Annotated in this window: 45 protein-coding genes and 1 pseudogene (1 of these 46 only partly in view); 25 read left to right on the forward strand and 21 right to left on the reverse strand. The window is 71.9% G+C overall.

Translation table 11 applies throughout. The features are described 5' to 3' along the window. Both RVR_RS37980 and RVR_RS28365 read left to right on the forward strand, forming a co-directional pair. A protein-coding gene (locus tag RVR_RS37980) for an integrase (RefSeq protein WP_346731483.1) crosses the window boundary here: on the forward strand, window positions 1-1,662 show its 3' portion. It extends 474 nt beyond the left edge of the window; the window shows 1,662 of its 2,136 coding nt (coding positions 475-2,136); its start codon lies beyond the left edge, outside the window; it ends in the stop codon at window positions 1,660-1,662. Then, window positions 1,659-2,066 carry a hypothetical protein gene (locus tag RVR_RS28365; protein ID WP_202236758.1) on the forward strand — a complete coding sequence of 136 codons (408 nt, stop codon included), beginning with the start codon at window positions 1,659-1,661 and terminating at the stop codon, window positions 2,064-2,066. The genes RVR_RS37980 and RVR_RS28365 overlap by 4 nt, the downstream gene beginning before the upstream one ends. A gap of 303 nt (window positions 2,067-2,369) precedes the next feature. On the opposite strand, the gene RVR_RS28370 is transcribed toward RVR_RS28365, so the two are convergent. Together RVR_RS28370 and RVR_RS28375 are read right to left on the reverse strand one after the other, a co-directional pair. Next, window positions 2,370-4,439 carry an NACHT domain-containing protein gene (locus RVR_RS28370; protein WP_202236759.1) on the reverse strand — a complete coding sequence of 690 codons (2,070 nt, stop codon included), beginning with the start codon at window positions 4,437-4,439 and terminating at the stop codon, window positions 2,370-2,372. Window positions 4,440-4,668: 229 nt separating this feature from the next. After that, a complete protein-coding gene (locus RVR_RS28375; RefSeq protein ID WP_202236760.1) occupies window positions 4,669-5,028 on the reverse strand; it encodes a hypothetical protein in 360 nt (119 codons plus the stop codon). Window positions 5,029-5,061: 33 nt separating this feature from the next. Here RVR_RS28375 and RVR_RS28380 point away from each other — a divergent pair, with 33 nt between their 5' ends. The 5 genes from RVR_RS28380 (at window position 5,062) to RVR_RS28400 (ending at window position 14,250) form a co-directional block, all read left to right on the forward strand. Then, window positions 5,062-7,470: a polynucleotide kinase-phosphatase gene (locus tag RVR_RS28380; protein ID WP_237405427.1), complete on the forward strand. Its 2,409-nt coding sequence runs from the start codon at window positions 5,062-5,064 to the stop codon at window positions 7,468-7,470. An 85-nt stretch (window positions 7,471-7,555) separates the two neighbouring features. Further along, a complete protein-coding gene (locus RVR_RS28385; RefSeq protein ID WP_237405013.1) occupies window positions 7,556-8,809 on the forward strand; it encodes an arginine deiminase in 1,254 nt (417 codons plus the stop codon). Between the two features lie 187 nt (window positions 8,810-8,996). After that, window positions 8,997-9,995, forward strand: coding sequence for an ornithine carbamoyltransferase (gene argF / locus RVR_RS28390; protein ID WP_202236761.1), 999 nt, complete (start codon window positions 8,997-8,999; stop codon window positions 9,993-9,995). Window positions 9,996-10,079: 84 nt separating this feature from the next. Next, window positions 10,080-12,506 (forward strand): DUF4139 domain-containing protein, encoded by a 2,427-nt coding sequence (locus RVR_RS28395; protein WP_202236762.1) that lies wholly within the window; start codon window positions 10,080-10,082, stop codon window positions 12,504-12,506. A gap of 4 nt (window positions 12,507-12,510) precedes the next feature. Continuing rightward, window positions 12,511-14,250 (forward strand): DUF4139 domain-containing protein, encoded by a 1,740-nt coding sequence (locus tag RVR_RS28400; protein ID WP_202236763.1) that lies wholly within the window; start codon window positions 12,511-12,513, stop codon window positions 14,248-14,250. Between the two features lie 40 nt (window positions 14,251-14,290). Here the strand turns inward: RVR_RS28400 and RVR_RS28405 are convergent, their stop codons facing one another. Next, complete coding sequence (locus tag RVR_RS28405; protein ID WP_202236764.1) at window positions 14,291-14,689, reverse strand: FAD-dependent monooxygenase; 399 nt, start codon at window positions 14,687-14,689, stop codon at window positions 14,291-14,293. A gap of 185 nt (window positions 14,690-14,874) precedes the next feature. On the opposite strand from RVR_RS28405, the gene RVR_RS28410 reads away from it, so the two are divergent. After that, window positions 14,875-15,198, forward strand: a complete 324-nt coding sequence (locus tag RVR_RS28410; protein WP_202236765.1) for a hypothetical protein — start codon at window positions 14,875-14,877, stop codon at window positions 15,196-15,198. Between the two features lie 118 nt (window positions 15,199-15,316). Here RVR_RS28410 and RVR_RS28415 read toward each other — a convergent pair whose 3' ends face one another. From RVR_RS28415 to RVR_RS28425, 3 genes are all read right to left on the reverse strand, one after another. After that, a complete protein-coding gene (locus RVR_RS28415) occupies window positions 15,317-16,321 on the reverse strand; it encodes an amidohydrolase family protein (RefSeq protein WP_202236766.1) in 1,005 nt (334 codons plus the stop codon). 92 nt (window positions 16,322-16,413) lie between these two features. Next, window positions 16,414-17,172 (reverse strand): SDR family NAD(P)-dependent oxidoreductase, encoded by a 759-nt coding sequence (locus tag RVR_RS28420; RefSeq protein ID WP_202236767.1) that lies wholly within the window; start codon window positions 17,170-17,172, stop codon window positions 16,414-16,416. Beyond that, window positions 17,169-17,486 (reverse strand): hypothetical protein, encoded by a 318-nt coding sequence (locus RVR_RS28425; RefSeq protein ID WP_202236768.1) that lies wholly within the window; start codon window positions 17,484-17,486, stop codon window positions 17,169-17,171. The genes RVR_RS28420 and RVR_RS28425 overlap by 4 nt, the downstream gene beginning before the upstream one ends. A 96-nt stretch (window positions 17,487-17,582) precedes the next feature. On the opposite strand from RVR_RS28425, the pseudogene RVR_RS28430 reads away from it, so the two are divergent. Next, window positions 17,583-17,963, forward strand: a pseudogene (locus RVR_RS28430) (LysR family transcriptional regulator); the annotation flags it as partial. Between the two features lie 326 nt (window positions 17,964-18,289). Here the strand turns inward: RVR_RS28430 and RVR_RS39205 are convergent. Beyond that, a protein-coding gene (locus RVR_RS39205) for an IS630 family transposase (RefSeq protein WP_430393190.1) occupies window positions 18,290-19,353 on the reverse strand; the annotation gives its coding sequence in 2 pieces (ribosomal slippage) (window positions 18,290-18,906 and window positions 18,906-19,353; 1,065 coding nt in all). A gap of 297 nt (window positions 19,354-19,650) precedes the next feature. Here RVR_RS39205 and RVR_RS28445 point away from each other — a divergent pair. Beyond that, window positions 19,651-20,019, forward strand: a complete 369-nt coding sequence (locus RVR_RS28445; RefSeq protein WP_237405017.1) for a hypothetical protein — start codon at window positions 19,651-19,653, stop codon at window positions 20,017-20,019. 775 nt (window positions 20,020-20,794) lie between these two features. On the opposite strand, the gene RVR_RS37985 is transcribed toward RVR_RS28445, so the two are convergent. From RVR_RS37985 to RVR_RS28460, 3 genes are all read right to left on the reverse strand, one after another. After that, window positions 20,795-21,409: an FAD-dependent monooxygenase gene (locus tag RVR_RS37985; RefSeq protein WP_237405018.1), complete on the reverse strand. Its 615-nt coding sequence runs from the start codon at window positions 21,407-21,409 to the stop codon at window positions 20,795-20,797. A gap of 183 nt (window positions 21,410-21,592) precedes the next feature. Then, window positions 21,593-22,381: a helix-turn-helix transcriptional regulator gene (locus RVR_RS28455; RefSeq protein WP_202236770.1), complete on the reverse strand. Its 789-nt coding sequence runs from the start codon at window positions 22,379-22,381 to the stop codon at window positions 21,593-21,595. A gap of 182 nt (window positions 22,382-22,563) precedes the next feature. Continuing rightward, window positions 22,564-24,093: a helix-turn-helix domain-containing protein gene (locus tag RVR_RS28460; RefSeq protein ID WP_202236771.1), complete on the reverse strand. Its 1,530-nt coding sequence runs from the start codon at window positions 24,091-24,093 to the stop codon at window positions 22,564-22,566. Between the two features lie 347 nt (window positions 24,094-24,440). Here RVR_RS28460 and acnA point away from each other — a divergent pair, with 347 nt between their 5' ends. From acnA to RVR_RS28515, 11 genes are all read left to right on the forward strand, one after another. Next, the gene (gene acnA, locus RVR_RS28465; RefSeq protein ID WP_272933114.1) at window positions 24,441-27,155 is read left to right on the forward strand and encodes an aconitate hydratase AcnA; all 2,715 of its coding nucleotides are present in this window, start codon (window positions 24,441-24,443) and stop codon (window positions 27,153-27,155) included. Window positions 27,156-27,641: 486 nt separating this feature from the next. Next, window positions 27,642-29,066, forward strand: coding sequence for an N-acetylglucosamine/diacetylchitobiose ABC transporter substrate-binding protein (ngcE, locus tag RVR_RS28470; protein WP_202236773.1), 1,425 nt, complete (start codon window positions 27,642-27,644; stop codon window positions 29,064-29,066). A 42-nt stretch (window positions 29,067-29,108) separates the two neighbouring features. After that, window positions 29,109-30,035: a carbohydrate ABC transporter permease gene (locus RVR_RS28475; protein ID WP_202236774.1), complete on the forward strand. Its 927-nt coding sequence runs from the start codon at window positions 29,109-29,111 to the stop codon at window positions 30,033-30,035. Window positions 30,036-30,045: 10 nt separating this feature from the next. Beyond that, complete coding sequence (locus RVR_RS28480; RefSeq protein ID WP_202236775.1) at window positions 30,046-30,981, forward strand: carbohydrate ABC transporter permease; 936 nt, start codon at window positions 30,046-30,048, stop codon at window positions 30,979-30,981. Between the two features lie 262 nt (window positions 30,982-31,243). Beyond that, window positions 31,244-32,446 (forward strand): ROK family transcriptional regulator, encoded by a 1,203-nt coding sequence (locus RVR_RS28485; RefSeq protein ID WP_202236776.1) that lies wholly within the window; start codon window positions 31,244-31,246, stop codon window positions 32,444-32,446. Window positions 32,447-32,584: 138 nt separating this feature from the next. Further along, the gene (locus RVR_RS28490; RefSeq protein ID WP_202236777.1) at window positions 32,585-33,667 is read left to right on the forward strand and encodes a sugar ABC transporter substrate-binding protein; all 1,083 of its coding nucleotides are present in this window, start codon (window positions 32,585-32,587) and stop codon (window positions 33,665-33,667) included. 217 nt (window positions 33,668-33,884) lie between these two features. Beyond that, window positions 33,885-34,673 (forward strand): ATP-binding cassette domain-containing protein, encoded by a 789-nt coding sequence (locus tag RVR_RS28495; protein WP_202236778.1) that lies wholly within the window; start codon window positions 33,885-33,887, stop codon window positions 34,671-34,673. Continuing rightward, complete coding sequence (locus tag RVR_RS28500) at window positions 34,670-35,974, forward strand: sugar ABC transporter permease (RefSeq protein WP_202236779.1); 1,305 nt, start codon at window positions 34,670-34,672, stop codon at window positions 35,972-35,974. The genes RVR_RS28495 and RVR_RS28500 overlap by 4 nt, the downstream gene beginning before the upstream one ends. Window positions 35,975-36,198: 224 nt before the next feature. Next, window positions 36,199-38,157: a 1-deoxy-D-xylulose-5-phosphate synthase gene (gene dxs / locus RVR_RS28505; protein WP_202236780.1), complete on the forward strand. Its 1,959-nt coding sequence runs from the start codon at window positions 36,199-36,201 to the stop codon at window positions 38,155-38,157. Window positions 38,158-38,372: 215 nt separating this feature from the next. Continuing rightward, on the forward strand, window positions 38,373-39,881 hold the full coding sequence (locus RVR_RS28510; RefSeq protein ID WP_237405019.1) for an amino acid permease: 1,509 nt from the start codon (window positions 38,373-38,375) through the stop codon (window positions 39,879-39,881). Between the two features lie 119 nt (window positions 39,882-40,000). Continuing rightward, complete coding sequence (locus RVR_RS28515; RefSeq protein ID WP_237405020.1) at window positions 40,001-40,864, forward strand: DsbA family protein; 864 nt, start codon at window positions 40,001-40,003, stop codon at window positions 40,862-40,864. Window positions 40,865-40,961: 97 nt separating this feature from the next. Here RVR_RS28515 and RVR_RS28520 read toward each other — a convergent pair whose 3' ends face one another. The 5 genes from RVR_RS28520 to RVR_RS28540 form a co-directional block, all read right to left on the reverse strand. Continuing rightward, window positions 40,962-43,088 (reverse strand): 3-hydroxyacyl-CoA dehydrogenase NAD-binding domain-containing protein, encoded by a 2,127-nt coding sequence (locus RVR_RS28520; protein WP_202236781.1) that lies wholly within the window; start codon window positions 43,086-43,088, stop codon window positions 40,962-40,964. Continuing rightward, window positions 43,085-44,329, reverse strand: a complete 1,245-nt coding sequence (locus RVR_RS28525) for a thiolase family protein (protein ID WP_202236782.1) — start codon at window positions 44,327-44,329, stop codon at window positions 43,085-43,087. Before RVR_RS28525 ends, RVR_RS28520 begins: the two co-directional genes overlap by 4 nt. A gap of 305 nt (window positions 44,330-44,634) precedes the next feature. After that, window positions 44,635-45,915: a ribonuclease D gene (locus RVR_RS28530; RefSeq protein WP_202236783.1), complete on the reverse strand. Its 1,281-nt coding sequence runs from the start codon at window positions 45,913-45,915 to the stop codon at window positions 44,635-44,637. A 197-nt stretch (window positions 45,916-46,112) separates the two neighbouring features. Further along, window positions 46,113-46,778, reverse strand: coding sequence for a response regulator transcription factor (locus tag RVR_RS28535; protein ID WP_202236784.1), 666 nt, complete (start codon window positions 46,776-46,778; stop codon window positions 46,113-46,115). A gap of 142 nt (window positions 46,779-46,920) precedes the next feature. Next, window positions 46,921-47,547: a DUF3000 domain-containing protein gene (locus RVR_RS28540; RefSeq protein WP_202236785.1), complete on the reverse strand. Its 627-nt coding sequence runs from the start codon at window positions 47,545-47,547 to the stop codon at window positions 46,921-46,923. A gap of 180 nt (window positions 47,548-47,727) precedes the next feature. Here RVR_RS28540 and hemE point away from each other — a divergent pair, with 180 nt between their 5' ends. The 3 genes from hemE to hemQ all read left to right on the forward strand — a co-directional run bounded on the left by hemE (window position 47,728) and on the right by hemQ (window position 51,096). Continuing rightward, window positions 47,728-48,765 (forward strand): uroporphyrinogen decarboxylase, encoded by a 1,038-nt coding sequence (gene hemE / locus RVR_RS28545; protein ID WP_202236786.1) that lies wholly within the window; start codon window positions 47,728-47,730, stop codon window positions 48,763-48,765. Window positions 48,766-48,899: 134 nt separating this feature from the next. Beyond that, a complete protein-coding gene (gene hemG / locus RVR_RS28550) occupies window positions 48,900-50,327 on the forward strand; it encodes a protoporphyrinogen oxidase (protein ID WP_202236787.1) in 1,428 nt (475 codons plus the stop codon). A gap of 4 nt (window positions 50,328-50,331) precedes the next feature. Then, entirely contained in the window at window positions 50,332-51,096 is a 765-nt protein-coding gene (gene hemQ, locus RVR_RS28555) for a hydrogen peroxide-dependent heme synthase (protein ID WP_202236788.1), read from the forward strand. A 28-nt stretch (window positions 51,097-51,124) separates the two neighbouring features. Here hemQ and RVR_RS28560 read toward each other — a convergent pair whose 3' ends face one another. The 6 genes from RVR_RS28560 to RVR_RS28585 form a co-directional block, all read right to left on the reverse strand. Further along, the gene (locus RVR_RS28560; protein WP_202236789.1) at window positions 51,125-51,823 is read right to left on the reverse strand and encodes a peptidyl-tRNA hydrolase; all 699 of its coding nucleotides are present in this window, start codon (window positions 51,821-51,823) and stop codon (window positions 51,125-51,127) included. Window positions 51,824-51,905: 82 nt separating this feature from the next. Next, entirely contained in the window at window positions 51,906-52,853 is a 948-nt protein-coding gene (locus RVR_RS28565) for a carbohydrate kinase family protein (RefSeq protein WP_202239311.1), read from the reverse strand. A gap of 96 nt (window positions 52,854-52,949) precedes the next feature. Further along, entirely contained in the window at window positions 52,950-53,372 is a 423-nt protein-coding gene (msrB, locus tag RVR_RS28570; protein WP_202236790.1) for a peptide-methionine (R)-S-oxide reductase MsrB, read from the reverse strand. Between the two features lie 31 nt (window positions 53,373-53,403). After that, a complete protein-coding gene (murC, locus tag RVR_RS28575; protein ID WP_202236791.1) occupies window positions 53,404-54,825 on the reverse strand; it encodes a UDP-N-acetylmuramate--L-alanine ligase in 1,422 nt (473 codons plus the stop codon). A 115-nt stretch (window positions 54,826-54,940) separates the two neighbouring features. Then, complete coding sequence (locus tag RVR_RS28580) at window positions 54,941-55,408, reverse strand: universal stress protein (protein ID WP_202236792.1); 468 nt, start codon at window positions 55,406-55,408, stop codon at window positions 54,941-54,943. Window positions 55,409-55,539: 131 nt separating this feature from the next. Continuing rightward, window positions 55,540-56,340 (reverse strand): pyrimidine reductase family protein, encoded by an 801-nt coding sequence (locus RVR_RS28585; protein ID WP_202236793.1) that lies wholly within the window; start codon window positions 56,338-56,340, stop codon window positions 55,540-55,542. Between the two features lie 149 nt (window positions 56,341-56,489). On the opposite strand from RVR_RS28585, the gene zapE reads away from it, so the two are divergent. Then, window positions 56,490-57,557: a cell division protein ZapE gene (gene zapE, locus RVR_RS28590; RefSeq protein ID WP_237405023.1), complete on the forward strand. Its 1,068-nt coding sequence runs from the start codon at window positions 56,490-56,492 to the stop codon at window positions 57,555-57,557. Window positions 57,558-57,671: the final 114 nt, after the last annotated feature.

Genomic DNA, 57,671 nt, shown 5'->3' on the forward strand with positions numbered 1-57,671 from the left:
GGCCGCCTCACCGACCTGTGGGCCTTCGGCCGGCTCAGCGCGGCACCCACCGGCATCGCCCAGCCGCCCTGGGAGACCGAAAGCGTGGACGACTTCCTCCCGGCCGCCGACGGCAGCCACGCTGAGAACACCACCGAGCCCCTGGACCCACAGGTCCTCGGCCCGCTGCTGACCTGGGCGATCCGCTTCGTCGACGACTTCGCCGACGACATCCTCACGGCCTGGGCCGAACGCAACCGCCTGACCGGCCTCGCCGCGGCCGGCAAGGCCACGACGACGACCTGGGCGGCCCTGGAGGACCTGCTGCTGCCGATGCTCCGGGACGGGAAAGCCCTGCCCGCCAGCACGGGCAAGCACAAGGCGTCGCTGTCCCGCCAGTACGTCGCCGCCCTGACCGGCGCCAGCGTCGGCCAGATCCACCGGTTCGCCCTCAAACACGACCTGGCCACCGTCGTCCAGCAGCACCCCGGCCCCTGCCCGCTCGACGCGCCGGTCCGCGGCCGCCTCGATGGCAGGCCCTGGCGCGAGCACATGGACTTCCACGAGACCCCGGAGTTGATGCGCCACCTCGTCACCGCCGCCGCGGTGACCTGCCTCTACCTGACCGGCATGCGACCCCAGGAGGTCCAGAACCTGCGCTCCGGCTGCTGCCCCGACCCGCGGCCCACCACCGACGGCGCACCAGGGCGCCACCTGATCCGCAGCCACCACTTCAAGAACGTCACCGACAGCGACGGCAACCACGTCTCCGCCGGCGAAGTCCGCGCCGTCCCCTGGGTCGCGATCACCCCAGTCGTCCACGCCATCCGGGTCCTGGAGAGGATCGTGCCCGAGGCCGAGCTCCTCCTCGGCTCCGCCCACCACTTCACCCAGGACGGTGCCGGCTCGCTGAGGGCTGGCACCCTGAACCTCCGCATCAAGGACTTCGTGACCTGGATCAACCGCGAGGCCGCCGCCAAGAACCTGACCGGCCAGGCAGTGCCCGACGACCCGCACGGCCCCATCAACACCAACCGCTTCCGCCGCACCCTGGCCTGGCACATCGCCCGCCGCCCCGGCGGCCTGGTCGCCCTCGCCATCCAGTACGGCCACATGCGCACCGTCCTGGACGCCCGCACCTCCAGCCGCTACGGCACCCGCAGCCGCGGCGGCATCCACACCGTCCTCGACGTCGAGACCGCCCTCACCGCCGCCGACACCGCCGCACGCCTGCGCGATCAACTCGCCGCCGGCGAACGCATCTCCGGCCCCGCCACCCAGCGCGCCCTCACCGCCGCCGCCCACGTCCCCCGCTTCGAAGGCCGCATCGTGCCGCGCACCTTCGTCCCCAAGGCCCGCGCCTACCTCGCCCGCGACGGCATCGTCCTGTTCGACAACTCCGACGCCCTGCTGATCTGTGCGTTTAAACGCGACACCGCCCTGTGCGAACCCGGCCCCGGCGCCAACGCGCCCCGCCAGTACGACTGCCGCCCCGGCTGTCCCAACACCGTCCGCACCGACACCCACGCCCAACTCCTGCGGCAGCGCGCCGAGGAACTCGACCACCTCGCCGACCGCCTGCCACCACCGGTCGCCCGCCGCCTGCGGACCAACGCCGACCGGCTCCGCACCACCGCCGACACCCACGACTCCACCGCCCGAACCGCCGAGGCCCTGCGATGAACCCGAACCACCAGGACGAGCGCACCCGCATCCGCCAGGCCATCGACCGGCTCCTTACAGGCCAGGCCACCACGTCCAACGGCAGCCTCACTGCCGCCGCCCTCGCCATCGAAGCCGGCGTCCACCGCATGGCCCTCATGAAACGGCACTCGGACCTGAAGAACCTCTTCTACGAACGGGTCCGGAACGAGACCCTCCAGATCCCTGAATCGGAGAGAGAGCTGCGGGAGACCGTCACCCGCCAGCGGCAAACGATCAAAGGTCAGCAGGCCCAGATCGAAGAACTCCGTCAAAGGGTCACCCAGCTGACCCTCGCCGCCGCTGTTCTCACCCAAAGGCAGGACACGCCACCGGACCCGCGGCCGGTCCCTGACAACGTCATCCTTCTTCGGCCCGTCACCTGACCCCAGCTGTCCGGCCCCGGCGAACCCGGGCCGGACAGCTACGCAGAGGGGTTCCTCGCCCAACATCCTTCCGGCCTGCCGCCCCTTCTCGCCCTGCACGACTTCGATGACGGGGTCGGCGTGGGGTGCGTGTCCCCGCTCCACGCCACTACTGGACGGCTTCAGGCGCAGCCACGGGTCGGCACATTCGGATGAACTTCCCGGATGGCGGGCTTTTCGGCGCCGCGCCAGGCGGGGGTGGATAGGTCTGGCGCCGCCGACGGGCACAGGATGTCGTCGCCAGACGCAGACGCCAGCCCTGAGTTACCCCTCGGACCGCGCAGAACTGGTCAAACTCTCCCGCAACCAGTCATGGCGGAACTGGTAGGCCGGTCCCGCCGCCCGCAGAAGGTTGCGGCGCCGGGCATCTTCAAGAAAGGACATCAGACGCACCGGGGTGCCCTCACTGATAGAGAGCTGGAGGGCGGAGAGGGCAGTGGCAACGCCCAGATTGCCGGCCGGGCCGGCGTAAAGGCAGGCCCATAGCCCACACACGGCACCGACCAAGACGCCGTCCCTGAGGTCGTACTCGTAGGCGATGAATGAGCCGCTGAATAGCGCGACTGCGACTCCCGTCAGGAGGCCGAGGACCAGCCTCAGCCCGATGTGGTGCCGCCACACGTCCCGGGGGCTGACAGCCCGGGTTTCCGTCACGGGGCGCTGGCTGAGCTGGTCCCTGAGTTCGTTGTTCTGGGGCCCTGATCCGTAGCCGAGGTAGGTCCCGACCACCAGTTTGTAGCCGCGGCTGCTCACCATCGTCGCGCTGTATCCGAGCGGAAGCGTGGAGAGGTAGGTGAACCAGGCAGGCATCGGGTCGTTTCCCGGCAGTTGGAAGACGAGCCAGCCCGCGGTTCCCGAGAAGAGCCAGGTGAAGGTGCCCAGGGCAATGGCGCCGGGCGGGAAGATATCGCGCCACCCGGCGCTGGGGAGCGGCTGCTGGTCGTTGAGCTCGATATGGCGGCGAGCGGCCAGGAATCCCCCGAGAAGTGCGCAGAGGGACGCTGCCAGGCACGCCCATACCGGGCCGGACGTCCGCCACAGTGTGAAGAGGGCAGCCACCCCGTACAGCAGACCGACGATGGCCCCCACCAGGATCATCCTGGGACGGCGGTCCGTCCAGGTAGGGATGTGCCACCAGCGTAGCTCTCGGTCGTCTTGCGCGTGGGTGACCTGCGTGGCGAGGTAACGCAGCGTCCGTTCGGCGGTCTCGGGGGAGTAACGCGGGCGTGGGCGTCTCGGTCTCGGGGTGTACGCGGCCGTGACCAACTGGGCTAGGAAGTGGTCTTGAAGGGATCGGGTGCTGGGGAAGCGGGCGGTGTCCAGCAGTTCGTCTACGGGCCGTCCGTTGCTGTCGGCATAGATGTCGCGGAGCAAGCCGATTGCCAGCGGACTGGTTAACGTCTCGGATATCGCGCTGCCGGGTTCGTCGAGGAGTCTGCGATTGAGCTCTTGCCAACCGGACGGGGCCGGGTCCGGTAGGGGATTCATGAGGTAGGCGCTGGCATCCTGGGCGCGCACCGGCTGGATCTCCAGCGCTGCCGCTCCGCTCAGCCGTTGCCGCCTGCCGGCGAGAGCTCTGGCCCGGGAGACAACCACAACGCGGAAGCTGGCCTCCTCCAGCGCGCTCAGCATGGCGGCGCGTTGCTTCCCGCCAACCTCATCGAGCCCGTCCAGGAACAGCGCAATCCGCCCCTGCTCCAGCAGTTCCCTCGCCCGAGCGACCCCTCCTCTGCTCCGGAAAAGGGTGTACTCGCGGGAGAGCCGGCCTGCCACCCAGTCGGTCACATCCTCCTGATTGGGGTCCCAGCCGAATGGCGTGAGCATCACCGGTACAGGGATACGGGCCCTTGCGTCCGACGCCGCCTCCGCGCGGTACTTGAGCGCCTCCCGGAGTAGCAGCACCGCGGCGGACGTCTTGCCCGCCGCTGGATCGCCCACAAGGAGCAGACGGCCCGAGGCCAGCCCGCCGTACACCGCGTGCAATTCGGGCAGAGCGCCGCCCCGGCGTAGAACGTCGCGTGTGACTGCAGCCAACCCGGGCAGCGGGGCGAAACGGGCGCGGCCCTCCTCGGCAATCGCCCCGTCGATCCGGCCTGCCACTTTGCGTTCGGTCACCTGCCATCGCGCCGGAAGGGGCGCAGGCTCTAAGAGCCGCCGCAGCCCGGCCTCCTTCTCCCACTCACTGCGCACGGCCTTGGCCAGTGCATCGGTCGCAACGTCCAGCGGGGTGCGCGGGGCGGCGGCCTGTTGCACCTGGGTGAACTTGCGGATCAACATGTACCCGGTGTTGGCCAGGCCGCCGTTGTTGGCAGTGGCGATCCCGGTATGGCTCACATGTACTGGGCCTGCGGGCCCTGGGTCAGGTCCGGTGTAGCCGGATGCCGCGGTGGCGCCGTCGCGGGCGGTGGCATCACCGGTTTCCGTGGCGGCAACTTTCGCCCCTTGCGTTGCGGCCGCGGCCTCGGGGCCGACGCCAGGGTCGCCGTCTAGGGCGGGGCGGCGACGGGACCATCTCACCATTGGCCAGAACCTCTCCCGCATGCCTTGCCTTCCCGGGGCCCGGTCAGCTGAAGTCGATACCTGTATTTGCGCTGCTGCCGGGGCCGTCCGAGGTGGCGTCGCCGGTTCGCTCCACCCGAATGGATACATTCCCGGCTTCCTGCGGGCGTTGCACGCCGGTTGACGCCCGACCTCCACCGGTCGCCTTGGCCCTCCCTGTATCGGCCACGACAAACCCGGGTTGCTGGTTGGAGGTTGGGGACTGCATCAATGCCCAAACCAGGGCGGCAATACCGGTGGCGCCCTGGACTGACGCGGCAACCAACTGCCCGGTATCCGGATTGTCCAGCAGCCAGAAGAACGGCGTTGATGCCGTCAGCACGACCGCGACCACTATGACCGTGATCTTCCTGCTTCGCGACATACCCACTCGCCCCTCCCAACAGCCAACGAACGCCTGCCCCCGGCAGCATCGGATGAACTTCGCTGGTACGCAAGGACGCCGCGGCGCGGGCCACCGGTTCCAACCACACGCAGAGCTGAACAGAAGAACTTGACAGGGAACGCCACGAACGTGCAGGCCGAGGCCCGCCGCCACCTGGTCGCCCTGGCCCGCGAGCACGACGTGCTGCCGATCGCGATCGTGCTGGACGTGCCGGAGCGGGTGTGCGCCGACCGCAACGCCGCCCGCCCGGACCGCGCCGGCATGCCGCGCCACGTCATCCAGCGCCACCAGCGCGAGCTGCGCCGCTCGCTGCGCGGACTGGAGCGCGAGGGGTTCCGCAAGGTGCACCTCCTGCGCGGCGTCGAGGAGGTGGACGCGGCCCGGGTCGTCACCGAGCGCCGGTACAACGACCTGACCCACCTCACCGGCCCGTTCGACATCATCGGCGACGTGCACGGGTGCAGCGCCGAACTGGAGACGCTGCTGGCGAGGCTCGGCTACCGGGACGGCACCCACCCCGAGGGCCGCACCGCCGTCTTCGTCGGCGACCTGGTCGACCGCGGTCCGGACAGCCCGGGCGTGCTGCGCCGCGTGATGGGCATGGTCGAGGGCGGCACCGCCCTGTGCGTGCCGGGCAACCACGAGAACAAGCTCGGCCGCTACCTCAAGGGCCGCAAGGTCCAGCACACCCACGGACTCGCCGAGACCGTCGAGCAGTTCGAGAAGGAGGACGCGCGCGACCCGCAGTTCCGCGCCCGGGTGCGGACCTTCGTCGAGGGCCTGGTCAGCCACTACGTGCTGGACGGCGGCAGGCTGGTGGTCTGCCACGCCGGGCTGCCCGAGAAGTACCACGGCCGCACCTCCGGCCGGGTCCGCTCGCACGCCCTGTACGGCGACACCACCGGCGAGACCGACGAGTTCGGCCTGCCCGTGCGCTACCCGTGGGCCGAGGACTACCGCGGCCGTGCCGCCGTGGTCTACGGCCACACCCCCGTGCCGACCGCGTCGTGGGTGAACAACACCCTGTGCCTCGACACCGGCGCCGTCTTCGGCGGCCGGATGACCGCGCTGCGCTGGCCGGAGCGGGAGATCGTCGACGTGCCGGCCGAGCGGGTCTGGTACGAGCCGGCGAAGCCGCTGGCCGCGCCCGCGCCCGGTGCGAAGGACGGCCGTCCGCTCGACCTCGCCGACGTCGCGGGCCGCCGCACCGTGGAGACCTCGCGGATGGGCCGGCTGGCCGTCCGGGAGGAGAACGCGGCCGCGGCGCTGGAGGTGATGAGCCGGTTCGCGGTCGACCCGCGCCTGCTCGGCTACCTGCCGCCGACGATGGCGCCGTGCGCCACGTCCACCCAGGACGGCTACCTGGAGCACCCCGCCGAGGCGTTCGCCTCCTACCGCGAGGACGGCGTCGCGCGGGTGCTGTGCGAGGAGAAGCACATGGGCTCGCGGGCGGTCGCCCTGGTCTGCCGCGACGAGGCCACCGCGCGGGAGCGCTTCGGGGTGGCGGCACCCGGGATCACCGGCACCGTGCACACCCGCACCGGCCGCCCCTTCTTCGACGACCCGGCCGTCACCGAGGAGGTGCTCGCCCGGCTGCGCGCCGCCGTGGCGGCCGCCGGACTGTGGGACGAGCTGGACACCGGCTGGCTGCTGCTCGACGCCGAGCTGCTTCCCTGGTCGCTGAAGGCGTCCGGCCTGCTGCGCAAGCAGTACGCGGCAGTGGGCGCCGCGTCCGGCGCCGCGTTCCCCGCCGCCCTCGCGGCGCTGGAGGCCGCGGCCGGCCGCGGTACCGACGTCGCCGCGCTGCTGACCCGGCAGGGCGGGCGGGCCGCGGACGCGGCGGCGTTCACCGAGGCGTACCGCCGCTACTGCTGGAGCACCGACGGCCTGGACGGAGTGCGGCTCGCGCCCTTCCAACTGCTGGCCGTCCAGGGCCGCAGCCTCGCGGACATGCCGCACGACCGGCAGTTGGCGCTGGTCGACCGGCTGGTCGAGGCCGACGCCAGCGGCCTGCTCCAGGCCACCCGCAGGCTGCACGTCGACACCGGTGACGAGGAGTCGGTGGCCGCCGGGGTGCGCTGGTGGCTGGAGATGACCGAGGCGGGCGGCGAGGGCATGGTGGTCAAGCCGTTGGCCGCGCTGGTGCGCAGCGGGTCCGGCCGGCTGGTGCAGCCCGGCGTGAAGTGCCGCGGCCGGGAGTACCTGCGGATCATCTACGGGCCGGAGTACACCCGCCCGGAGCACCTCGCCCGGCTGCGCGGCCGCGCGCTCGGCCACAAGCGGTCCCTCGCGCTGCGCGAGTACGCCCTCGGCCTGGAGGCGTTGGACCGGCTCGCGGCCGGCGAGCCGCTGTGGCGCGTGCACGAGGCGGTCTTCGCGGTGCTGGCGCTGGAGTCGGAGCCGGTCGACCCCCGACTGTGACCGCCGGCCCGCCACGGCACCGCGCCCCGCAACGACGGGCGCGGTGCCGTGTTGAGGCGCCGCCGACGTGGGAAGCTCTTCTTCCATGGCTTCCATGGCGGACAAGGGCTTCCACGTCGACTCCGAGACCGGGCGGTTGCGCCGCGTCATCCTGCACCGCCCCGACCTCGAACTGAAGCGGCTGACCCCCACCAACAAGGACGCGCTGCTCTTCGACGACCTGCTGTGGGTGCGCCGGGCCCGCGCCGAGCACGACGGGTTCGCCGACGTGCTGCGCGACCGCGGCGTGCAGGTCCACCTCTTCGGCGACCTGCTGCGCGAGTCACTGGAGGTGCCGTCGGCGAAGCGCCTCGTCCTGGACCGGGTCTTCGACGAGAAGGAGTACGGTCCGCTGGCCACCGGGCACCTGCGCGCGTCCTTCGACGAGCTGCCCGCCCCGGACCTGGCCGAGGCACTGGTCGGGGGCATGACGAAACGCGAGTTCCTGGAACGGTTCGCCGAGCCGGTGTCGGTGCGCTTCCACGCCATGGACCTGGACGACTTCCTGCTCAGCCCGCTGCCCAACCACCTGTTCACCCGTGACACCTCCGCCTGGGTCTACGACGGCGTGAGCATCAACGCGATGCGCTGGCCGGCCCGGCAGCGCGAGACCGTGCACTTCGAGGCGATCTACCGGCACCACCCGCTCTTCGCCGGCGGCGGCTTCCACGTCTGGTCCGAGGGCCAGCACGCCTACCCGTCGACGATCGAGGGCGGCGACGTGCTGGTGATCGGCCGCGGCGCGGTGCTGATCGGGATGAGCGAGCGCACCACCCCGCAGGCCGTCGAGATGCTGGCGCGCGGGCTGTTCGCGGCCGGCTCGGCCCGCAGCATCGTGGCGCTGGACATGCCGAAGGGCCGGGCGTTCATGCACCTGGACACCGTGATGACCATGGTCGACGGCGACACCTTCACGCAGTACGCGGGCCTGGGGATGCTGCGCTCGTACACCATCGAACCGGGCGCGGAGGAGGGCGAGCTGAAGGTCACCGACCACGCGCCCGAGCACATGCACCGGGCGATCGCCGCCGCGCTCGGCCTGGACACGATCACCGTGCTCACCGCCACGCAGGACGTGCACGCCGCCGAGCGCGAGCAGTGGGACGACGGCTGCAACGTGCTCGCGGTGGAGCCGGGCGTCGTGGTGGCGTACGAGCGCAACGCGACCACCAACACGTTCCTGCGCAAGCGCGGCATCGAGGTGATCGAGATCCCCGGCAGCGAGCTGGGCCGGGGGCGGGGCGGGCCGCGCTGCATGAGCTGCCCGATCGAGCGCGACGCGGTGCGAGCTGGTGCCTGAGCGGTGCGAGCTGGTGCCTGAGCGGTGCGGGAGGCGCCGGAGCGGCGCGAGCGGTGCCGTACGGTGCGGTGCGAGCCGAGCCGGTGGGCGCGGTGTGACCGGTGGCCCACCCGAGGGGGCTGTATAAGAATGCCGATCATCGTATAGGGTTCCACTGTTCGATGACGCCGCACGCTAGGAGTTCCGCATGGCCGTCGACCTCAAGGGCCGGCACTTCCTCAAGGAGCTGGACTTCACTCCGGAGGAGTTCCGCCACCTCGTGGCGCTGGCCGCGGAGCTGAAGGCCGCCAAGAAGTCCGGTGCCGAGCAGCAGCGCCTGCGCGGCCGGAACATCGCCCTCGTCTTCGAGAAGACGTCCACCCGTACCCGCAGCGCCTTCGAGGTGGCCGCCGCCGACCAGGGCGCCTCCACCACCTACCTCGACCCGTCCGGCTCGCAGATCGGCCACAAGGAGTCGATCAGGGACACCGCCCGGGTGCTGGGGCGGATGTTCGACGGCATCCAGTACCGCGGGCACGGCCAGTCCGCCGTCGAGGAACTGGCCGCGTACGCCGGGGTCCCGGTGTGGAACGGCCTCACCGACGAGTGGCACCCCACCCAGATGCTCGCCGACGTGCTCACCATGACCGAGCACAACCCCAAGCCGCTGGCCGAGATCTCCTACGCCTACCTCGGCGACGCCCGCTACAACATGGGCAACTCGCTGCTGGTCACCGGCGCGCTGCTCGGCATGGACGTGCGGATCGCGGCGCCCGAGGCGATGTGGCCGCACGCCGACGTGATCGCCCGCGCGCGGGAGGTGGCCGGGAGCACCGGGGCGCGGATCACCCTCACCGAGGACGTGGAGGAGGGGGTGCGCGGCGTGGACCACGTGCACACCGACGTGTGGGTGTCGATGGGCGAGCCCAAGGAGGTCTGGGACGAGCGCATCCGGCTGCTCGCCCCGTACGCCGTGACCGCCGACGTGATGCGGGCCACCGGCAACCCCGAGGCCACCTTCCTGCACTGCCTGCCCGCGTTCCACGACCTCGGCACCGCCGTGGGCCGCGAGATCCACGCCCGGCACGGGCTGGACCACCTGGAGGTCTCCGACGAGGTCTTCGAGTCCGAGCGGTCCGTCGTCTTCGACCAGGCCGAGAACCGCATGCACACCATCAAGGCGGTCCTCGTCGCGACGCTCGGCTGAGTCCGGGGGCCGACCGAACTCGGCTAGGGTACGGACGAGTTCCGGTCCCGTTGGCCGGAAGCGGTCCGGCCGGCAGGGGGAGGCATGGGGAACGGCGAGGGCGTGCCGACCGGCGCGGTGGACGGTGCGCCGCAGGTGGCGGGTTCGGAGCTGACCGCGGTCGTGGTCCACGCCGAGGGTGCGGTGTGCACGCGCCGCGCCTCGGTCGTCCTGCCCGCTCTGCTCCCCGCACCCGGCGCGGAAAGCGGCGGCGTGGTGGACGGCGGCGCCGTGGACGACGGCGCGGAAGGTGGCCGTGGACCCGGTGAGGGCGGAGGAGGCGGGGGAGCCCGGGACACCGGTACCCTCCGCGTCCGGATCGGCGGCCTGCCGCCGACGCTCAGCCCCGGTTCGCTCCGCGGCACCGTGCTCTCCGGCCCGCCCGGCCTGCGGGTGGCGGACGTGCGCGTGGACGTCACCGCCACCCTGCGGCGCGGTGAGGAGATTCCCGGCCTGCGGCTGGACCTGGAGGACGCCGAGGACCGCCTCGCGCGGCTGCGGGACCGCCGCGACCGGCTGGCGGCCGAGATCGCGGAGGTCGCCGGCTTCCGGGCCGAGCCGCCCCAGCAGCGGCGCGGCGACCCGCCCCGCTGGGCCCCGGTGGAGTCCATCCTCGCGCTGGCCGGGTTCGTGGACGCGCGGCTCGCCGTGCTGCACGGCCGACTGCGGTCCACCGAGGACGCGTTGGAGCAGGCGGAACACGACGCCGACGTGCTCGGGCGCCGGCTGGAGGAGACCTCCGGCGCAGAGCCCACCGACCGCGTGGAGCCGTCGGTGCAGGCGGTGGTGACGCTGGTGCGCGAGGCTCCGCAGGATGATGCCGCGGCCCCCGGGGCGTCGTCGGCAGCCGCCCCGTCCGCCGCGTCCGAGAGATCCGAGAGATCCGAGACGTCCGAGAGATCCACGGCGCCCGAGCCACCCGCGGACCGCGAAGTGCCCGGTGGCGAGGACGCCGACGCGGCGCCCGCCGCCGCACCGCCCGGGAACGCCCGCGTGGAAGCCCGCTTGGAGCTGGAGTACCACGTCCCCGGCGCCACCTGGACCCCCGTCTACCAGTTGCGCCTCGACAGCGGCAGCGGCGCCGGCACCCTGGTGCTGCGCGCCGGAGTCGCCCAGCGCACCGGCGAGGACTGGACCGGTGTACGCCTCGGCCTGTCCACCGCCGACCTGCTGCGCCGCGCCGACCTGCCCGAACTGCGCAGCCTGCGCATCGGCCGCAGCCAGCAGGAGCCGTCCGCCCCCGGCTGGCGCGAACCCCCGCCCGGACTCGACGAGTTGTTCACGGGGTACGACACCGCCACCGCGGCCCTGGCCGTGCCCGCGTCCGGCGGTGCGGTGGTCGGCGGCGCCGTGCCGTGGCGCCCGGCCGCCTCCCGAGCCGGCGGCGCCCCCGGGTCGGCGTCCTTCGGCCCGTTCGACGAGGACCGCGTCCTCGCGGAGCCGGCCGGCTTCGGCTACGGCGCCCCGCCCGACGCCGCCGGCTCCTTCCCCGGGCCCGCCCCGCTGCCCCCGCCCAGCGCCGCGCCCGTCGCCCCGCTGCCCGCGGCCGCGCAGCCCCGGCTCCGCAACGCCCCGCGCCGGGCCGCCGCCCCCGGCTCCGCCCCGGGGACGCCGCCGGCCCCGCCCGTCCCCACGGCCGAACTCCTCGACTACGCCGGCCTGGTGCTCGCCGGACCCGAGGCGCCCGAGGGTCGGGGCACGCTCCGCGCCGTCGGCGGGGAGGCCGACGCGGTCGTGACGGAGTACCGCCGCCGCGCCGCCGCCGTGGCCCACCTCGCCCGCCCCGCCCACGCGGTGGACGTCCGCCGCTCGGCCGGCTCGTTCGACTACCGCTTCGACACCGCGGCGCCTGTGGACGTGGAGGCGGACGGCCGCTGGCACACCGTGCCGGTGAGCGAGGTACCGGTCCGCACCGAGTTCGAGTACGTCTGCGTGCCGGCGCGGGACACCGCGGTGTTCGGCACGGTCCTGGTCACGAACACCTCCGCGCAGCCGCTGCTCGCCGGCCCCGCCGACGTCATGGTCGGCGGGGACTTCGTGCGCACCGCCGCGCTGCCCACCCTGGCCCCCGGCCAGCGGCAGGCCGTCGGCCTCGGGGTGGCCGAGAGCGTCCAGGTCGCACGCCGCGCGCACATGCGCGAGTCGACCGCCGGGCTGCGCGGCGGCACCACGGTGCTCGACCACACCGTGGAGGTGGAGGTCGCCAACCGGCTGCCGTACCCGGCGCTCGTGGAGGTGCGCGAGCGCATCCCCACCTCGACCGACAAGGACGTACGGATCGAGGAGCACCGGGCGGAACCGGGCTGGACCGACCCCGGCGCGCCGCTGGAAGGCCAGGAGGACGCGTACGTTCCCGGCGCCCGGGTGTGGCGCGTCACGCTGGAGCCGGGGCGGACCGCGACCCTCACCGGGGGGTACGAGATCCGGCTGCCGGTGGGCAAGTCGGTCGTCGGCGGAAACCGGAGGAACTGACACCATGACTGCCGCCCCGGACCCCTCGACCTCCCTGCCGAGCCCCGCCCCCGCCGCCCAGGACATCCCGAACCCGCGTTCCGCCCAGGGGAGTTCGGCGTCCGCCCCCCGGCAGGACCTGCTCCACCTGCCGATCACCGCGGTGACCTGCCTGGAGGACCGCGCCCAGGTCGAGCGCGCCGGCGGCGTCACCCTCGCCGCCGGCGCCCAGCGGCTGCGGATCGGGCCGGTCACGCCGCTGGCCGTCGACCGCTCGCTGCGCGCGGAGGTCTCGGCCCGCCCGGGCGAGGGCGAGGACCCGCCCTCGGACGGCGCCGCCCGCGTCGTGGACGCCCGCGTGGTGCGCGCCTACACCCCCGCCCCGCCCGGCGAACCCGGCCGGGACGCCTCGCAGTTGCGCCGCGACGTGCACGAGCTGGAACGCGAGCTGTACGACGCCCGCCAGGTCAAGCAGCGGCAGGAGAACGCGCTCGCGGTGGTCGACCAGGCCAGGACCGACCTGCACCGCGACATCGTGCAGGGCGCGGGCGCGGGCTCCGCCGACCCGGAGCGCTGGGCCGACCGGCTGGACCGCGTCGACCAGGAGGCCGAGACCCGGATCGGCGAACTGCACCGGCTGCGCCGGCGGTTGCACGACATCGACGAGGAACTGCGGGAGGCCCGAGCGGCGTTGGCGGCCACCGAACACGAACCCCACGTGCTGACCGCGCACGTGGAGCTCGTGGTGGAGGCGGCCGCCGCCGGTCCGGCGGACGTGCGGGTCGCGCACCTGGTGCCGTGCGCGCTGTGGCGGCCCGCCTACCGGGCCACGCTCGGCGCGGACCAGGACACGGTGCGGCTGGAGACCGACGCGTTCGTGTGGCAGGCGACCGGCGAGGACTGGCACGGCGTCGCGCTGTCGCTGTCCACCGCGCGGCCCACCCTGGCCGCGAACCCGCCCGCGCTCACCGAGGACGTCCTCACCCTGCGCGAGCGGTCGGCCGAGGAGCGCCGCACCGTGGAGGTGAACCTCCGCGAGGAGGAGATCCGCACGGTCGGCCCCGACACGGCCGACGGCGGGGCGACCGGCGGCGGGGCGGCGGGCGCCGCCCGGGTGCCGGGGCTCGACGACGGCGGCGCGGTGCGCACGCTGGCCGCCCCGCACCCGGTCGACGTCCCCTCCGACGGGCGCCCGCACCGCGTGCACCTCTCCTCCTTCACCGCCGGCTGCCGCGCCGAGCGCACCTGTGCCCCCGAGCTGTCGCCGCTGCCGGTGACGGCCGCGCGCTTCGCCAACGCCGCCGGCCACGTCCTGCTGGCCGGCCCGGTGGACCTGGTGCGGGGCAGCGGCTTCGTCGGACGGGGCGAGCTGGCCTTCACCGGCCTCGGCGCGCAGGTGCGGCTCGCCTTCGGCGGCGAGGACACCTTCCGGGTGGTCCGCCAGGTCGAGGAGAGCCGCGAGACGGCGGGGCTGACCGCCATCAACCAGCGCACCGTGATCACCCGTCGGGTCCGGCTCTTCGTCTCCCGCCTCGACGCGCCGGACGGCGCCGCCGCGCAGGAACTGGTGATCCGCGAACGGGTCCCGGTCTCGGAGGTCTCGGCGGTCGAGGTGCGCGTGCGGACCGACGCCTCCTCCCCGGCGCCCGACGAGGTCGACGACGAGGGGATCGTCCGCTACACCCTCAGCCTCGGGCCGGGCGAACGCCGCGAGCTCACCCTCGTCCACGAGCTCACCGCGTCCAGCTCCGTGACGGGCCTGTGAGCGGGGTCCGTGGCCGTGGGCGGGAGGAGCGGTCCGCCGCTCAGGCGGACGGCAGGGGAGCGGTGAGCGGCTCCAGCAGGGTCTCCAGGTTCCGCAGCGCGACCTGCTTGCGGAACTCCCCTTCGTAGGACGCGTCGCCGGCGTCGTGCATCGCCTCGGTCATCCACACCGCGGACGCCTGCCGCTGCCAGGTGTGCGCCAGGCAGGTCGCGGAGTAGCCGTCGAGCAGGCCGGAGTCGCCCTCCTCGACCTGACGGACGACCGCGCGGGCGAAGGTGTCGGCGTCGTGGAGGGCGAGGCTCATCCCCTCCGCGCTCATCGGCGAGATGAGGTGCGCGGCGTCCCCGAGGAGGTGGAGGCCGCCGTAGCTCATGGGGCTGAACACCACCCCGCGCAGCGGCACGATCTGCTTGCTCGTGACCGGCCCCCGGGGGGTCACGGGCGCGCCGCAGCGGGCGGATCAGCGGCACGATCCAGGAGATGTTCACCACGAAAGACGCAGGTATTACCAAGGAAGGCTTTGACGGGACCTTCTCCGGCATCACTTCCCACCATGAATCGTCCTGTGGTCTGCCCACCGCAGAAAATCCAGCCGGTCCAGCTGTCAGCAGAGAATCACCGTAGATGAAGCATCGTGACCGGCAGATGGTCATCGTCATCCGTCAGGCTGCAACGGGCGGGCTCGCCGCTGGGCTGATGTACGGTGCGGGCCCGTGGGCCGATCGCCAGCGCCGCAATACCGGTAAAGAGGGGACGATTTGCCGGGCGTTCTTCGGACCGGCGGCAGCGGCACTGCGCGCGGTCGCCGCGTCCGCCGTACCGGTGGCTGTCCTGGTCCTGTTGGTCAGCGGCTGCGCGGTCTGTGTGGCGCTCGTGGTCCTCCGCGGAGACCACCATGCCGGCGAGCTGCCGGCCGAGGGCTCCGGCCGCAAGCAGACCAGAGGCTGACCTGGCGACTGAACGGACAACGGGCTCCGGAGCACTCCCGGGATCCACGGTTGCTTCGGGTCCGTGTGTGCCCCGTCACCGATTCGGTCGTGGTCCCTCGGGGGCTTTCTGCCCTGCCTTATGTCAGGCCGAAGACGCGCTCGGCGTTGTTGTGGCTGATGTTGGCTCGTTGGGTGTCGGTGAGGGGAGCCGTTCTGAGGAAGGCGACCGATTGCGCGGTGTCTTCGTACGGGGTGTCGATCGCGAACATGATGTTGGTGTCGCCGACGGCGCGCAGGGCGAGATCGAGGGCGTCGGGGTCGTCGATTCCGCTGGTGGTGATGGTGAAGTTGCGGCGGAAACAGTCGCTGGGGGCCAGTTCCAGGCGGGGCATGGTCGTTGCGGCGCCCTGGGTGCGTGCGGCGAAGGCGTGGCGGTTGTCGATGCGCTTGAGGTAGTAGGGGATGCCTTCGCCGAGGTGGCCCAGGATGATGCTCAGGCCGGGGTGGCGGTCGAGGGTGCCGCTGAGGATGAGCCGCATGGCATGCAGTGAGGCTTCGGCCGCATAGCCCCAGATGGCGCCGGACATGCCGTAGGGGGAGTACTGGTCGAGCATGCTCGGAACCCGGGGGTGCAGGTAGACCGGGGCGTGGTGGGCCTCGGCCGCGGCGAGCAGCGGGGCGAACTGCGGCTCGTCCAGGTAGTGGCCGCGGGTGTGCGAATTGATCATGATGCCGTGCAGGCCGAGCGGGCCCATGGCCCGCTCGATCTCCGCCGCGGCTTCTTCGGGGGCCTGCGGCGCGACGGTGGCCAGCCCGCCGAAACGGCTGGGCCGGTCCCTGACGATCTGGGCGAGTTCGTCGTTGAAGTCGCGGGCCAGGCCGGCCGCGTCGGCCGGTGCGTACGGCTGAACACCGGGCGGGTTCAGGCTCAGCAGCGCCATGTCCTGTCCGGCCGCGTCCATGGCGGCCAGGCGCGCGTCGAGGTCGAGGAGCCGAGAGCGGGTGGGCTCAAGGCTTTCGACGGCGCGGGTGAGCTCGACCTCGGTGCGGTCGCCGGGAGCGAAGTCCAGGCCGTGGGCCCGTTCGAGGAACGCGCGGGTGGTGAAGTGTTCTTCTACGGCGATGACACGGTGGTCAGCCATCTCGTCTCTCTCCTTCTCGTTGCCGGTGCCCCCGGATGCCAGGCGGCGGTGGACGGGTGTTCGGCCCCCGTCCACCGCCGCATGTCGGCTTTTCAGGCTCGGCGGCCGCCGTCGACCGACAGAGCGGTGCCGGTGACGTAGGTGGCCTCCGGCGAGCACAGCCACACCGCGGCGGCGGCGACCTCTTCGGACTCCGCCAGCCTGCGCAGCGGGGTGACGGCCTCCTGCTGGGCGACCATCTGCGTGCCGGCCCGTGCGACTACGCCGTCGAACATGGCTGTCTTCGTCAGCGCGGGGCACAGTGCGTTGACCCGGATGTTGTCCGGGCCGTAGTCGACGGCGGCCACCTTGGACAGACCGACCACACCGTGCTTGCTGGCCACGTACGCCGGCGCTGCGGGAATGGCGTACAGGCCTCCGTTGGAGGCGACGTTGACGATCGCCCCGCCGCCCCGCCGCTGCAAGGCGGGCAGTTCATACTTCATGCACAGCCAGGTGCCGATCACGTTGACCCGCAGCACGTGCTCCCACTCCTGGAGCGTCATGTCCGTGAGGACCCGGTTGTGCGAGGGGACTCCGGCGTTGTTGACCGCGAAGTCGAGCCCGCCGAACGCGTCCATGACCCGGGCCACCGCCTGCCGGACGGACGCCTCGTCGCCGATGTCGACGGCGACGGCCTCGGCCCGGCCGCCCTCCCCGGCGATCAGCTCCACGGTCTCGCGGGCACGGTCCTCGTCCAGGTCCAGGACGGCGACCGCGGCGCCACGCCGGGCGAAATCGAGCGCGGCGGCGCGCCCGATTCCGCTGCCGGCGCCGGTCACCAGACCGGCTGTGCCCGAGTAGCCGCTCATGCCAGCGGCTCGTGGTTGACCCAGATCGCCTTGTACGGGTGCCGGGTCTGCCAGCGCTTGATGAGGTCGAGTGCCCCGGGGATCGTGAAGGTGGCGTTCAGGGCGTCGAGGTCGGCCAGGCGCAGCTGCACGATCGCGGAGGCCACCGCCACCGGAGCATGGTCGTCACCCGGGACGCGAATGTGGTGCCGGGCCGCGACCGACTCGACCAGACCGGAGCCCATCACGAGCTCCTCGAACTCCTTCAGATACTGATCCAGCTCACTGGCGGGAATCGGGTTGTCGAACGAAACGATCATCGTGTGGTGAATCATGGCTCCAGTGAACAGGCATTTCCCGGGCACGTCCAAGATCTATACGTTTTCGATCGATGCCTTGGAGGAATAGGTTGAGGGCGTAGGCTTGCGGGGGTGCCCGATCTGGAAACGCGCGAGCCGGAGTACTTCGTCGCCGTCGCCGAGGAACTGCACTTCGGCCACGCGGCCGTCCAGCCCTGGCCATCGCGCAGCCGGCCCTGTCCAAAGCGGTGCGGCGCCCGGAGGCCCGCCTCGGAGTGAAACTGCTGGAGCGATCCAGCCGAAGCGTCCGTCTCACCCCCGCCGGTGAAGCCCTCCTGCACCACGGGCCGGCGCGCGCTCAACGCGGTCGACACAGCCGCCGAGAAGGCCCGCCGGGCCGGCGACCAGCAGACCCGGCTGCGCCTGGTGATCAAGCCGCGCGGCGACGCGAACCTGCTGTCCGCCATCCTGGCCGCCTACGCCGGGCGGCCCGACGCCCGCCAGGTGGACATCGGGAGATCGTTCGCGGGACGACGCTCAGCCGAAAACACGGCACGGAATCATCCAGCACGTAGAGGCGGCGCCCACCTGGGCGCCACCTTTCGCTACCGCCGGACGCGCACGAGTTCGCCGACGGCAGACGGTGAATACTCCACACGGACTGGAAAATTCCCTCTGTGCATGTCAAGTTTGACGGATTCCTGTCAAATGTCGAGCGGAAGAGATCGGGCCTGAAGGGCCCTGGCCCTATGCGAAGTTGTTAGTCAACATCGCGCGTATATGATCTCCCAAGGGAATCTGCCCCCGACTTGCTACTGAACTAGAATTCGTGATGTCGGTCAGCCGTCCGTGATCAGGCCGGTGCCGGCCAGACACCCGTCGACCAGGTCCGGGCGGTACTGGATCTGCTTGAGCCTGCGCTTGACGGCCTGGGTGATCTGGCCGAGGTCGGCTGCGGCGAGGTTGCCCATGTCGCGCTTAACCAGCGACCAGATGCCCTCCTGCGGGTTCAAGTCCGGTGAGTAGCTGGGAAGCTGGAAGACGGTGAGCCAGTCCGCGTGGTCGGCGATGAACTGGCGCATCGGTTCGACCAGGTGCATGCGCAGGTTGTCCCAGACCAGCACGATCGGGCCGCCGAGCTGGATGTGCGCTCTGACCAGCAGGTCACGCAGGTCGCGCCAGCCGATGCCCTTCGGCTCGCCCTTGCGGCCCCGGTACTCGCGGACCGAGTAGAACATCCTCGACCGCTTCCCCGGCTTGTAGCAGGTCAGCCCGGCCATGGACACCCGACCCGAGCCCCGGCCACGGACCCTGACCACCGGCGTTACGCCCTTGCGTCCCCAGCTTCTCGCGCGCGGCGGCGTCATCGACTGCCCGGCTTCGTCCTCGAAGACGATCCAGGCCCCGTGCCCCGCCGCGGTGCTCTTACCCGCGGCCAGGTCTCCTTCTTCCAGACCTCGACCGCCGCGTCGTCGCGTTCGATCGCCCGCCGGGCGGGCTGCTGCCAGGACCAGCCGTGCCGCTTCGGCAGCAGCCAGGTGCCCTCCACCGTGTAGCTCACATGGAACAGCCGGCCGATCAGCGTCTTGATCCGCGCCAGTGTCCACCGCTGGTCGGCCCAGCCGTGGACCAGCGGCCCCCGCTCCAGCTCCCGTTCCAGCCGGGCGATCTGCTTCTCGCCGAGCCTCGGCCGGCCCGGCGATCCCTTCGACAGAACCCCCGCTTCACCGCGCTCGCGCCACTGACGGCGCCACCGCTCCACCGACCGCTCGCTGACCCGCAGCACGGCAGCGATCTCCCCGTTCTTCTGCCCGCCCTCGAAGCGTTCCACGGCCTGCAGCCGGACCCGCTCCCTCACGGCCCTCCCGGCGTCGGTCAACCCGCCGCCCTGTGCGTATCTCACGGTCCAGGGCTACCGGAGCGGACCGGCCGCCGTCAGGCGAACGGCTCCGACATCACCCAATCAAGTTCAGTAGCGGCCGCCGACGATTCGTGCCGTTTGTGTCCTGACGCCTTCGAATGAGGATCGCACCCCCGTGTTCTCCCGGCGGCTCGCGGTCGTAGGACGCCCGACTACGACGACCCTGCACACCACGCTTTCCGGAACTGACGTCGGGAGTCTGCTCCGAGGGGAGAAGTGCCCACGCCGCCGTCTGCACGTCGCACCGCGGGCGGCTGGACAGCCCGTATTGTCGGCGGCATGGAGCCCGACATCTCAGGAGACAGTGAAGCGGTCGACGGGCCTGGTGATCCGCTCATCCCGATGCCGGAACTGACTCCGGAAGCCCTACGCGCAGCTGTCGAGGTGATCGCACCGCACAGGCTCCCCACCCTCACCGCCCATCTCTTCCAGGCAGCCAGTAGCGCCCAACAGATCCAGAGCCTCGACCCACTGCGGGCCTTCGTCCACTCCTGGGCCGTCTTCGTCGCCATCAACCGGCATCCGAAGCGAGCAGCACGCTTCCGCGAACTTGAGCAGATCGTGGAGACATCGGCGAGCGACGCCTTAGCCGCGGTCAAGGAGATCAACAGCATCCGAGAGTCCGCACAAGCAGAAGCCGGCCTATAGCGACGGTCAGTTGAGGAGCAGTCCCTGTCAACGGCCACTGAGATGCCCAGGTGGGCGGGCGTCGGACGTCCGGGCTGGTGGCCATCAGAAAATCAACCGCTGTGGCCAGTGGCGTTCCTGGGGCTGGGTCACGTCACGGGGACCTCTCCCTCGCCGACAGGGCCTCGGTGAGATCGCCCACAATTCCAGCGGGCGGCCGGGCCGGGTGAGCACCGCCCGTCGGGCCATGCGGACCTCGGCTCGGGCCGCGATCTCCTTAAGGAATAATTCTCGATTCTAGCCAATTTTCTCATTCGCATCAGTTCGCTCATGGCAGACATTTTGGCCCGGCAAATGAGCGGATTGCTGCCGGGGTATGTGTCAAGCTATACCCTTCACTCGTTGCGCAAAGAAGGAAATTTCCTTGTTGGTTGGCTGGGCCTCCACACCGCGTAGTGAGATTTCTCCGGGACGGCTGGTGCCGCGAGGTCCGAGGTCGGGCGTGTGCCCGGCCACGTGGGTCCCCTCGGCGCGCGGCGACGGCAGTGCTCAGCGGTGACACGGCGGGCGGAGTCCCAGTCGGGCCGTGGGTGAGCTGGGCTGTATAGCCCAGAAAATGCCGTCCCAACTCGTCCCAGACCCGCTCGTCCGGCCACTGCTCGACGGTGTCGGTGAGCGGGCACTGCAGGTAGACCCGGCTCGTGTCGGGCCCCCGGGTGATCTGGGCGGCGAAACCGCGGGAGTGCACCGCCAGCACCGCCGGCGGGTTCGCGGGCGCCTCGGTCATGACGGTGAGTCACGCGTACCCGAACTCGTGGGTGGAGCAGGTGAGGACGTCGTCGGGGACGGCCGTCCTGCTGACGCCGTGGTAGCCGTCGCAGCCGGCGACGAGGTCGCAGCTCAGGGTGGTGGTCGCGCCGTCGGCCCGCCGGTAGCGCACCAGGGGGTTTCCGGTGCCGACGTCGTGCAGGGAGACGTCCTCCGCGCCGAAGCGGAGGTCCCCGCCGTCGCGCAGGAAGACGCTGATCAGGTTGCGGACCAGGACCTGCTGGGGACAGAACACCCCGTCGTCCCCGCCCGCCGCTTCGTCCCCGCCCGCCCCGTCGTCCCCCCACCCGTCGCCGCCGGTCCGCCACCGACGCTCCTCGCCCTCGATCAGCAGCGGCATGGCCTCCTCGGAGTCGCCGTGGTCCAGGCCCTCCACGACCTCGGCCAGACCCCACTTCCGGAGCCTGCGGACCCCGCCGGCGTCGAGGGACCCGGCCCGCTGCCGCTGCTCCACGTGCTCACGACTGTGCTTCTCCAGGACGACGCAGCCGATCCCCCTGCGCAGGAGGAAGGTGCCGAGCGCCAGCCCGGCGACCCCGCCTCCCACGATGACGACGGTGGTGTCCTTGGTGGTTGTGCTCATGGCTTTTCGAGCTCCAGATGCCGGGAGCCGACCGGGGTGGTGCGGCCCACTGGCCCCCACTGTGGGCCGGCGGGCCGCCCGCCACCCACCGGTAAAGGGACTTCGGATGCCGAAAAGCCGCCAACTTGACCGCGAGGGCGAACGGCGGCGTGGCGGAGGTCCCGCCGAGCGCGGACGAGTGCCCTACGGGAGCGTACGGCTCTCGCGGAGGTCGGCCTGGTAGGTGCCGGGGGTCTGGCCGACCACCGAGCTGAAGGCGTCGATGAAGCTCGACGGGTTCGACCACCCGCACGCCATCGCCGTGTCCGTGACCGACATGCCGCCGGTGAGGTGGGCCAGGGCGTGGTGGATGCGCAGAGTGGTGCGCCACTGGTGGAAGCTCATGCCGAGTTCGGTGTGGAACAGGCGGCTCAGCGTGCGTTCGTTGGCGCCCGCCGCGCGTCCCAGGTCGGCCAGGGTCGCGGGCCGGCCGGGATCGGCGTGCAGGAGGTCGGTCACGGCACGCAGCCGGTCGTCCCCCGGCTCGGGCAGGTGCAGCGACTGCTCGGGGGTGTCGCACAACTCGTCCACCACCACCGCGAGCAGCCGCCGGCGCGCGCCTGGGCGGTTCTCGGGCCGCTCGTCGGTCAGCGCGAGGACCGCCTCGCGCAGCAGCGGGCTGACGCCGAACACACTGGGGTGGTCCACGAGTTCGCCGCACAGGTCGATCGGGACGGCCAGCAGGCGGGCGTCGGTCCGGCCGTAGAAGCGGTGGGAGTGGGCGAAGCCGGGCGGCGTCCAGGTCACGCGGTGGGCGGGCGCGACCCAGGTCCCGCGGTCGGTCGTGGTGGCGAGCGTGCCCGCGGCGGCGTAGACGAGCTGCCCCTGGTCGTGCGTGTGGGGGGCGAGGCGGTAGCCGTGCGGCAGCCACCCGCCGCCGCTGAGCGTCGCCCGCAGCGCCGGGGCCCCTCGGGTGTGGCGGGCTTTCGGCATCCCACGCCAGCCTACCGGCAGCGCGCCGCCCCCGCCCGTTGCGCGCTCCGCTCCGCCCCTCGGGTGACCCGCCCCCGCCCCCACCTCGTACGGCCCAGCTCCCCGGACGGCCCCGCTGCTTCCCCTCACGCGGGGACGCGGCGGGACGCGTGCCGGGGGCCGCCGCGGATCCGTCGGACAGCTCAGATGTCGCGGAAGATCTCGATCTGCGCGCCGATCGTGTTCAACCGCTCCGCCAGGTCCTCGTACCCGCGGTTGATGACGTAGACGTTCCGCAGCACCGACGTGCCCTCGGCCGCCATCATCGCCAGCAGCACCACCACCGCGGGGCGCAGCGCGGGCGGGCACATCATCTCGGCGGCGCGCCAGCGCGTCGGGCCCTCGACCAGTACCCGGTGCGGGTCGAGCAGCTTGATCTGGGCGCCCAGGCGGGTCAGTTCGGTGAGGTAGATCGCCCGGTTGTCGTAGACCCAGTCGTGGATGAGCGTGGAGCCCTGGGCGGTCGCGGCGATGGCCGCGAAGAACGGCACGTTGTCGATGTTGAGCCCGGGGAACGGCATCGGGTGGATCTTGTCGATCGGCGAACTCAGCTTGGACGGGCGGACGGTGAGGTCCACCAGCCGGGTACGGCCGTTGTCCGCGCGATACTCGGGGGTGAGTTCGTGGTCCAGCCCCATCTCCTCCAGCACCGCGAGCTCGATCTCCATGAACTCGATCGGCACCCGGCGGATGGTGAGTTCGGACTCGGTGACCACCGCCGCGGCCAGCAGACTCATCGCCTCGACCGGGTCCTCGGAGGGCGCGTAGTCCACGTCGCGGTCGATCTCGGCGACGCCGTGCACGGTGAGCGTGGTGGTGCCGATGCCCTCCACCTTCACACCCAGCTCCTCCAGGAAGAAGCACAGGTCCTGGACCATGTAGTTGGAGCTGGCGTTGCGGATGACGGTCGCGCCCTCGTAACGGGCGGCGGCCAGCAGCGCGTTCTCGGTCACGGTGTCGCCGCGCTCGGTCAGCACGATCGCCCGCTTCGGCGAGATCCCGCGCTCCACCTCCGCGTGGTACGACCCGTCGGTGGCGGTGATGTCCAGGCCGAAGTGCCGCAGCGCGTTCATGTGCGGCTGCACGGTCCGGGTGCCCAGGTCGCAGCCGCCCGCGTACGGGATGCGGAAGCGGTCGGTGCGGTGCAGCAGCGGACCGAGGAACATGATGACGCTGCGGGTGCGGCGGGCGGCCGCGGTGTCCATCGAGGCCAGGTCCAGCTCCGCCGGCGGCACGATCTCCAGGTCGTTGCCGTCGTTGATCCACCGGGTGCGCACCCCGATGCTGTTCAGCACCTCCAGGATGCGGTAGACCTCCTCGATCCGCGCCACCCGGCGCAGCGTGGTCCGCCCTGCGTTCAGCAGCGTGGCGCACAGCAGCGCGACGCACGCGTTCTTGCTCGTCTTGACGTCTATGGCGCCGGACAGCCGGCGCCCCCCGACCACTCTGAGGTGCATCGGCCCGGCGTAGCCCAGCGACACGATCTCGCTGTCCAGCGCCTCACCGATTCTGGCGATCATCTCAAGGCTGATGTTCTGGTTGCCGCGCTCGATCCGGTTGACGGCACTCTGGCTGGTGCCGAGCGCCTCCGCGAGTTGCGCCTGTGTCCAGCCGCGATGTTGACGGGCGTCCCGGATGAGCCGGCCGATGCGTACCAGGTAGTCGTCACTCATGCCGCCAAGGCTATCTCATATGTGAGATAGGGCTACGCGAGTTGGGCCGTTCGTGGGTGCGCCGCCGTCCTCACCGTAACGTCGGCGCCGGTGCCTGCCATCCGGGGCGCGTCCAGGCGGTGGACCCCTCACCCACCCGGACGGCGGCCATCCGGGCCCGGTTCCCGTCAGTCGGGGTGCGGAGCGCCACCCGGTGGGCCGCCCCGCGCATCACCCGGCGGGCCGGGGGTACCCGAATCGGGGTGGTGTACTAGAGTTATCTCGACATCGAGATATCTGCCGAGGCGTGCCGTCAGGACGCCAGCTATGCGGTGGTACGCGCGAGAACATGCATGAAGGAGACTGTCGTGTCGGCGAACAGCTTCGACGCCCGCAGCAGCTTGCAGGTGGGCGACGAATCGTATGAGATCTTCCGGCTGGACAAGGTCGAGGGTTCGGCCCGGCTGCCGTACAGCCTGAAGGTCCTGCTGGAGAACCTGCTCCGCACCGAGGACGGCGCGAACATCACCGCCGACCACATCCGGGCGATCGGCGGATGGGACTCGCAGGCCCAGCCGAGCCAGGAGATCCAGTTCACGCCGGCCCGCGTGATCATGCAGGACTTCACCGGCGTGCCGTGCGTGGTGGACCTCGCCACCATGCGCGAGGCGGTCAAGGAGCTGGGCGGCGACGCGGCGAAGATCAACCCGCTCGCCCCGGCCGAGCTGGTCATCGACCACTCGGTGATCGCGGACCGCTTCGGCACCCCGGAGTCCTTCACGCAGAACGTCGAGCTGGAGTACGGCCGGAACAAGGAGCGCTACCAGTTCCTGCGCTGGGGCCAGACCGCCTTCGACGAGTTCAAGGTGGTCCCGCCCGGCACCGGCATCGTCCACCAGGTGAACATCGAGCACCTGGCGCGCACCGTCATGGTCCGCGGCGGCCAGGCGTACCCCGACACGCTCGTCGGCACCGACTCCCACACCACCATGGTCAACGGCCTGGGCGTGCTCGGCTGGGGCGTCGGCGGCATCGAGGCCGAGGCCGCGATGCTCGGCCAGCCGGTGTCCATGCTGATCCCGCGGGTGGTCGGCTTCAAGCTCACCGGCGAGCTGCCGGCCGGCACCACCGCCACCGACCTGGTGCTGACCATCACCGAGATGCTGCGCCAGCACGGCGTGGTCGGCAAGTTCGTCGAGTTCTACGGCGAGGGCGTCGCCGCCACGTCGCTGGCCAACCGCGCCACGATCGGCAACATGTCGCCGGAGTTCGGCTCCACCGCGGCGATCTTCCCGATCGACGCCGAGACGCTCAGCTACCTGCGGCTCACCGGCCGCTCGGCCCAGCAGGTCGCGCTGGTCGAGGCGTACGCCAAGGAGCAGGGCCTGTGGCTGGACCCGGCCGCGGAGCCGGACTACTCCGAGAAGCTGGAGCTGGACCTGTCCACGGTGGTCCCGTCCATCGCCGGGCCCAAGCGCCCGCAGGACCGTATCGTGCTGGCGGAGGCCGCGGAGCAGTTCGCCCACGACGTGCGCAACTACGTGGCCGACGACGAGGAGGCGGGCAAGGAGTCCTTCCCGGCCTCCGACTCCCCGGCCACCTCCAACGGGGTGCCCACCAAGCCCACCCTGGTGACCGCCCCCGACGGCAGCACGTACGAGATCGACCACGGCGCGGTCACCGTCGCCGCGATCACCTCGTGCACCAACACCTCGAACCCCTACGTGATGGTGGCCGCCGCCCTGGTCGCCAAGAAGGCGGTCGAGAAGGGGCTGACCCGCAAGCCGTGGGTGAAGACCACCCTCGCCCCGGGTTCGAAGGTCGTCACCGACTACTTCGACAAGGCGCACCTCACCCCGTACCTGGACAAGCTCGGCTTCAACCTGGTCGGGTACGGCTGCACCACCTGCATCGGCAACTCGGGCCCGCTGCCCGAGGAGGTCTCCAAGGCGGTCAACGAGGCCGACCTCGCGGTGGCCGCGGTGCTCTCCGGCAACCGCAACTTCGAGGGCCGGATCAACCCCGACGTCAAGATGAACTACCTGGCCTCGCCGCCGCTGGTCGTCGCGTACTCCATCGCCGGCTCGATGAAGGTGGACATCACCCGGGACGCGCTGGGCACCGACACCGAGGGCAAGCCGGTCTACCTGGCGGACATCTGGCCGTCCGAGGCCGAGGTGAACGACGTGGTCGCCTCCGCGATCGGCCAGGACATGTTCACCGAGTCCTACCAGGACGTCTTCGCCGGCGACGCGCAGTGGCAGGCGCTGCCGATCCCCACCGGCAACACCTTCGAGTGGGACCCGCAGTCCACCTACGTGCGCAAGCCCCCGTACTTCGAGGGCATGGGCACCGAGCCGGAGCCGGTCACCGACATCTCCGGCGCGCGGGTGCTGGCCAAGCTCGGCGACTCCGTCACCACCGACCACATCTCGCCGGCCGGCGCCATCAAGGCCGACACCCCGGCCGGCCAGTACCTCACCGAGCACGGCGTGCAGCGCCGCGACTTCAACAGCTACGGCTCGCGCCGAGGCAACCACGAGGTCATGATTCGCGGCACCTTCGCCAACATCCGCCTGCGCAACCAGATCGCGCCGGGCACGGAAGGCGGCTTCACCCGCGACTTCACCCAGGACGGCGGGCCGGTCGCGTTCATCTACGACGCCTCGCGCAACTACATCGAGCAGGGCGTCCCGCTGGTGGTGCTGGCGGGCAAGGAGTACGGCTCCGGCTCGTCCCGCGACTGGGCGGCCAAGGGCACCGCGCTGCTGGGCGTGAAGGCCGTCGTCGCCGAGTCCTACGAGCGCATCCACCGCTCCAACCTGATCGGCATGGGCGTGCTGCCGCTGCAGTACCCCGAGGGCGAGTCGGCGCTGAGCCTGGGCCTCACCGGCGAGGAGACCTTCGCCATCGCCGGGGTCACCGCGCTCAACGACGGCACCACCCCGCGCACCGTGAAGGTGACCACCGACACCGGCGTCGAGTTCGACGCCGTGGTCCGGATCGACACCCCCGGAGAGGCCGACTACTACCGCAACGGCGGCATCATGCAGTACGTCCTGCGCTCGCTGCTGCGCAAGTGAGTCCGGTGACGTCGGCGTAACCCCGCCGTAGCACCGCTGTCGGCCGTACGGGCCGCACCCCTGTCACCCGGGGGTGCGGCCCGTCGGCGTTTTCCGGCAGGTCGCCCGGCCCTGGGCGGGTTCGGCCGGTTCACTACTTGAACACACCGGACCAGGAGCGTGGTGGGAACTGAATACAAGGCCGACCCGAGCTTTCGACCGGGCAAACATCCCACGTTTCGGACAGGTCTCAACTCGGGAAAGCTTGGCGGCCAAACTTTCATTCGATCTTGCCCTGTCGGAGCCGAGTGGACTATACCTGTCGGCGTCCGGGAACCCGCTGAGCGCGGGAGCGCGCGGGGGTGCCGACAGGGTGGCCAAGACGGCCGTCGGCTATCGTTCCTCGCCTCACTGGATGCACTGCATCACTCACGCTTCAACTGTTCGCGGTCGTCGGCGGATTCCGCTGCACCGCATGAGTCCTGGAAGAAGGCTGAGGACTTGAGCATGGGCTCCGAGATCAACCGCCGTGATGCCATCAAGCGCGCCGTGGCCATCGGTGTGGTGGCCGTCCCGTCCGCCTCGCTGCTGTCGGCCTGCGCCTCGAGCGGCGGCGGCAGCGACAAGCCGAAGTCGGAACCCACCGGCGCGAAGACGGCGAACAACCCGCTCGGTGTGAAGAAGGGCGCCCCGCTGGAGGCGTTCATCTTCAAGGGCGGCTTCGGCGACTCGTACGTGAAGGCCGCCGAGACGGTCTACAACTCCGAGTACGGCATCAAGGTCAAGCACACCGGCACGCAGGGCCTGGGCCCGAAGCTCCAGCCGCGCTTCGCCAGCAACACGCCGCCGGACATCATGGACAACTCCGGCGCCGACAACCTCGACACCGCGGCCCTGGCCAAGGAGAACAAGCTCCAGGACCTCACCGCGCTGCTCGACGCGCCGACCGTCGACGACCCGAGCAAGAAGGTCCGCGACGTCCTCATCGCCGGCACCGTCGAGCAGGGCCAGTTCGGCACCCAGGCGATGTACGCGTTCAACTACGCGTTCACCGTCTACGGCGGCTGGTACTCGAACAAGCTCTTCCAGGACAAGGGCTGGGAGTACCCGCAGACCTTCGACCAGGCGCTGGCCCTGGGCGCCAAGGCGAAGAAGGAGAACATCTCCCTCTTCACCTACCCGGGCAAGTACCCGTACTACGTCCACTTCGACCTGCTCGCCCAGATCGGCAAGGTCGGCGGCAAGGACGTCCTCAACGCCATCGACGACCTCGAGGACGGCGCCTGGCAGGTGGACGCGGTCAAGCAGGTCATCGGGTACTACGAGGAGGTGGCCGCGAAGAAGTACTTCATGCCCGGCTCCGAGGGCATGACCCACATCCAGATGCAGACCGCCTGGACCAAGGGCAAGGCCGCCATCGTGGCGGACGGCTCGTGGGTGGAGAACGAGGCCGCCCCGACCATGCCGAAGGACTTCGACCTGGCGGTCGGCGCGCTGGTCGGCTCCGGCTCCGCGGACAAGCTGCCGTTCGGCACCGTCTACGCCGCGGCCGGCGAGCCGTACATCGTCGCCGCCAACGGCAAGAACCCGGTCGGCGGCATGGAGCTGCTGCGCATCATGATCTCCAAGAAGGAGACCGACAACTTCACCAACACCACGAAGTCGCTGACCTGCATCAGCGGCGCCGCGGAGGGGCTGACCCTCACCCCGGGCCTGGCCTCGGCGTCCAAGGCGCTGACGGCGGCCGGCCCGAACGTGCTCAACTCGCGGCTCCAGGACTGGTACGTCAAGCTCAACCAGGAGACGCTGGGCAACCTGACCCTCCAGCTCCTGACCGGCAAGATCGACGCCAAGAAGTGGATCGAGGGCGCGCAGAAGGCCGCCGACGCGACCAAGGCCGACTCGTCCGTGCCCAAGTTCAAGCACGTGTGACCCGACCATTCCCTGACGGCTGAGACGAGAGCGACCGGCACCATGCGACACGGCAAGTACCGGTTCATCATCGGGTTTCTGGCAATTCCTGTGGCGTTGTACGCGGTCCTCGTGATCTCGCCCTTCATCCAGGACTTCCAGATCTCCTTGACGGACTGGAGCGGGTTGACCCCCGAGAAGCACTACATCGGGCTGGACAACTACCAGAAGATCATCCACAACAACCTCTTCTGGAAGGCACTGTGGCACAACGTCCTGATGCTGCTGATCGTGCCGATCGTGACGCTGGCGCTGGGACTCTTCTTCGCCTTCATGCTCAACGTCGGCGGCCGGCGCAAGGGCAGCGCGTCGGTCGCCGGCGTCCGGGGCGCGGGCTTCTACAAGATCGTGTACTTCTTCCCGCAGGTGCTGTCGGTCACGGTGATCGCGGTGCTGTGGGAGCAGATCTACAACCCCGACCCGGACAACGGCCTGCTCAACTCGCTCCTGGGCGACCTGGGCCTCAGCTCGCTCCAGCAGTCCTGGCTGGGCAACCCGAGCATCGCGCTCGCCTGCATCATGGCGGTGATGGTGTGGGCGAACGTCGGCTTCTACGTGGTGCTCTTCTCCGCCGGCATGGCCTCGATCCCCGCTGAGATCTACGAGGCGGCGCTGCTGGACGGCGCTAACCGGATCGTCACCTTCTTCCGGGTCACGCTGCCGCTGCTGCGCGACACGGTGGCCACCGGCTGGGTCTACATGGGCATCATCGCCATGGACGGCTTCGCCTTCGTGCAGCTGATGTCGGTCAACAACGGCGGGCCGAACGAGACCACCGACGTGGTGCCGCTGCTGCTGTACAAGACGGCATTCCGAGACAACAGCCAGTACGGCATGGCGGCCGCGATCGGTGTCGCGATGCTGATCGTGACGCTGGTGTTCGCCGTCCTGACGCTGCGGCTCTCGCGCCGCGAGCGCATCGAGTTCTAGGGGTGCCGCGATGACCACTGAGACCTACGAAGACGCCCCGGGACCGGCGGACAAGGCCCCGTCCCAGGCGCTCCGCAAGCCCGGACCCGACGCGTCCGCCAAACACCGCTGGCGCGGGGAGGGAGTGGTGCTGAACGTCTTCAGCCACGGCTTCCTCATCGTCTGGGCGCTGATGGTGGCGGTGCCGCTGCTGTGGGCGGTGTGGAGCTCCTTCAAGACCTCGGGCGACATCCTCTCGCACCCCTGGTCGCTGCCGACGCACCCGCACGCCGGGAGCTGGTCGCGCGCCTGGACCAAGGCGCACATGAGCCGCTACTTCATCAACACGGTGATCGTGGTCGGCTTCTCGACCGTCGGCACGATGCTCTTCGGCTCGATGGCCGCCTACGTGCTCGCCCGGTTCGAGTTCTTCGGCAACCGCTTCATCTACTTCCTGTTCGTCGGCGGCATGGCCTTCCCGGTCGTGATGGTGCTGGTGCCGCTCTTCTTCGTGACGAAGAACCTGGGCATCCTCAACACCCTGCCCGGCCTGATCCTGGTCTACATCGCCTACTCGCTGCCGTTCACCGTCTTCTTCATGACGTCGTTCTTCCGGACCCTGCCGACGTCGGTGGCGGAGGCGGCGCTGGTCGACGGGGCGAGCCACACCCGCACGTTCTTCCAGATCATGGTGCCGATGGCCCGGCCGGGCATCATCAGCATCGGGATCTTCAACGTGCTCGGGCAGTGGAACCAGTACCTGCTGCCCCTGGTGCTGAACCAGGGCAACACGGACAAGTGGGTCCTCACCCAGGGCCTGGCGGACCTCTCCGTGCAGCAGGGGTACCAGGGCGACTGGTCCGGCCTGTTCGCCGGGCTGTCGATCGCGATGCTCCCGGTGCTGGCGGTCTACATCGTCTTCCAGCGCCAGGTGCAGGCGGGCCTGACCGCGGGTGCCGTGAAATAGGCCCTCCACCCGGCTCCGTACGCCCCCTACGCTGTCCCCAGCGGCTCCGCGAGCACGCGGAGCCGCTGGTCGGCGTCGGGGGTGTATCGCGTAACGGTGTGGTTCTCCCCCTTGACGGGACATCACCCCTAACACTCAACTTAGAGTTCACATGTTGTAGACGACGGGGTCTCACTGGTGTGGCAGCTCTGGCGCCGGTACCCGGGCCCCGTCCCGTGCGGGCAGCCGGAACCGCTCCGGCCGCCGGGCAGGAGTGGATGTCGTGGAGACTCCGGGATCGCAGTCATCGCTGCACCGGGCCAACCTGGAGCGCGTGGTGCGGGCCGTCCGGCTCGCCGGTTCGCTCACCCAGGCGGAGATCGCGCGGACGACCGGCCTGTCGGCGGCGACGGTGTCGAACATCGTGCGCGAGTTGCGGGACAACGGGACGGTGCAGGTCACGCCGACCTCCTCGGGCGGTCGGCGGGCGCGCAGCGTGGCGCTGTCCGGGGACGCGGGAATCGTGGTCGGCGTCGATTTCGGCCACTCCCACCTGCGGGTCGCGGTCGGCAACCTCGCCCACCAGGTGCTCGCCGAGCAGTCCGAGCCGATCGACGTGGACGCCTCGGCGTCCGAGGGCTTCGACCGGGCCGAGGCGCTGGTCGGCAGGCTGGTGGAGTCCACCGGGATCGACCGCGGGAAGGTGCTCGGCGTGGGGCTGGGGGTCCCGGGGCCGATCGACATGGAGACCGGCACCCTCGGGTCCACCGCGATCCTCCCCGGCTGGAGCGGCATCAACCCGCGGCAGGAGCTGATCGACCGGCTCGGCGTCCCGGTCCAGGTGGACAACGACGCCAACCTCGGCGCGCTGGGCGAGCTGGTGTGGGGCAGCGGCCGCGGGGTCCGCGACCTGGCGTACATCAAGGTGGCCAGCGGTGTCGGGGCCGGCCTGGTGGTGGACGGCCGGATCTACCGCGGTCCCGGCGGCACCGCCGGGGAGATCGGGCACATCACCCTCGACGAGTCCGGCCCGGTCTGCCGCTGCGGCAACCGCGGCTGCCTGGAGACCTTCACCGCTGCACGCTACGTGCTCGAACTGCTCCGCGGCAGTCACGGAGAGCATCTGACCATCCCGAAGATGGTGCAGCTCGGGCGGGAGGGGGACCCGGGCTGCCGCCGGGTCATCGGCGACGTCGGGCGGCACATAGGCATGGGCGTGGCCAGCCTCTGCAACCTGCTCAACCCGAGTAGGGTCGTGCTCGGCGGGGACCTGGCGGAGGCCGGGGAGCTGGTGCTCGGCCCGATCCGGGAGTCCGTGTCGCGCTACGCCATCCCCAGCGCGGCGCAGCGGCTGTCGGTGATGCCGGGCGCGCTCGGCGCCCGGGCCGAGGTTCTGGGTGCCCTTGCCCTGGTTCTGAGCGAGATGGGCGATTCCACGCTGCTGGACGGGAACACACCGGTTGATTCACCCGTCTTTTCGGCATAACGGAGCGTTCACACAGCTAACGAAACGCGCCGTTGCCATCTCGTTAAGTGTTTACTTCTTGACGACACGTGTCAGCCGGAGTTGACTCACGTGCACCTCGGCCGCAGTGTTGCGGCCCTGTCAGGGAGGCAACCTCAGATGAACGCAATGACGCGTCGGATCGTCATCGGCACGGCGGCTGTGTCGATGGCGCTCACCATGGCCGCTTGCGGCAAGGCGGGCAGCAGCAGCTCGGACAAGAGCAACGACAAGTCGATCGGCCTGCTCCTGCCGGAGAACGCGACCACGCGGTACGAGCAGTTCGACAAGCCGCTGATCGAGAAGAAGATCAGCGAGCTGTGCTCCGACTGCACGGTCAGCTATGACAACGCTGCCGGTGACCCGCAGAAGCAGGCGCAGCAGGTCAACACGATGATCACCAAGGGCGTCAAGGTCCTCATCGTGGACCCGGAGGACTCGGTCGGCATCAAGTCGTCGATCCAGGCCGCGGTCAACAAGGGCATCAAGGTCGTCGCGTACGACCGTCTGGCCGAGGGCCCGGTGTCCGCCTACGTCTCCTACGACAACGAGAAGATCGGCGAGGAGCAGGGCCAGGCGCTGCTCAACGCGATGGGCGCCGACGCCAAGCCGACCTCGAAGATCGTCATGATCGACGGTGACCCGGCCGACCCGAACGCCGCCATGTTCAAGGCCGGCGCGCACAAGATCCTCGACGGCAAGGTGAACATCGCCTACGAGCAGTCCGGCCTGTGGAAGGACACCACGGCCAACCAGAAGATGACTGCGGCGATCACCCAGCTCGGCGCGAAGAACATCAAGGGCGTCTACTCCGCCAACGACGGCATGGCCGGCGGTATCGCCACCGCCCTGAAGGGCGCGGGCATCAACCCGCCGCTGACCGGCCAGGACGCGGAGCTCCCCGGCGTGCAGCGGATCCTCGCCGGCACCCAGAGCGCCACGATCTACAAGCCGTACAAGCCCGAGGCCGACGCGACCGCCGAGATCGCCGTCAACCTGCTCCAGGGCAAGAGCATCACGAGCATCGCCACCACGACGTCCAAGAGCGCGTCCGGCCAGACGGTGCCCTCGCTCCTGATCGGCGCCACCGCCGTGACCAAGGCGAACCTGAAGGACACGGTCGTCAAGGACGGCCTGTACCCGACCTCGCAGATCTGCACCGCCCAGTTCGCGGCGGCCTGCAAGGCGGCGGGCATCGAGTAGCCACCGCCTCCCGGTGAAGCCTGTCCGGTGCCCCGCACCCACCAAAACCCCGCTGCCGGGGCGGGGCGCCGGACGGAAGCACGACGGGTCCCGGGACCTGTGGGGGAACGGGTACCCACCCGTCCCCGGTAAGCCTTGCAAACCTGTGCGCTCAGCACTTCTTCCGCGGGCTGTAGACCCAGCCCGCGGCATCCCCGCCGGTCAGGCGGCGAAGGAGATGGTTCACGTGTCCGCTACGCCCGTGTTGGCGTTGCGCGGAGTCTCCAAGCGATTCGGTGCGGTACAAGCCCTCACCGACGTCGAACTGGAGGTCCACGCCGGAGAAGTGGTCGCCCTCGTGGGTGACAACGGTGCCGGCAAGTCCACCTTGGTCAAGACGATCGCAGGCGTCCACCCGATCGACGAGGGCGTCATCGAGTGGGAGGGCCGCGGCGTCAGCATCAGCCGCCCGCAGGACGCCCAGCAGCTCGGTGTCGCCACCGTCTACCAGGACCTCGCCCTGTGCGACAACCTCGACGTGGTCGGCAACCTGTTCCTCGGCCGGGAGCTGCTGCGGTTCGGCAGCCTCGACGAGGTGACGATGGAGAAGCGCTCCCGCGAGCTGCTGAACACCCTGTCCATCCGCATCCCCAGTGTCCGCATCCCGATCGCGAGCCTCTCCGGCGGTCAGCGCCAGGTGGTCGCGATCGCGCGCGCCCTGATCGGCGAGCCGAAGGTCGTCATCCTCGACGAACCGACCGCCGCCCTCGGCGTGGAGCAGACCGCCCAGGTGCTCGACCTCGTCGAGCGGCTGCGCGAGCGCGGCCTCGGCGTCATTCTGATCAGCCACAACATGGCAGATGTGACGGCCGTCGCGGACACCGTCCACGTGCTGCGGCTGGGCCGGAACAACGGTTCCTTCCCGGTGAAGAGCACCACGAACGAGCAGATCATCGCCGCGATCACCGGCGCCACGGACAACGCCGTGACCCGTCGGCAGTCGCGCAGCGCGGAGGCGGCCAAGTGAGCGACAAGACGACCATCGACACGTCGAAGGCCGGCGACCAGCCGCCTTCCGAGGAAGTCCCGCCCCCCGCGGTGGCCGCGGTCGACCCCCGCCTGCTGGTCCGCGAACAGGGCCTGAAGGGCTACGTCACCGAGTTCCAGCGCCGCCTCAAGGGCGGCGAGCTGGGCTCGCTGCCGGTCATCGTGGCCCTGATCGTCATCTGGGCGATCTTCCAGAGCAAGGACAGCCTGTTCCTCAGCTCGACCAACATGGTCAACATCAGCTACTTCGTGGCGGGCACCGGCATGCTCGCCATCGGGCTGGTGTTCGTGCTGCTGCTCGGTGAGATCGACCTGTCGGTGGCCTCGGTCAGCGGCCTGATCTCCGCGCTGTTCGCGGTGTTCACCACCACGCACGGCATGAACATGTGGCTGGCGTTCCTGCTGGCCGTGCTGATCGGCATCGGCATCGGCGCCGTGCACGGCATCTTCTTCGCGAAGGTCGGCGTGCCCGCCTTCGTCGTCACCCTGGCCGGCTTCCTCGGCTGGAACGGCCTGATGCTGTGGGTGCTGGGCGACACCGGCAGCCTCTCGATCGCCGACAAGGGCCCGATGCACCTGCTCGGCCAGACGTCCTTCTTCATGGACCAGGACATCGCCGGCGCCTACATCCTGGCCACCGTCGGTGTCGCGGCGCTGCTGATCGGCTCGTTCGTGGAGCAGGGCCGCCGCCGCAAGGCCGGCGTCCCGTTCCGCCCGACCAGCGAGATCGTGGCCCGCGCGGTGCTGCTGGCGATCGTCGGCTACGTGGTCGCGTTCGTGCTCAACAAGACCGCCGGCGTGCCGAACGCCCTCGTGGTCTTCCTGGTCGCGCTGATCATCTGCGACTTCGTGCTGCGCCGGACCACCTTCGGCCGCAAGGTCTTCGCGCTCGGCGGCAGCATCGAGGCCTCCCGGCGTGCCGGTATCAACGTGGACCTGGTCCGGATCGCGGTCTTCGCGATCGCCGGCGGCTTCGCGGCCCTCGGCGGTCTCTTCCTCGCCGCCCAGACCCAGACCGCGACGCTCCAGGCGGGCAGCGGCAACACGCTGATGCTGGCCATCGCCGCGGCCGTCATCGGCGGCACCAGCCTCTTCGGCGGGCGCGGCCGCGTCTGGTCGGCCCTCCTCGGCGGCCTGGTCATCCAGTCCATCACCACCGGCCTGGACCTGCTGAACATGAACACCTCGATCCAGTACATGATCACCGGCGGCGTGCTGCTCGCCGCGGTCGTGGTGGACTCGGTGTCCCGCAGGACCCAGCGGACGTCCGGTCGCGCCTAGCGTCCGGCCGTACCACCACGAGGCACCCCGCGCCGGGTGCGTCCGGGCACCCGCCCGGACGCACCCGGCGTTCTCGTGGTACGGCTGTGGTACTCGCGGGACCACGGCCGGTGACATATCTCGCACGGGTCGCCGGACGCTCCGCTATCCGGAACATTAGACTCGCTGGAGGCCAGATCGGCCCGCCGCGACGGACAAGTGCGCGCTAGGAAGAGGAGGCACGGGTGGCACTGCTGACCCGTATCAACGGACCCCGCGACCTGGACCGGCTCAGCCCGCAGCAACTGGTCGAACTCGCCGAGGAGATCAGGGACTTCCTCGTCGACGCGGTCTCCAAGACCGGCGGCCACCTCGGCCCGAACCTCGGCGTGGTCGAGTTGACCGTCGCGCTGCACCGGGTCTTCCACTCGCCCGCCGACCGGGTGCTGTTCGACACCGGCCACCAGGCGTACGTGCACAAGCTGCTCACCGGCCGTCAGGACTTCGCCAGGCTCAAGGGCACCGGCGGCCTGTCCGGGTACCCCTCGCGGGCGGAGTCCGAGCACGACGTGATCGAGAACAGCCACGCCTCCACGGTGCTCGGCTGGGCCGACGGCCTGGCCAAGGCGAACGAACTGCTCGGCCGGGACGACCGGGTGGTCGCCGTGATCGGCGACGGCGCGCTGACCGGCGGCATGGCCTGGGAGGCGCTGAACAACATCGCCGCCGCCAAGCACCGCCCGCTGGTGATCGTGGTCAACGACAACGAGTGGTCCTACTCGCCGACCATCGGCGGCCTGGCCAACCACCTCGCCACCCTGCGCACCACCGACGGGTACGAGCAGTTCCTCGCCCGCACCAAGGAGGTGCTGGAGCGCACCCCGCTGATCGGCCGGCCGCTCTACGAGACGCTGCACGGCGCGAAGAAGGGCCTGAAGGACTTCGTCACCCCGCAGGGCATGTTCGAGGACCTGGGGCTGAAGTACGTCGGCCCGATCGACGGCCACGACATCGAGGCGGTGGAGTCCGCGCTGCAACGCGCCAAGCGCTTCCGCGGCCCGGTCATCGTGCACTGCATCACCGAGAAGGGCCGCGGCTACACCCCGGCCGAGCGCGACGAGACCGACCGCTTCCACGGCATCGGCCCGATCCACCCCGACACCGGGCTGCCGGTCTCGGCCGGCGGCGCCGACTGGACCTCGGTCTTCGGTGACGAGATGCTCGAACTCGGCAAGGAGCGCGAGGACATCGTCGCCATCACCGCGGCCATGCTGCACCCGGTGGGGCTGACGAAGTTCGCCAAGGCGTTCCCCGAGCGGGTCTACGACGTCGGCATCGCCGAGCAGCACGCCGCGACCTCGGCCGCGGGCCTGGCCACCGGCGGCCTGCACCCGGTCTTCGCCGTCTACGCCACGTTCCTCAACCGCGCCTTCGACCAGGTGCTGATGGACGTCGCCCTGCACAGGTGCGGCGTGACCTTCGTCCTGGACCGCGCCGGCGTCACCGGCAGCGACGGCGCCTCGCACAACGGCATGTGGGACATGTCCATCCTCCAGGTCGTGCCCGGCCTGCGGATCGCCGCGCCGCGCGACGCCGACCAGGTCCGCGCCCAACTGCGCGAGGCCGTCGAGGTCGACGACGCGCCGACGGTGGTGCGCTACTCCAAGGGCGCGGTCGGCCCCGCGGTCGCCGCGGTCGGCCGGATCGGCGGCATGGACCTGCTGCGCGCGCCCGCCGAGGGCGCCGAGCACCCCGACGTGCTGCTGGTGTCGGTCGGCGCGCTCGCCCCGATGTGCCTGGAGATCGCCACGCTGCTCGACGCGCAGGGCATCACCTCCACCGTGGTGGACCCGCGCTGGGTCAAGCCGGTCGACCCGGAGCTGCCGGTACTGGCCGCCCGGCACCGGGTGGTCGTCACCGTCGAGGACAACGGCCGGGTCGGCGGCGTCGGTTCGACGATCGCGCAGGCGCTGCGCGACGCCGAGGTGGACGTCCCGCTGCGCGACTTCGGCATCCCGCCGCGGTTCCTCGCGCACGGCTCGCGGGGGGACGTGCTGGCCGCCATTGGGCTCACCGCGCCGGACATCGCGCGCCAGGTGACCGGCGTGGTCGCCCGCCTCGACGGGCGGTTCGCCGACGAGGCGGACGGCACGGCGCCGGTCGAGTCCGCGGTCGAGACCGCGGACGAGGTCAGCCGGGACTGAGCCGCGGCGCCGGCGGGCGGCGGCACGGATCCGCCGCAGGCCGCCGCACGCGCCCCGCACACGTACCAGGGGGTTCACCCGCATGGGTGGACCCCCTGCGCCGTGGAGGGATGTGTAGGCGCGCCTGAACGGGTGAGGCGACCCCACCGGAGTGGAGTACCAGCACCGCACCGGGAACGGCCGGGGCGGCGCAGCGATCCGATGGAGGTGCGCCTGTGGACCTGGGCACGCGAGAGGTGACGTCGACCCCACGGCGGCAGGGGGTGTTCCGCGCCAAGACGATCGAGGAGTCCATCGCCGACACGGAGGACCCCGAGCACGGCCTGCGCAAGGAACTGTCGGCGCTCGACCTGATCGTCTACGGCGTCGGCGTGATCGTCGGCACCGGCATCTTCGTGGTGACCGGCGCGGTGGCCAAGCAGTACGCGGGTCCGGCCATCGCCCTGTCCTTCGTCGCCTCGGCGGTCGTCTGCGGCCTGGCGGCACTGTGCTACGCCGAGTTCGCCTCCACCGTGCCGGTGGCCGGCTCGGCGTACACCTTCAGCTACGCCTCCATCGGGGAACTGCCGGCCTGGATCATCGGCTGGGACCTGGTGCTGGAACTGGCGCTCGGCGCGGGCGTGGTGGCCGGCGGCTGGTCCGGCTACGTCACCAACCTGCTCGACAACGCGGGCATCAGCGTGCCGGACCAGCTCAGCCACCAGGGCGGCCACCACGGCTTCGACATCCTGGCCGCCGCCCTGGTGCTGGTGCTCACCGGCATCGTGATGGCCGGCATGAAGCTGTCGGCCCGCGTCACCGGCCTGGTGGTCGCGATCAAGGTCACCGTGGTGCTGCTGGTGATCTTCGCCGGGCTCTTCTACGTCACCGGCAGCAACTACACGCCGTTCCTGCCGCACTCCCAGCCGAACACCGGCACCGGGTCGTCCCTGCACGCGCCGCTGGTGCAGGCGATGTTCGGCTTCACCCCGTCGTCGTTCGGCGTGATGGGGATCTTCTCCGGCGCCGCGGTGGTCTTCTTCGCCTTCATCGGCTTCGACATCGTGGCGACCGCCGCCGAGGAGACCCGTCACCCGCAGCGGGACCTGCCGCGCGGCATCTTCGGCTCGCTGGTGGTGTGCACCGTGCTCTACGTCGCGGTGTCGCTGGTGGTCACCGGCATGCAGAAGTACTCGTCGCTGGACACCGACGCCCCGCTGGCCAAGGCGTTCAAGGCGGTGGGGGCGCCCTTCTGGTCCGGCCTGATCAGCTTCGGCGCCGCGGTCGGCCTGACCTCGGTGGTGATGATCCTGCTGCTGGGCCAGACCCGGGTGTTCTTCGCGATGAGCCGGGACGGCCTGCTGCCGCGCGCCTTCTCCCGGGTCCACCCGCGCTACGGCACCCCGTACCGCACCACGGTGCTGCTCGGCGTGATCGTCGCGCTGATCGCCGGCTTCTTCACCGTCGGACAGTTGGAGGAGATGGTGAACATCGGCACGCTCTTCGCGTTCGTCGTCGTCGCCGTCGGCGTGATCGTGCTGCGGCGCACCCGGCCGGAACTGGAGCGCGCGTTCCGGGCCCCGTGGGTGCCGGTGCTGCCGGTGCTGTCGGTCTGCGCGTCGCTCTGGCTGATGATCAACCTCAGCGTCGAGACCTGGCTGCGGTTCGCCGGATGGATGGTGCTGGGCTTCCTGATCTACTTCGGCTACGGCCGTAGCCACAGCCGGCTCGCCGGCCGCGACTGACCGCCCCGCGCGCTCGCCCGGGCCCGCCGCGGCCCGCCTGCCACCCGTTTTCCGGGGCGGGCCGCGGCGGTGGTAGAAATGCGCGAGAGCAGTGCGGGACGATCGAGGTGGCGTGAGGCATGACGGAGTCCAAGGGACCCGGCAAGGGCGGCGCGGCGACGCCGGCTAAGAAGAAGCGGAAGGGCCCGCTCGCCAAGATACGGCCGTACGCGGTCGGCATCATGGCGGTGGTCGTGGTCTTCGGCGGCTCGGCGCTGATCGGCGCGCACGTGCGGGCCTCCAAGGACGACAAGGTCTCGGCGCCGACCGGTGCGGTCGGCCCCGCGGTGGTGCCGACCGGCCCGGTGAGCCTGAGCAGCACCGCCAGCCCCACCCCGACGGCGACCAGCGGCCCCAACCTCCAGGTGGCGGTGCGCCCGGCGGTGCCGGTCACCATCACCGTCTACGAGGACCTGCGCAGCCCCGACTCCAAGGCGTTCGCCCAGGAGTACGAGGACGTGCTGCGCCAGATGCTGACCACCGGCCAGGTGCAGATCCACTACCAGCTCGTCACCGCCTCGGACCGCACCTACGGCGGCACCAGCTCGCAGTACGCCGCCAACGCCGCCGCCTGTGCGCAGGACCAGGGCCGCTTCACGCAGTTCGTGCAGGAGGTCTGGGACCACCAGCCCGACCCGCACAGCACGAGCCTCGGCGACGAGAAGCTGATCAAGTCGCTGGCGCACAAGGCCAAGAAGATCAAGATGGCCACCTTCGAGCCGTGCATCGAGCAGGGCGACCACACCGGCTGGGTGATCAAGTCCCAGGCGGACTTCGCGCACTCCGCGCTGGGCGGCGTGCCCGCGCTGGAGGTCAACGGCAAGCAGGTCAAGGACGTGCGCAGCTCGCTCACCCCGGCCAAGCTGCGCAGCATGGTGAACAAGGAGGCCAAGCGCGTGATCGCCGTGCAGGCCACCCCGACCGCCTCGCCCACCCTGAGCTGACGCCGTGTGAGTTGCCGGCGTCCCGGCGCCCGACACGACCGTGCCCGGTCGCCACCCTGGAGGGGTGGCGGCCGGGCACGGTCGTCATGGGGGTTCGTCAGGCCGGGACGCTCGCCACGCCCGGCTCCAGGAACGGCTTGCCGTTCACCCGCTGGGAGACGCCCTCGCGGTCGAGGTACGGGGTGATCCCGCCGAGGTGGAAGGGCCAGCCCGCGCCGGTGATCAGGCACAGGTCGATGTCCTGCGCCTCGGCCACCACGCCGTCCGCGAGCATCAGCCCGATCTCCTGCGCCACCGCGTCCAGCACCCGCGCCCGCACCTGCTCCTCGGTGAGCACCGTGTCGCCCTGCTCCAGCAGCGCCACCACCTCCGGGTCCAGCACCGGCGCGCCCGAGTCGTGGACGTAGAAGCCGCGCTTGCCGGCCTTGACCACGGCCGCCAGGTTCGCCGAGACGGTGAAGCGGTCCGGGAACGCGCCGTGCAGCGTCTCCGAGACGTGCAGGCCGATCGCCGGCCCGACCAGCTCCAGCAGCACCAGGGGCGACATCGGCAGCCCGAGCGGCTCGACGGCCTTCTCGGCGACGGCCACCGGCGTGCCCTCGTCGATGACGTTCTGGATCTCGCCCATGAAGCGGGTCAGGATGCGGTTGACCACGAACGCGGGCGCGTCCTTGACCAGGACCGCGGTCTTCTTCAGCTTCTTCGCCACCGCGAACGCGGTGGCCAGCGACGGGTCGTCGGTGCCCGCGCCGCGGACGATCTCCAGCAGCGGCAGCACCGCGACCGGGTTGAAGAAGTGGAAGCCGACCACCCGCTCGGGGTGCTCCAGCTTCGCGGCCATCTCGGAGACCGACAGCGACGAGGTGTTGGTCGCCAGGATCGCGTCGGGCCGGACCACGGCCTCCAGTTCGGCGAAGACCTGCTGCTTGACGCCCAGTTCCTCGAAGACCGCCTCGATGACGAAGTCCGCGTCACCGAACGCCGTCGCCTTGTCGAGGTGGCCGGTGACCAGGCCCTTCAGCCGGTTCGCCTTGTCCTGGCCGATCCGCCCCTTGCCCAGCAGCTTGTCGACCTCGCCGTGGACGTAGGCCACGCCCTTGTCGATCCGGGCCTGGTCGATGTCGGTCAGCACGACCGGCACCTCCAGGCGGCGGGCGAAGAGCAGGGCGAGCTGGGAGGCCATCAGGCCCGCGCCGACCACGCCGACCTTGTTCACCGGGCGGGCCAGCGACTTGTCGGGGGCGCCGGCGGGGCGCTTGCCGCGCTTCTGCACCAGGTTGAAGGAGTAGATGCCGGCCCGCAGCTCGCCGCCCATGATCAGGTCGGCGAGCGCGAGGTCCTCGGCCTCGAAGCCCTTGCGCAGGTCGCCGTTGCGGGCGGCCGCGATGATGTCCAGCGCCCGGTACGCGGCCGGGGCGGCGCCGTGCACCTTGCCGTCCGCGATGAACCTCCCGCGGGCGACCGCCTGGTCCCACGCCTCGCCGCGGTCGACGTCGGTGCGGGCCACCTCGATCTCGCCCCTGAGCACGGACGCGGTCCACGCCAGCGACTGCTCCAGGAAGTCGGCCGCCTCGAACAGGGCGTCGGCGATGCCGAGTTCGTACACCTGGGCGCCCTTGAGCTGGCGGTTCTGGTTGAGCGAGTTCTCGATGATGACCGTCACCGCGCGGTCCGCGCCGATCAGGTTCGGCAGCAGCGTGCAGCCGCCCCAACCGGGCACCAGGCCGAGGAAGACCTCGGGCAGCGAGAACGCCGGCACCGACGCGGAGACCGTGCGGTAGGAGCAGTGCAGGCCGATCTCCACGCCGCCGCCCATCGCGGCGCCGTTGTAGTAGGCGAAGCTCGGCACCGCCAGCGACTGGAACCGCTTGAGGACGTCGTGGCCGCCGCGGCCGATGGCCAGCGCGTCCTCGTGCCGCTCCAGCAGCTCCACGCCCTTGAGGTCGGCGCCGACCGCGAAGATGAACGGCTTGCCGGTGACGCCGACGCCGACGATCGTGCCGTCCGCCGCCTCCTTCTCGACCTGGTCGAGCGCGGCGTCGATGTTCGCCAGCGACTGCGGGCCGAGCGTGGTCGGCTTGGTGTGGTCGAAGCCGTTGTCGAGGGTGATCAGCGCGAACCGGCCGGCGCCCGGCAGGTCGACGTGCCGTACCTGGGCCTGCGTGACGACCTCGCCCGGGAACAGCTCGGCCGCGCTCTTCAGCAGCTCTGCGGTGGAACTCACTTGCCGCTCCCGTCGAAGTTCGGGTTCTCCCAGATGACCGTGCCGCCCATGCCGAAGCCGACGCACATGGTGGTGATGCCGTAGCGCACGTGCGGCTGCTCCTCGAACTGCCGGGCGAGCTGGTTCATCAGCCGCACCCCGGAGGAGGCCAGCGGGTGGCCGAAGGCGATGGCGCCGCCGTACTGGTTGACCCGCGGGTCGTCGTCGGCGATGCCGTAGTGGTCCAGCAGGGACAGCACCTGCACGGCGAACGCCTCGTTCACCTCGAACAGGCCGATGTCCCCGATGCCCAGGCCCGCCTTGGCGAGCGCCTTCTCGGTGGCCGGGATCGGGCCGATCCCCATCACCTCGGGCTCCACGCCGGCGAAGGCGTACGACACCAGGCGCATCTTCACCGGCAGGTCCAGCTCGCGGGCCACGTCCTCGGCGGCGAGCAGGGCGGCGGTGGCACCGTCGTTGAGCCCGGCGGCGTTGCCGGCGGTGACCCGGCCGTGCGGCCGGAAGGGCGTCTTCAGCCCGGCGAGCTGCTCCAGCGTGGTGTCCGGCCGCATCGGCTCGTCGGCGGTGGCCAGGCCCCAGCCGATCTCCCCGACCGGGCCCGCGGCGGAGCCGCTGTCGACCGCGGTCGTGCGGCGGACGGCGATCGGCACCAGGTCCTGCTGGATCCTGCCGTTCGCGTACGCCTTCGCCGCCTTCTCCTGGCTGCGCACGGCGTAGGCGTCGGCGCGCTCCTTGGTGAGGTGCGGGAACCGGTCGTGCAGGTTCTCGGCGGTCATGCCCATGAACATCGCGGACTCGTCGACCAGTTTCTCCGAGACGAAGCGCGGGTTGGGGTCCACGCCCTCGCCCATCGGGTGCCGGCCCATGTGCTCCACGCCGCCGGCCACCACCACGTCGTACGCGCCGAAGGCGATGCCGCCGGCGGTGGTGGTCACGGCGGTCATCGCGCCCGCGCACATGCGGTCGATCGAGAAGCCGGGCACGGTGGTGGGAAGTCCGGCGAGGATGCCCGCGGTGCGGCCGAGGGTCAGGCCCTGGTCGCCGATCTGCGTGGTGGCCGCCACGGCGACCTCGTCGACCTTCGCCGGGTCGAGGCCGGGGTTGCGGCGCAGCAGCTCGCGGATGGACTTGATCACCAGGTCGTCGGCGCGGGTCTCGTGGTAGATGCCCTTCGGGCCCGCCTTGCCGAACGGGGTGCGGACGCCGTCGACGAAGACGACCTCCCTCGCGGTACGAGACACGATGCTCCCTTAATTGTGTTCGCTCGCCTCCGGGCGCTTCGACCCGGTGTCGACGGTCGTCGCTCCCGCGCTCGTTCCTCGCTTGTCGCTCCTCCCCTTTCGACACCGGCGCGCCTTCGGCTCGCTCACCGGCGAACCCGGGCGAATGGTGACCGTGCGGGTGGACGTACTCCGAGGAGTGGACGCGTCTGACACAGCTCATGCTACTCATCGGTAACCGGTGTGCCTACTCCTACCCCGGGCTGCGGCGTAGGTCACACCGAAGGGCCGCCCCGGGGAGGGCGGCCCTTCGGTGTGACTGAAAGCTACTCGGTGGTCGGAGGGGTGCTCGGCGGCGTGGCCGGGGCGGCCGGGGGCCGGGTGGCGAGGGCCTTGGCGAGCAGCGGGGTGTTGAGGTCGACCTGCCACGGCCGGGCGCCCAGCGCGGTGAGCGCGGCCCCGACGTTCTCCGGCGTGACCTCGGACGGAGGCGTCCAGCAGACCCGGCGCACCGTGTCCGGCGTGATGAGGTTCTCCTGGGGGAGGTTCAGCTCCTCGGCGAGCGCGGACACCGCGGCGCGGGCCGCGGACAGCCGCGCGGCGGCCTCCGGGTCCTTGTCCGCCCAGGCGCGCGGCGGCGGGGGACCGGTGTAGGCGGCCGCGGGCTGCGGGAGCTCGCGCTCCGGCAGCGCCCGGGCGCGGTCGATGGCGGCCTGCCACTGGTCGAGCTGGCGCCGGCCCATGCGGTGGCCGAAGCCGGGGAGCGCGGCGAGCGCGTGGACGTTCGGCGGCACCTCCAGGGCGGCGGCCACGATGGCCGCGTCGGTGAGCACCCGGCCCGGCGAGACGTCCCGCTCGCGGGCGGTACGGTCCCGTGCCTGCCACAGCTCGCGCACGATGCCGATCTGCCGGCGGCGGCGCACCTTGTGCATGCCGGACGTGCGGCGCCAGGGGTCCACGCGGGGCGTGGGCGGCGGGGCGGCGGCGATCGCGGCGAACTCCTGGAGCGCCCAGTCCAGCTTGCCCTGGCCGCTCAGCTCCTCCTCCAGGGCGTCGCGCAGGTCCACCAGCAGTTCCACGTCGAGCGCCGCGTACCGCAGCCAGGGCTCCGGCAGCGGCCGGGTGGACCAGTCGACCGCGGAGTGGCCCTTCTCCAGGGTGAAGCCCAGCACGTTCTCCACCATGGCGCCCAGGCCGACCCGGGCGAAGCCGGCCAGCCGTCCGGCCAGTTCGGTGTCGAAGAGCGAGGTCGGGCGCATGCCCAGCTCGTACAGGCACGGCAGGTCCTGGGTGGCGGCGTGCAGTACCCACTCGGTGTCGGACAGCACCTCGCCCAAGGAGGAGAGGTCGGGGCATCCGACCGGGTCGATCAGCGCGGTCCCTGCCCCGGCGCGGCGCAACTGGACCAGGTAGGCCCGCTGCCCGTAGCGGTAGCCGGAGGCGCGCTCGGCGTCGATGGCCACCGGACCGGAGCCCGCGGCGAAGGCCGCGACGACTTCTGCGAGAGCCTCCGGGCTGGCGGTCACCGGCGGGATGCCCTCGCGCGGGTCCAGCAGCGGGACCGGCGCCGATGGTTCCTGGATTGCGGTCTCTCTGGCGTCGGTCACCTGTCAAGGGTAGCCGTGGTGAGCCGCCGTGGTGGATCTCCGTCACGGCGTGATTGCCGATCGGGCGCTGTCACGGCCGCGAACGGGGTGTGTCGCGGCGGTGTCCGGCGGCCCGCGGGCCGGGCCGGACGGGGGCGGGCGGCGGCCGATGGTCCGCGACGGAACGTTCCGCCCGGGGCCACCGACCGCCGGCGGGGTCAGTGGATGATGCCGGTGCGCAGCGCCACCGCGACCATGCCGGCCCGGTCGCCGGTGCCGAGCTTGCGGGCGATCCGGGCCAGGTGGCTCTTGACGGTCAGCGCGGACAGGCCCATCGACACGCCGATGGCCTTGTTCGACTGGCCCTCGGCGACCAGCCGCAGCACCTCGACCTCGCGGCCGGACAGCTCGCGGTAGCCGCCCGGGTGGCCGGGCACCCCCGGCGGGCGGCGCTGCATGCGGGCCGCGGTGGCGCCCAGCGGGGCCAGGCCGGGGCGGCCGGCCAGGGCGCCGGCGGTGTTGCGGGTGCCGGTGACGACGTAGCCCTTCACGCCGCCGGCCAGCGCGTTGCGCACCGCGCCGATGTCGTCGGCGGCCGACAGGGCCAGGCCGTTCGGCCAGCCGGCGGCGCGGGTCTCGGCGAGCAGGGTCAGGCCGGAGCCGTCGGGCAGGTGGACCTCGGCGACGCAGATGTCGCGCGGGTTGCCGACCCGCGGGCGGGCTTCGGCGATGGAGGAAGCCTCGATCACGTCCCGGACTCCGAGCGCCCACAGGTGTCGGGTGACAGTGGAGCGAACCCGGGGGTCGGCCACGACGACCATGGCCGTCGGCTTGCTGGGACGGTAGGCGACCAGGCTCGTGGGCTGCTCGAGAAGAACGGACACCGGGCCTCCTGTGCAAAGGGGACTGAAACGGTCACAGTCTCCTTCGGCAGCATTTGCTCCCGGCTTTAGGGAAAGATCACGATTTGTTGCAGAACAATTCCGGCAGATCGGGCGCCCGGTCGCGGGCGGCCCGGACGGACCGTCAGGTCCTGCGCTTCGGCAGCGGCACCACGCCGCCGACCGGCCGTCCGGACGGGTCCGGCCCGTCGGACGGCGGCAGGCCCGCGCACGCGCACAGCAGGTCGCACCAGGCCGCCATGTGGGCCGCCGCGTCCGGCTCGCCCGAACCCGGCCGCTCCTGCGGGGTCCAGGACGCGCGGATCTCGATCTGGGTGTCGTCCCTGCGCTCGGAGAGCCCGCCGAAGTAGTGCGAGGACGCCCGCGACACGGTGCCGCTCGCCTCGTGGTAGACCGCCTGGCGCGCGGCCAGCGCGCCGGTCAGCCACGACCAGCTCACCTCCGGCAGCAGCGGGTCGCCGGCCATCTCCGGCTCCAGCTCCGCCCGGGCGAGCGTGACCAGCCGGAACCCGCCGTGCCAGGCGTCGTGGCCGTCCGGCTCGTGCAGCAGCACCAGCCGGCCGTCGGCCAGTTCCTCCCCGTCGACGAGCACCGTCGCCTCCAGGGCGAAGGCGTAGGAGGCCAGCCGGCGCGGTGCCGGCACCTCCTCGATGCGTACCTCGGTGCGGAGCCGGGCGGTCCGCAGACCGTCCACCGCGCGCCGGAAGGAGATGGGAGCCTCGTCCGGCGAGTGCCCGTGAACCGCAGCCATGCCCGGAAGACTAGGCCGCCGCCCACCCCCGCGCCCGCACCAACACCCCCTGTGTCACCGCCCGCTGCACCCGCGGGCGTCCCACCGGCGTCCCGCGGGCATCCCGCGGGCGTGCCGCACGGGGGCGGGGGGGATGTCCCGGGACGGAACGGCGCCCCTGGGGCGTGGGAGGATCCAGGGGTGAGTGCGCGCCAGCAGACCGCTGCTTCCCCGTTTATCCGCGCCTGCCGGTGCGAGCCGGTGCCGCACACCCCGGTGTGGTTCATGCGCCAGGCCGGGCGGTCACTGCCGGAGTACCTGAAGGCGCGCGAGGGCGTCCCGATGCTCGAGTCGTGCACCCGGCCCGAACTCGTGGCCGAGATCACCCTTCAGCCGGTGCGGCGGCACGGCGTGGACGCGGCGGTCTACTACAGCGACATCGTGGTGCCGCTCAAGGCGATCGGCCTCGACGTGGACATCAGGCCCGGGGTGGGCCCGGTGATCGGCGACCCGGTCCGCACCCGCGCCGACCTCGCCCGGCTGCGCGACCTGGAGCCGGACGACGTCTGCTACGTCACCGAGGCGGTCGGCCTGCTCACGGCGGAGCTGGGCGCCACCCCGCTGATCGGCTTCGCCGGCGCGCCCTTCACACTGGCCAGCTACCTCGTGGAGGGCGGCCCCTCGCGCAACCACGAGCGCACCAAGGCGATGATGTACGGCGAGCCCGAGCTGTGGCGCGACCTGCTCGACCGGCTCGCCGACATCACCACGTCCTTCCTCAGGGTGCAGGTCGAGGCGGGCGCGAGCGCGGTACAGGTCTTCGACTCCTGGGCCGGCGCGCTCTCCCCGGCCGACTACCGGCGCCACGCCATGCCCGCCTCGCAGAAGGTGTTCGCGGCCGTCGCCGGGTACGGCGTGCCCCGCATCCACTTCGGCGTCGGCACCGGGGAACTGCTCGGGCTGATGGGCGAGGCGGGCGCCGACGTGGTCGGCGTCGACTGGCGCGTGCCCCTGGACGAGGCGGCCCGCCGGGTCGGCCCCGGCAAGGCCCTCCAGGGCAACCTCGACCCCTCCGTCCTCTTCGCCCCGACCGAGGTGGTCGAGGCGAAGGCCACCGAGGTCCTCGACGCGGCGCGCGCCTCCGGCACGGGGCACGTCTTCAACCTCGGCCACGGCGTCCTGCCCGCCACCCCGCCCGACGCCCTGACCCGCCTGGTGGAGTTCGTCCACCGCCACTGAGCGGGCCCGTCAGGGCCTGTCCGGCGGGGCGCGGGAGCGTGCGCTCCCCGGCGGCGCGCCCCTGGGTCCCGGGACCGGCCGAACCCGCCACCCCGGCGGGCCAGGGCACCCTTGGCACCTGCGAGAGTGGGGGGATGAGTCAGACGCGGGACGGGCATGTGGTGGTCGTCGGCGGCGGGATCTCCGGGCTGAGCGCGGCTTACGACCTGGCCAGGGGCGGCGCCCGGGTCACGCTGCTGGAGGCCGCGGACCGGCTGGGCGGCAAGCTGTACGCCGACGAGATCGCCGGCGCCCCGGTGGACCTCGGCGCGGAGTCGCTGCTCGCCCGGCGGCCCGAGGCGGTGGGGCTGGCCCGCGAGGTCGGGCTCGCCGACGACCTCCAGCCGCCCGCCGTCGGCGGCGCGGCGCTGTGGACCCGCGGGCGACTGCGTCCCATGCCGCAGGGGCACGTGATGGGCGTGCCCGGCGACCTGGCGCCGCTCGCCGCCTCCGGGGTGCTGTCCGCCGCCGGGCTGGCCCGCCTCCCGTTGGACCACGTGCTGCCCCGCACCGACATCGGCGAGGACACCGCCGTCGGTGCCTTCGTCGCCGCCCGGCTGGGCCGTGAGGTGGTGGACCGGCTGGTCGAGCCGCTGCTCGGCGGTGTCTACGCGGGCGACTCCTACCGGATCTCGCTGCGTGCCGCGGTGCCCCAGCTCTTCGCGGCCGCCCGGGACAGCCGCTCGCTGATCGAGGCGGCCCGCGGCATCCAGCGCAGGGCGGCGGCCGGCGGTACCGGCGGCCCGGTCTTCAACGGCATCCGCGGCGGGGTCGGCCGGCTGCCGCTCGCGGTGGCCGCCGCGTGCCGTGCCGCGAGGGTGCGGATCGAGACCGGCGCCCCCGTACGGGAGGTGCGCCGGACCGGGCCGCACGGTTGGCGGGTCGGGCTGGAGGGCCGCGAACTGGCCGCCGACGCCGTGGTCGTCGCGGTGCCCGCGCCGGTGGCCGCGTCGCTGCTGTCGGCCGAGGCGCCCGCGGCCGCGGCGGAGCTGGGCGCGGTGGAGTACGCGAGCATGGCCCTGGTCACCATGGCCTTCCGCCGCCGCGACGTGCTCCAACTCCCGCTCAGCAGCGGCTTCCTGGTGCCCCCGGTGGACGGCCGGACGATCAAGGCGGCCACCTTCTCCAGCCGCAAGTGGGGCTGGCTGGACCAGGCGGGCGGCGACGTGTTCGTGCTGCGCACCTCCGTGGGACGGTACGGCGACACCGCCGACCTCGCCTGGGACGACACCGACCTGGTGCGGCTGTCCCGGGAGGACCTGGGCGAGGCGGTGGGCCTGCGGGCCGCGCCGGTCGCCGCCCGGGTCACCCGCTGGCACGGCGGGCTGCCGCAGTACGCGGTCGGGCACGTGGACCGGGTGCGGCGGGTGCGCGAGCACGCCGCGAAGCTGCCCGGCCTCGCGCTGTGCGGCGCGGTGTACGACGGCGTCGGCATCCCCGCGTGCGTCGCCGGCGGCCGCCGGGCCGCCGCCGAGGTGATGGCCACCCTGGTGCCCGGCGGCGCGGGCGGCGCGGGAGAATAGCCCCATGACCGACTCGACCGCCGACCGCGCCCCCGTCGACCCCGCCGCAGCAGCCGACACCGCCCCCGCCCGGCCCGCCAACGCGGGCAAGAAGGCCAAGGACCTCAACGAGGTCATCCGCTACACGCTCTGGTCGGTGTTCCGGCTCAGGGACGTGCTGCCGGCCGACCGCGCCGGGTACGCGGACGAGGTGGAGGAGCTGTTCGCGCAGCTCGCCGCGAAGGACGTCACGGTGCGCGGCACCTACGACCTGTCCGGCCTGCGGGCCGACGCCGACCTGATGATCTGGTGGCACGCGGAGACCGCCGAGGCGCTCCAGGACGCGTACAACCTCTTCCGCCGCACCAGGTTCGGGCGCGCGTTCGCCCCGGTGTGGTCCAACATGGCGCTGCACCGCCCGGCGGAGTTCAACAAGTCCCACGTGCCGGCGTTCCTCGCGGAGGAGGAGCCGCGCGCGTACGTCAGCGTCTACCCGTTCGTCCGCTCGTACGACTGGTACCTGCTGCCCGACGAGGACCGGCGCAGGATGCTCGCCGACCACGGCAAGATGGCGCGGGGCTTCCCGGACGTGCGGGCCAACACCGTCGCGTCCTTCTCGCTCGGGGACTACGAGTGGATCCTCGCGTTCGAGGCGGACGAGCTGCACCGGATCGTGGACCTCATGCGGCACCTGCGCGGGTCCGAGGCGCGGCTGCACGTCCGCGAGGAGGTGCCCTTCTACACCGGGCGCCGCCGCCCGGTCGCCGAACTCGTCGCGGGTCTCGCCTGAGCGGACCCCTCGGGGCGCCCCGGTCCGGTCAGCGCCGGAGCGCCGGGTGGTCCGCGACGACCGTCGCCGAGCCGGGGGCGACCTCGGTGAAGCCGGCGTCGCGGACCAGCGGCAGCCCGGAGTCGGTCAGGGTCTTCCACCGCGACGCGGAGGCCGTGCGCACGGCGAGCGGGAACCCGGCCTCCCGCCAGGCACGGCGCTGCTCGGCGGACAGCTCCCACCAGGCGAGCTGCGCGCCGTGACCGGCCTGGGCCATCGCCTTGCCCGCCGACATCGCCAGGTCCGGCGCCATCCACAGCACCGGGTGGGCGGGGTCGGCGGGCTCGGGCGGCCGCGGGTCGTCGAGCTCGGTGCCGGACACCTGGAGCCGGGCGAGGTCCTTCGGCCAGCCGTCGAGTGGGACGGGCGGGAAGACGCGGACCTCCGCGTCCTCGCCGGTCACGGTGATCCCCGGCAGCGCCTCGGCCCGGTGCCATTCGGCGCGGCGGGCCCGCCGGACCACCTTGCGGATGCGGGCGTCCTGCCAGGCGGCGACCAGGTCCGTCCACGGGCCGTCGGGGTCGGTCGCCCGCTCGTCGGACAGCAGGGTCAGCACCGCGCGGGCCGCGGTCTGGAGGGCGTCGGTGCGGGCCGGCGGCGTCTCGCGCTCGATCCGGACCACCAGGGGCAGGACGTACTGGGGCGCGGCGTCGCGGTCGATCGCCTCGTCGTGGAAGGGGCTGCTCACCGGGACAGTCTGCCACCGGCCCCGCGGACCGCGGACGGCCCCTGGGCCGGAGGGCGCCGCGTGCGACGGCCGCCGAGCCGTCCTAGGGCGCCACGGACCCCCGCGCGCGCAGCCGTTCGCTGCCGGCAGCCAGCTCGGCGGCGGTGATCTGCACCTCGTGGGTGCCGTGGTGCCCGCAGGCGAACGCGCCCGAGACCGAGCCGGCCAGCGCGCACCGGTCGATGTCGCCGCCGTCGAAGAGGGTGTGCAGGAAGGCGGTGACATAGGCGTCGCCCGCGCCGTTGCTGTCCACCACCGGGCGCTCGGTCCGGACCGCCGGGAAGTGCCGCACCCGGTCGGGGCGGGCGCGCTCCAGCACGTACGAACCGTCGGCGCCGTCGGTGGCCACCGCGAGCCGGGCGCGGCCGCGGCCGACGACATCCCGCAGCACCTCGGCCGCCCGCGGTCCGACGCCGGCCGCGCTCATGAAGACGTAGTCGGCGCCGTACGCCCACGGATGGGCCGACGGGTCGGTGCCGTCCCACGCGTGCAGGTCGGTCGACACCGGCACGCCGAGCCGCCGTGCCACGTCGAACAGCTCGCGGTTGACGTGCGAGCGGGACAGGTGCACGTGCGCGGCCCGCTCCAGGTGGGGGCCGCAGAAGGAGAGCGGCATCAGCAGGTCCGCGGGGTGCCGGCCGTCGAAGAAGGAGAACCTGCGGCCCTCCCGGTCGACCAGGTTGACGCTGCGCGGGGTGCCGGCCGGGGCGGGCAGGTGCGCGAAGTCCAGGCCCACCGAGGCGTACCGGTCCAGGACGAGCCGGCCGGCCGCGTCGTCGCCGAGGAAGTCGAGGAACTTGGTGCGGCGGCCCAGCGCGTGGAATCCCAGCGCCACCCCGTTGCCGGTGTGGGCCACGTAGTCGCGGACGGGTGGCACCGACACGGAGTCGCCGCCGGGGATGGCCAGTTCCTCGACGCGGACGATCGTGTCGACGCCGCAGCCGCCGACCACGAGGACGTCGTAGCGGTCGGCGGCCGGGTCGGTGCCCACCGTCTCCCCGCCGGCGTGTGCGGTGCCGTCGTCCACGTCATCCCCCCGGTCCGGTGTGCGGGCGCTCACCTTACCGGGGGTGCCGCCGGGGCGCGGTCAGCTTCCCGAGGGGGCCAGCCGCAGCGAGATGGAGTTGATGCAGTACCGCTGGTCGGTCGGGGTCGGGTAGCCCTCGCCCTCGAAGACGTGGCCCAGGTGCGAGCCGCAGGAGGCGCAGCGCACCTCGATCCGCACCATGCCCATCGAGCGGTCCTCGATCAGCTCGACCGCCTTCGTGTCGGCCGGGTCGTAGAAGGACGGCCAGCCGCAGTGCGACGCGAACTTCGTGTCCGACCGGAACAGCTCCGCGCCGCACGCCCGGCAGGAGTAGACGCCCTCGGTCTTGGTGTCGGTGTACTCACCGGTGAACGGGCGCTCGGTGCCGGCCTCGCGCAGCACCGCGTACTCCTGCGGGGACAGCTCGGCGCGCCACTGCTCCTCGGTCTTGTCGACCTGGTACCTGCGCGCATCCTGCGACATGCGAACCTCCTCAGAACGGCCTCGGACGGCCTCAGTCGGTGAGCCGGGCGAGAATCAGGGGGCCGAGGTCCGTCACGTCCCCCGCCCCCATGGTGAGAACGAGATCACCCGGCTTCGCCATTCCCGCCACCTGCTCCACGGCCGCCTCCCGGCCGTGCACCGCGGTCACGTCGGCGCCGGCCGCCCGGGCCGCCGCCACGATCAGCTCGCTGGTGACCCCCGGCAGCGGGTCCTCGCGGGCCGGGTAGATGTCCAGCACCACAGAGGCGTCCGCCAGCGCCAGCGCTCCGCCCATCTCGGTGCCCAGCTCCTTGGTGCGGCTGAACAGGTGCGGCTGGAAGACCACCAGCACCCGGCCGCCCTCGCGCCCGGAACCGCCGCCGGTGGCCTGGCGGATCGCGGCCAGGTCGGCGGCCATCTCCGTCGGGTGGTGCGCGTAGGAGTCGATCACCTGGACGCCGGCCGCCTCGCCCTTGAGCTGGAGCCGGCGCTTGACGCCGGTGTACTTCGCCAGCGCGGAGGCCAGGTTGCGGGCGGGGGCGCCGGCGGCGATGCCCGCGGCGAGGGCGGCGACCGCGTTGTGCGCGTAGTGGCTGCCGGGCACGGACACCGTGAAGGTGAGCATGCGGCCGTCGAGCAGCACGCTGACCTCGCTGGTCAGGCCGCGCGGGTTGATCCGGGTGATCCGCACGTCGGCGCCCTCGGACTCGCCGACGGTCACGACGTGCAGGCCGCCGATGTCCCGCACCCGGGAGGTCAGCTCGACCGCGCCGGGCTGGTCGGCGGAGACCACCAGGGTGCCGCCGGGCCGGACCTTGCCGACGAACTCCTCGAAGGAGGCGTACACCTCCTCCAGGGAGGCGTAGTTCGCGTGGTGGTCCAGCTCCACGTTGAGCACCACCGCGACCTGCGGGGCGTACCGGTGGAAGCTGCGGTCGGACTCGTCGGCCTCGGCGACGAAGATCCCGCCGCCGCCGTGGTGCGCGTTGGACCCCGGCGCGTCCAGGTCGCCGCCGATCGCGTACGACGGCTCCAGGCCCAGCGAGGTCAGCGCCACCGCGAGCATCGAGGTGGTGGTGGTCTTGCCGTGGGTGCCCGCCACCGCGATCGGGACGGTGCCCTCCATCAGCGCGGCCAGCGCGTCGCTGCGGTGCACCACCGGCAGGCCGCGCTCACGGGCCGCCACCAGCTCCGGGTTCTGCTCGCGGATCGCGCTGGACACCACGACCGCCGTGGCGTCCGGCGCGAGGTGCGCCGCGTCGTGGCCGACGTGCACGGTGGCGCCCAGCGCCCGCAACGCCTCCGCGGTCGCGGAGTCCTTCGCGTCACTGCCGGCCACCCGCGCCCCGCGCTGGGCGAGGATCTTCGCGATCCCCGACATCCCGGCGCCGCCGATGCCGATGAAGTGCGGTCGGTCGAGGTCGCGGGGTACGGGCGGGCCGGACGGGCTCATGCGCGGGTCTCCAGGGGGTGGTTCGTCGTGTTCCGGAGCCCCGATCGTGACACAGGTGCGGCGCGGTTTTCCCGACGGGCCGCCGCTCCCCGGCGCGTGTGCCGCCCCTTCGCCGTCAGTCGTGCTGCGCGAAGAGCTTCAGCACGGGCACGCCGACCTTGTGCCGGGCCCGGGAGGTCCAGTCGCGGTGGAAGAACTCCTCCACGAAGTGCGGCGCGGTCAGCACCACCACCTCGTCGGCCCCGGACCGCTCCACCACGGCCCTGAGCTCGTCCAGCGGGTGGTTCTGCACCACCTCGCCCTCGGCCCGGACCCCGGCGGCCCGCAGCGCCTCCAGGGAGTGCGCGAGGGCGCGCTCGGCGGGGGCGTGGGCCTCCTGGCCCTCCGGCACCTCGTTCTCCCGGGCGGCGTCGTCGAGGTGGCCGAGCGCCACGTCGTCCACGGCGCGCAGCAGGCGGTCCTGGTCGCCGCGGGGCTGCATGAGTACGACGAAGGAGACCTGCTCGTCGCCGTGGAGCGTGGTGACCAGCTCCACATCGGCCGAGGCGAGCGGCTTCTCGATCATGAGTACGGTCGTGAACACGGGACGCGTCCTTCTCTCTCGCGAGCGGGGCCCCGATCTTCGCCGGGTGCCGTTGTCCATTCTTCCCGCGCCACGCGAAGCGGAACGAGCGAATCCGCTTTTTTCCGCCGCGCGTCCCCCGGGAGAGTGCCTTATGCCGTGACCTGCGTCTCCGCCGGCTTGACGCGGAGCCGCCCGAGGCGCCGCCGTTCGACGTAACGGGTGAACAGGAAGCCGTCCTCCTCCAGCACCGACACCGGTGCGAAGCGGGTCGGGTCGGCGACGCCGGGGCCGTCCATGATCCGCGGTGCGCCGCCGCCGACGGTCAGCGGCGCCAGGGTCAGGCACAGCTCGTCCACCACCCCGGCGGCCGCGAACTGCGCGAGCACCCGCGGGCCGCCCTCGTGCAGCAGCCGCGACAGGCCGAGCGCGGCCAGTTCGCGCACCACGCGCACCGGGTCCACCCCGTCGCCGTCGCCGGCGGTCACCACCCGCGCCCCCGCCGCCTCGGCCGCCGCCCGGGCCCCGGCATCCGCGCCGGTGCCGGTCAGCACCAGCGTCGGCGTCAGCGCGGCGGTGAACAGCGGCGCCGAGAAGTCCAGGTCCAGCCGCCGGCTGAGCACCGCGATGGCCGGGGCGGGCGGCTGGCCGTCGGCCGCACGGCGCTCGGCGAACGACGGGCGGGCCCTGCCCGGGCGGTAGCCCTCCTGCCGCACCGTCCCGGCGCCGACCACGATCACGTCGGCCAGGGCCCGCAGCGTGCCGAAGATCCGCATGTCGGCGGGGGAGGAGAGCGGAGCCGAGGCGCCGTCGTGGGTCGCGGCGCCGTCGAGCGAGGAGACCATGTTCGCCCGCAGGTAGGGGCCCTCCTCCCGTGGCGGGTACGCGTAGGCGTCGACCAGGTCCACCGGGGTCGCGGCGTCCGGTCCGGGCGGGGGGAACAGCTGCTGCATTTATGCAGTGTCCCACCGGCCGCCCGCCGCCCCCACCAGGCGGGCCCGGCTCCGCCCGGTCGCCCGGCCGCCGCACCGGGCCACCGCGCCCGGTGCGCTGTGCCACCCGCGCCGGGGGCGCGCGCCCCCGGAGAGTAAGGTGGGATGCCGTGCCAGCAGAAGTCGCCGCAGGAACCGTCACCCCGGTCGTGCTCGCGGAGCGTGAGCCGCGCCTGGACGCCCAGCGGCTGCTGGCCGAGCTCGTGCCGCCGCCCCGGTTCGACGCGGTGCGCTTCTCCAGCTACGTCCCCGACCGGGACCAGCCCAGCCAGGCCCGCGCGGTGCGCGCGCTGGAGGAGTTCGCGGCCGGACTCGGCGGACCCGCCCCGGACGGCGGCCGGCGCCGGTGGTTCCGCGGCAGGGCGCCGGAGCGGCCGAGCACCCCCGGCGGGATCTACCTGGACGGCGGGTACGGCGTCGGCAAGACCCACCTGCTCGCCTCGCTGTGGCACGCCACCGACGCCCCCGCCGAGCAGAAAGCGTTCGGCACGTTCGTGGAGCTGACCAACCTCGTCGGCGCGCTCGGCTTCCGCCCGGCCGTCGAGGCGCTCAGCTCCCACCGGCTGGTCTGCATCGACGAGTTCGAACTCGACGACCCCGGGGACACCGTCCTGGTCTCCACGCTGCTGGCCCGGCTCGCCGCGGCCGGCGTGCGGCTCGCCGCGACCTCCAACACGCTGCCCGGCAGGCTCGGCGAGGGACGTTTCGCCGCGGCCGACTTCATGCGGGAGATCCAGGGGCTGTCCGCGCAGTTCACGTCGCTGCGGATCGACGGCGACGACTACCGCCACCGGGGGCTGCCGCAGGCGCCCGAACCGTACGCCGACCAGCAGGTCACCGTGGCGGCCAGCCGGACACCGGGCGCCGCGCTCGACGACTTCGAACCGCTCGTGGCGCACCTCGCGCAGGTGCATCCCAGCCGGTACGGAGCGCTCGTCGACGGTGTCGACGCGGTGTTCCTGCGCGGAGTGCGGCAGGTCACCGACCAGGCGGCGGCCCTGCGCCTGGTGGTCCTGGCGGACCGGCTCTACGACCGGGAGGTGCCGGTGATGGCCTCCGGGGTGCCCTTCGACCGGCTCTTCTCCGCGGAGATGCTGAGCGGCGGCTACCGGAAGAAGTACTTCCGGGCGGTCTCCCGCCTCACCTCGCTGGCCCGGGACTCCGCCCGCCTCGCCTGAGCCGCCTCGCCCGCGCCGCCCGGGCCACGCACCGCCGGTCTCGCCCGCCCTGTGCCGCCCGGGCCGCCTCGCCCGCGCCGCCGGGCCCGTCCGACCCCTGGCCGGGCGGCGCGG

This window comes from Streptomyces sp. SN-593, assembly GCF_016756395.1.
In the GTDB taxonomy this organism is placed as follows: domain Bacteria; phylum Actinomycetota; class Actinomycetes; order Streptomycetales; family Streptomycetaceae; genus Actinacidiphila; species Actinacidiphila reveromycinica.

Coding starts and splice junctions, on each gene's coding strand:
- RVR_RS28365 (WP_202236758.1), top strand. CDS start 1,659: ATGAACCCGAACCACCAGGACGAGCGCACCCGCATCCGCCAGGCCATC.
- RVR_RS28375 (WP_202236760.1), bottom strand. CDS start 5,028: ATGTCGCGAAGCAGGAAGATCACGGTCATAGTGGTCGCGGTCGTGCTG.
- RVR_RS28385 (WP_237405013.1), top strand. CDS start 7,556: ATGGCTTCCATGGCGGACAAGGGCTTCCACGTCGACTCCGAGACCGGG.
- argF (WP_202236761.1), top strand. CDS start 8,997: ATGGCCGTCGACCTCAAGGGCCGGCACTTCCTCAAGGAGCTGGACTTC.
- RVR_RS28395 (WP_202236762.1), top strand. CDS start 10,080: ATGGGGAACGGCGAGGGCGTGCCGACCGGCGCGGTGGACGGTGCGCCG.
- RVR_RS28400 (WP_202236763.1), top strand. CDS start 12,511: ATGACTGCCGCCCCGGACCCCTCGACCTCCCTGCCGAGCCCCGCCCCC.
- RVR_RS28410 (WP_202236765.1), top strand. CDS start 14,875: ATGAAGCATCGTGACCGGCAGATGGTCATCGTCATCCGTCAGGCTGCA.
- RVR_RS28415 (WP_202236766.1), bottom strand. CDS start 16,321: ATGGCTGACCACCGTGTCATCGCCGTAGAAGAACACTTCACCACCCGC.
- RVR_RS28420 (WP_202236767.1), bottom strand. CDS start 17,172: ATGAGCGGCTACTCGGGCACAGCCGGTCTGGTGACCGGCGCCGGCAGC.
- RVR_RS28425 (WP_202236768.1), bottom strand. CDS start 17,486: ATGATTCACCACACGATGATCGTTTCGTTCGACAACCCGATTCCCGCC.
- RVR_RS28445 (WP_237405017.1), top strand. CDS start 19,651: ATGGAGCCCGACATCTCAGGAGACAGTGAAGCGGTCGACGGGCCTGGT.
- RVR_RS37985 (WP_237405018.1), bottom strand. CDS start 21,409: ATGAGCACAACCACCAAGGACACCACCGTCGTCATCGTGGGAGGCGGG.
- RVR_RS28455 (WP_202236770.1), bottom strand. CDS start 22,381: ATGCCGAAAGCCCGCCACACCCGAGGGGCCCCGGCGCTGCGGGCGACG.
- RVR_RS28460 (WP_202236771.1), bottom strand. CDS start 24,093: ATGAGTGACGACTACCTGGTACGCATCGGCCGGCTCATCCGGGACGCC.
- ngcE (WP_202236773.1), top strand. CDS start 27,642: ATGGGCTCCGAGATCAACCGCCGTGATGCCATCAAGCGCGCCGTGGCC.
- RVR_RS28475 (WP_202236774.1), top strand. CDS start 29,109: ATGCGACACGGCAAGTACCGGTTCATCATCGGGTTTCTGGCAATTCCT.
- RVR_RS28480 (WP_202236775.1), top strand. CDS start 30,046: ATGACCACTGAGACCTACGAAGACGCCCCGGGACCGGCGGACAAGGCC.
- RVR_RS28490 (WP_202236777.1), top strand. CDS start 32,585: ATGAACGCAATGACGCGTCGGATCGTCATCGGCACGGCGGCTGTGTCG.
- RVR_RS28495 (WP_202236778.1), top strand. CDS start 33,885: ATGGTTCACGTGTCCGCTACGCCCGTGTTGGCGTTGCGCGGAGTCTCC.
- RVR_RS28515 (WP_237405020.1), top strand. CDS start 40,001: ATGACGGAGTCCAAGGGACCCGGCAAGGGCGGCGCGGCGACGCCGGCT.
- RVR_RS28540 (WP_202236785.1), bottom strand. CDS start 47,547: ATGGCTGCGGTTCACGGGCACTCGCCGGACGAGGCTCCCATCTCCTTC.
- hemG (WP_202236787.1), top strand. CDS start 48,900: ATGAGTCAGACGCGGGACGGGCATGTGGTGGTCGTCGGCGGCGGGATC.
- hemQ (WP_202236788.1), top strand. CDS start 50,332: ATGACCGACTCGACCGCCGACCGCGCCCCCGTCGACCCCGCCGCAGCA.
- msrB (WP_202236790.1), bottom strand. CDS start 53,372: ATGTCGCAGGATGCGCGCAGGTACCAGGTCGACAAGACCGAGGAGCAG.
- murC (WP_202236791.1), bottom strand. CDS start 54,825: ATGAGCCCGTCCGGCCCGCCCGTACCCCGCGACCTCGACCGACCGCAC.
- RVR_RS28585 (WP_202236793.1), bottom strand. CDS start 56,340: ATGCAGCAGCTGTTCCCCCCGCCCGGACCGGACGCCGCGACCCCGGTG.